The sequence below is a fragment of the Exiguobacterium sp. SH3S3 genome, from assembly GCF_004337115.1.
GTDB lineage: Bacteria > Bacillota > Bacilli > Exiguobacteriales > Exiguobacteriaceae > Exiguobacterium > Exiguobacterium aurantiacum_A.
The window spans coordinates 1-52,714 of sequence record NZ_SJUU01000012.1 but is presented as its reverse complement, the minus strand read 5'-3'; the positions used below and the strand labels follow the sequence as shown (position 1 = coordinate 52,714).

General features: G+C 50.5%; 70 protein-coding genes, 2 tRNA genes and 3 rRNA genes (1 of these 75 cut by a window edge). 20 read left to right on the top strand and 55 right to left on the bottom strand.

Going from position 1 to position 52,714, the window contains the following annotated elements; translation table 11 throughout:
* A protein-coding gene (locus EVJ28_RS11755; protein ID WP_071398959.1) for a response regulator transcription factor crosses the window boundary here: on the bottom strand, positions 1-239 show its beginning. The gene continues 454 nt to the left of window position 1, outside the view; only the first 239 of its 693 coding nucleotides appear in the window; the start codon lies at positions 237-239; its stop codon lies beyond the left edge, outside the window.
* A 268-nt stretch (positions 240-507) separates the two neighbouring features.
* Here EVJ28_RS11755 and EVJ28_RS11750 point away from each other — a divergent pair, with 268 nt between their 5' ends.
* Entirely contained in the window at positions 508-987 is a 480-nt protein-coding gene (locus tag EVJ28_RS11750) for a DedA family protein (RefSeq protein WP_131470294.1), read from the top strand.
* Positions 988-1,197: 210 nt separating this feature from the next.
* The gene (locus EVJ28_RS11745; RefSeq protein ID WP_131468168.1) at positions 1,198-2,697 is read left to right on the top strand and encodes a phytoene desaturase family protein; all 1,500 of its coding nucleotides are present in this window, start codon (positions 1,198-1,200) and stop codon (positions 2,695-2,697) included.
* 37 nt (positions 2,698-2,734) lie between these two features.
* On the opposite strand, the gene EVJ28_RS11740 is transcribed toward EVJ28_RS11745, so the two are convergent.
* Positions 2,735-3,748 carry an ABC transporter permease gene (locus EVJ28_RS11740; RefSeq protein WP_131468170.1) on the bottom strand — a complete coding sequence of 338 codons (1,014 nt, stop codon included), beginning with the start codon at positions 3,746-3,748 and terminating at the stop codon, positions 2,735-2,737.
* On the bottom strand, positions 3,741-4,469 hold the full coding sequence (locus tag EVJ28_RS11735) for an ABC transporter ATP-binding protein (protein ID WP_070329064.1): 729 nt from the start codon (positions 4,467-4,469) through the stop codon (positions 3,741-3,743). Before EVJ28_RS11735 ends, EVJ28_RS11740 begins: the two co-directional genes overlap by 8 nt.
* Positions 4,470-4,637: 168 nt before the next feature.
* Here EVJ28_RS11735 and EVJ28_RS11730 point away from each other — a divergent pair, with 168 nt between their 5' ends.
* Entirely contained in the window at positions 4,638-5,237 is a 600-nt protein-coding gene (locus EVJ28_RS11730; protein WP_131489093.1) for a TetR/AcrR family transcriptional regulator, read from the top strand.
* Between the two features lie 34 nt (positions 5,238-5,271).
* Here EVJ28_RS11730 and EVJ28_RS11725 read toward each other — a convergent pair whose 3' ends face one another.
* From EVJ28_RS11725 to EVJ28_RS11700, 6 genes are all read right to left on the bottom strand, one after another.
* Entirely contained in the window at positions 5,272-5,661 is a 390-nt protein-coding gene (locus tag EVJ28_RS11725) for a hypothetical protein (RefSeq protein ID WP_131489091.1), read from the bottom strand.
* A gap of 359 nt (positions 5,662-6,020) precedes the next feature.
* Positions 6,021-6,410 (bottom strand): hypothetical protein, encoded by a 390-nt coding sequence (locus EVJ28_RS11720; RefSeq protein WP_131489089.1) that lies wholly within the window; start codon positions 6,408-6,410, stop codon positions 6,021-6,023.
* Between the two features lie 20 nt (positions 6,411-6,430).
* Positions 6,431-6,916 (bottom strand): hypothetical protein, encoded by a 486-nt coding sequence (locus EVJ28_RS11715; protein WP_131489087.1) that lies wholly within the window; start codon positions 6,914-6,916, stop codon positions 6,431-6,433.
* 14 nt (positions 6,917-6,930) lie between these two features.
* On the bottom strand, positions 6,931-7,410 hold the full coding sequence (locus EVJ28_RS11710) for a hypothetical protein (protein WP_131489085.1): 480 nt from the start codon (positions 7,408-7,410) through the stop codon (positions 6,931-6,933).
* A gap of 41 nt (positions 7,411-7,451) precedes the next feature.
* Positions 7,452-7,934, bottom strand: a complete 483-nt coding sequence (locus tag EVJ28_RS11705; protein WP_131489083.1) for a hypothetical protein — start codon at positions 7,932-7,934, stop codon at positions 7,452-7,454.
* Positions 7,919-8,416: a hypothetical protein gene (locus tag EVJ28_RS11700; protein WP_131489081.1), complete on the bottom strand. Its 498-nt coding sequence runs from the start codon at positions 8,414-8,416 to the stop codon at positions 7,919-7,921. Before EVJ28_RS11700 ends, EVJ28_RS11705 begins: the two co-directional genes overlap by 16 nt.
* A gap of 78 nt (positions 8,417-8,494) precedes the next feature.
* On the opposite strand from EVJ28_RS11700, the gene EVJ28_RS11695 reads away from it, so the two are divergent.
* The gene (locus EVJ28_RS11695; RefSeq protein ID WP_131489079.1) at positions 8,495-8,698 is read left to right on the top strand and encodes a hypothetical protein; all 204 of its coding nucleotides are present in this window, start codon (positions 8,495-8,497) and stop codon (positions 8,696-8,698) included.
* A gap of 3 nt (positions 8,699-8,701) precedes the next feature.
* On the opposite strand, the gene EVJ28_RS11690 is transcribed toward EVJ28_RS11695, so the two are convergent.
* The 11 genes from EVJ28_RS11690 to EVJ28_RS11640 form a co-directional block, all read right to left on the bottom strand.
* Positions 8,702-9,175, bottom strand: coding sequence for a DMT family transporter (locus EVJ28_RS11690; protein WP_070329049.1), 474 nt, complete (start codon positions 9,173-9,175; stop codon positions 8,702-8,704).
* Positions 9,176-9,187: 12 nt separating this feature from the next.
* Positions 9,188-9,847, bottom strand: a complete 660-nt coding sequence (locus tag EVJ28_RS11685) for a Crp/Fnr family transcriptional regulator (protein ID WP_131489077.1) — start codon at positions 9,845-9,847, stop codon at positions 9,188-9,190.
* 11 nt (positions 9,848-9,858) lie between these two features.
* On the bottom strand, positions 9,859-10,284 hold the full coding sequence (locus EVJ28_RS11680) for a DMT family transporter (protein ID WP_016510013.1): 426 nt from the start codon (positions 10,282-10,284) through the stop codon (positions 9,859-9,861).
* A gap of 18 nt (positions 10,285-10,302) precedes the next feature.
* Positions 10,303-11,241, bottom strand: a complete 939-nt coding sequence (locus EVJ28_RS11675; RefSeq protein WP_131470309.1) for a DMT family transporter — start codon at positions 11,239-11,241, stop codon at positions 10,303-10,305.
* Between the two features lie 115 nt (positions 11,242-11,356).
* A complete protein-coding gene (locus EVJ28_RS11670) occupies positions 11,357-11,839 on the bottom strand; it encodes a hypothetical protein (protein ID WP_131489075.1) in 483 nt (160 codons plus the stop codon).
* Positions 11,814-12,302 (bottom strand): hypothetical protein, encoded by a 489-nt coding sequence (locus EVJ28_RS11665; RefSeq protein WP_131489073.1) that lies wholly within the window; start codon positions 12,300-12,302, stop codon positions 11,814-11,816. The genes EVJ28_RS11670 and EVJ28_RS11665 overlap by 26 nt, the downstream gene beginning before the upstream one ends.
* A gap of 6 nt (positions 12,303-12,308) precedes the next feature.
* Complete coding sequence (locus EVJ28_RS11660; RefSeq protein WP_131489071.1) at positions 12,309-12,803, bottom strand: hypothetical protein; 495 nt, start codon at positions 12,801-12,803, stop codon at positions 12,309-12,311.
* Positions 12,804-12,814: 11 nt separating this feature from the next.
* On the bottom strand, positions 12,815-13,276 hold the full coding sequence (locus EVJ28_RS11655) for a hypothetical protein (protein ID WP_131489069.1): 462 nt from the start codon (positions 13,274-13,276) through the stop codon (positions 12,815-12,817).
* Positions 13,277-13,287: 11 nt separating this feature from the next.
* A complete protein-coding gene (locus EVJ28_RS11650) occupies positions 13,288-13,743 on the bottom strand; it encodes a hypothetical protein (RefSeq protein ID WP_131489067.1) in 456 nt (151 codons plus the stop codon).
* 18 nt (positions 13,744-13,761) lie between these two features.
* Positions 13,762-14,193 carry a hypothetical protein gene (locus EVJ28_RS11645; protein ID WP_131489065.1) on the bottom strand — a complete coding sequence of 144 codons (432 nt, stop codon included), beginning with the start codon at positions 14,191-14,193 and terminating at the stop codon, positions 13,762-13,764.
* Positions 14,194-14,233: 40 nt separating this feature from the next.
* Complete coding sequence (locus EVJ28_RS11640) at positions 14,234-14,701, bottom strand: hypothetical protein (protein WP_131489063.1); 468 nt, start codon at positions 14,699-14,701, stop codon at positions 14,234-14,236.
* A gap of 150 nt (positions 14,702-14,851) precedes the next feature.
* On the opposite strand from EVJ28_RS11640, the gene EVJ28_RS11635 reads away from it, so the two are divergent.
* Together EVJ28_RS11635 and EVJ28_RS11630 are read left to right on the top strand one after the other, a co-directional pair.
* Positions 14,852-16,057: an MFS transporter gene (locus tag EVJ28_RS11635; protein ID WP_131489061.1), complete on the top strand. Its 1,206-nt coding sequence runs from the start codon at positions 14,852-14,854 to the stop codon at positions 16,055-16,057.
* Between the two features lie 21 nt (positions 16,058-16,078).
* Entirely contained in the window at positions 16,079-16,510 is a 432-nt protein-coding gene (locus EVJ28_RS11630; RefSeq protein ID WP_236634146.1) for a MarR family winged helix-turn-helix transcriptional regulator, read from the top strand.
* Between the two features lie 41 nt (positions 16,511-16,551).
* On the opposite strand, the gene EVJ28_RS11625 is transcribed toward EVJ28_RS11630, so the two are convergent.
* Complete coding sequence (locus EVJ28_RS11625) at positions 16,552-17,592, bottom strand: flavin monoamine oxidase family protein (protein ID WP_131489059.1); 1,041 nt, start codon at positions 17,590-17,592, stop codon at positions 16,552-16,554.
* Positions 17,593-18,068: 476 nt separating this feature from the next.
* On the opposite strand from EVJ28_RS11625, the gene EVJ28_RS11620 reads away from it, so the two are divergent.
* Both EVJ28_RS11620 and EVJ28_RS11615 read left to right on the top strand, forming a co-directional pair.
* Positions 18,069-18,296 carry a hypothetical protein gene (locus tag EVJ28_RS11620; protein WP_131489057.1) on the top strand — a complete coding sequence of 76 codons (228 nt, stop codon included), beginning with the start codon at positions 18,069-18,071 and terminating at the stop codon, positions 18,294-18,296.
* Between the two features lie 18 nt (positions 18,297-18,314).
* On the top strand, positions 18,315-18,587 hold the full coding sequence (locus EVJ28_RS11615; protein ID WP_131489055.1) for a hypothetical protein: 273 nt from the start codon (positions 18,315-18,317) through the stop codon (positions 18,585-18,587).
* Between the two features lie 26 nt (positions 18,588-18,613).
* Here EVJ28_RS11615 and EVJ28_RS11610 read toward each other — a convergent pair whose 3' ends face one another.
* From EVJ28_RS11610 to EVJ28_RS11595, 4 genes are all read right to left on the bottom strand, one after another.
* Positions 18,614-19,084 (bottom strand): hypothetical protein, encoded by a 471-nt coding sequence (locus EVJ28_RS11610; RefSeq protein WP_131489053.1) that lies wholly within the window; start codon positions 19,082-19,084, stop codon positions 18,614-18,616.
* A 19-nt stretch (positions 19,085-19,103) separates the two neighbouring features.
* On the bottom strand, positions 19,104-19,769 hold the full coding sequence (locus tag EVJ28_RS11605; RefSeq protein WP_161566982.1) for a DUF3841 domain-containing protein: 666 nt from the start codon (positions 19,767-19,769) through the stop codon (positions 19,104-19,106).
* Positions 19,770-19,863: 94 nt separating this feature from the next.
* Positions 19,864-20,172, bottom strand: a complete 309-nt coding sequence (locus tag EVJ28_RS11600) for a nucleotide pyrophosphohydrolase (RefSeq protein WP_131489049.1) — start codon at positions 20,170-20,172, stop codon at positions 19,864-19,866.
* A complete protein-coding gene (locus EVJ28_RS11595) occupies positions 20,169-21,818 on the bottom strand; it encodes a DUF2075 domain-containing protein (protein WP_131489116.1) in 1,650 nt (549 codons plus the stop codon). Before EVJ28_RS11595 ends, EVJ28_RS11600 begins: the two co-directional genes overlap by 4 nt.
* Before the next feature lie 433 nt (positions 21,819-22,251).
* On the opposite strand from EVJ28_RS11595, the gene EVJ28_RS14235 reads away from it, so the two are divergent.
* Entirely contained in the window at positions 22,252-22,494 is a 243-nt protein-coding gene (locus tag EVJ28_RS14235; RefSeq protein WP_161567379.1) for a hypothetical protein, read from the top strand.
* A 143-nt stretch (positions 22,495-22,637) separates the two neighbouring features.
* Here the strand turns inward: EVJ28_RS14235 and EVJ28_RS11585 are convergent, their stop codons facing one another.
* Complete coding sequence (locus EVJ28_RS11585) at positions 22,638-23,582, bottom strand: DUF5692 family protein (protein WP_131489047.1); 945 nt, start codon at positions 23,580-23,582, stop codon at positions 22,638-22,640.
* 66 nt (positions 23,583-23,648) lie between these two features.
* A complete protein-coding gene (locus EVJ28_RS11580) occupies positions 23,649-24,467 on the bottom strand; it encodes a hypothetical protein (RefSeq protein WP_131489045.1) in 819 nt (272 codons plus the stop codon).
* Between the two features lie 156 nt (positions 24,468-24,623).
* Here EVJ28_RS11580 and EVJ28_RS11575 point away from each other — a divergent pair, with 156 nt between their 5' ends.
* On the top strand, positions 24,624-25,220 hold the full coding sequence (locus EVJ28_RS11575) for a TetR/AcrR family transcriptional regulator (protein WP_236634145.1): 597 nt from the start codon (positions 24,624-24,626) through the stop codon (positions 25,218-25,220).
* Between the two features lie 191 nt (positions 25,221-25,411).
* On the opposite strand, the gene groL is transcribed toward EVJ28_RS11575, so the two are convergent.
* Both groL and groES read right to left on the bottom strand, forming a co-directional pair.
* Positions 25,412-27,052 (bottom strand): chaperonin GroEL, encoded by a 1,641-nt coding sequence (gene groL / locus EVJ28_RS11570; RefSeq protein ID WP_016510836.1) that lies wholly within the window; start codon positions 27,050-27,052, stop codon positions 25,412-25,414.
* Positions 27,053-27,094: 42 nt separating this feature from the next.
* A complete protein-coding gene (gene groES, locus EVJ28_RS11565) occupies positions 27,095-27,379 on the bottom strand; it encodes a co-chaperone GroES (protein ID WP_016510840.1) in 285 nt (94 codons plus the stop codon).
* A gap of 258 nt (positions 27,380-27,637) precedes the next feature.
* On the opposite strand from groES, the gene EVJ28_RS11560 reads away from it, so the two are divergent.
* The gene (locus EVJ28_RS11560) at positions 27,638-28,288 is read left to right on the top strand and encodes a CPBP family intramembrane glutamic endopeptidase (RefSeq protein WP_131489112.1); all 651 of its coding nucleotides are present in this window, start codon (positions 27,638-27,640) and stop codon (positions 28,286-28,288) included.
* Positions 28,289-28,304: 16 nt separating this feature from the next.
* Positions 28,305-28,514: a YdiK family protein gene (locus EVJ28_RS11555; RefSeq protein ID WP_016510842.1), complete on the top strand. Its 210-nt coding sequence runs from the start codon at positions 28,305-28,307 to the stop codon at positions 28,512-28,514.
* A 76-nt stretch (positions 28,515-28,590) separates the two neighbouring features.
* On the opposite strand, the gene bsh is transcribed toward EVJ28_RS11555, so the two are convergent.
* The 3 genes from bsh to EVJ28_RS14230 form a co-directional block, all read right to left on the bottom strand.
* The gene (gene bsh / locus EVJ28_RS11550; protein ID WP_131489043.1) at positions 28,591-29,565 is read right to left on the bottom strand and encodes a choloylglycine hydrolase; all 975 of its coding nucleotides are present in this window, start codon (positions 29,563-29,565) and stop codon (positions 28,591-28,593) included.
* 132 nt (positions 29,566-29,697) lie between these two features.
* Complete coding sequence (locus EVJ28_RS11545) at positions 29,698-30,111, bottom strand: hypothetical protein (protein ID WP_145963155.1); 414 nt, start codon at positions 30,109-30,111, stop codon at positions 29,698-29,700.
* Complete coding sequence (locus tag EVJ28_RS14230; RefSeq protein WP_016509914.1) at positions 30,108-30,266, bottom strand: hypothetical protein; 159 nt, start codon at positions 30,264-30,266, stop codon at positions 30,108-30,110. The genes EVJ28_RS11545 and EVJ28_RS14230 overlap by 4 nt, the downstream gene beginning before the upstream one ends.
* A 117-nt stretch (positions 30,267-30,383) precedes the next feature.
* On the opposite strand from EVJ28_RS14230, the gene EVJ28_RS11540 reads away from it, so the two are divergent.
* A complete protein-coding gene (locus EVJ28_RS11540) occupies positions 30,384-30,719 on the top strand; it encodes a TM2 domain-containing protein (protein ID WP_131458205.1) in 336 nt (111 codons plus the stop codon).
* 38 nt (positions 30,720-30,757) lie between these two features.
* Here the strand turns inward: EVJ28_RS11540 and EVJ28_RS11535 are convergent, their stop codons facing one another.
* The 5 genes from EVJ28_RS11535 to EVJ28_RS11515 form a co-directional block, all read right to left on the bottom strand.
* A complete protein-coding gene (locus tag EVJ28_RS11535) occupies positions 30,758-31,342 on the bottom strand; it encodes an NADPH-dependent F420 reductase (RefSeq protein WP_236634144.1) in 585 nt (194 codons plus the stop codon).
* A 14-nt stretch (positions 31,343-31,356) separates the two neighbouring features.
* A complete protein-coding gene (locus EVJ28_RS11530; protein WP_131489037.1) occupies positions 31,357-31,830 on the bottom strand; it encodes a hypothetical protein in 474 nt (157 codons plus the stop codon).
* A gap of 97 nt (positions 31,831-31,927) precedes the next feature.
* A complete protein-coding gene (locus EVJ28_RS11525; protein WP_131489035.1) occupies positions 31,928-32,731 on the bottom strand; it encodes an ABC transporter ATP-binding protein in 804 nt (267 codons plus the stop codon).
* Positions 32,728-33,774 carry a FecCD family ABC transporter permease gene (locus EVJ28_RS11520; protein ID WP_131489033.1) on the bottom strand — a complete coding sequence of 349 codons (1,047 nt, stop codon included), beginning with the start codon at positions 33,772-33,774 and terminating at the stop codon, positions 32,728-32,730. The genes EVJ28_RS11525 and EVJ28_RS11520 overlap by 4 nt, the downstream gene beginning before the upstream one ends.
* Positions 33,771-34,751 (bottom strand): FecCD family ABC transporter permease, encoded by a 981-nt coding sequence (locus EVJ28_RS11515; RefSeq protein ID WP_131489031.1) that lies wholly within the window; start codon positions 34,749-34,751, stop codon positions 33,771-33,773. The genes EVJ28_RS11520 and EVJ28_RS11515 overlap by 4 nt, the downstream gene beginning before the upstream one ends.
* Before the next feature lie 125 nt (positions 34,752-34,876).
* Here EVJ28_RS11515 and EVJ28_RS11510 point away from each other — a divergent pair, with 125 nt between their 5' ends.
* The 3 genes from EVJ28_RS11510 (at position 34,877) to EVJ28_RS11500 (ending at position 37,504) form a co-directional block, all read left to right on the top strand.
* Positions 34,877-35,812 carry an ABC transporter substrate-binding protein gene (locus tag EVJ28_RS11510; RefSeq protein WP_131489029.1) on the top strand — a complete coding sequence of 312 codons (936 nt, stop codon included), beginning with the start codon at positions 34,877-34,879 and terminating at the stop codon, positions 35,810-35,812.
* Positions 35,813-36,059: 247 nt separating this feature from the next.
* The gene (locus EVJ28_RS11505; protein ID WP_131489027.1) at positions 36,060-37,151 is read left to right on the top strand and encodes an RNA-guided endonuclease TnpB family protein; all 1,092 of its coding nucleotides are present in this window, start codon (positions 36,060-36,062) and stop codon (positions 37,149-37,151) included.
* Positions 37,152-37,321: 170 nt separating this feature from the next.
* Positions 37,322-37,504 carry a PspC domain-containing protein gene (locus tag EVJ28_RS11500; RefSeq protein ID WP_035386443.1) on the top strand — a complete coding sequence of 61 codons (183 nt, stop codon included), beginning with the start codon at positions 37,322-37,324 and terminating at the stop codon, positions 37,502-37,504.
* A gap of 41 nt (positions 37,505-37,545) precedes the next feature.
* On the opposite strand, the gene EVJ28_RS11495 is transcribed toward EVJ28_RS11500, so the two are convergent.
* From EVJ28_RS11495 to EVJ28_RS11475, 5 genes are all read right to left on the bottom strand, one after another.
* Entirely contained in the window at positions 37,546-38,892 is a 1,347-nt protein-coding gene (locus EVJ28_RS11495; protein ID WP_070328997.1) for an FAD-dependent oxidoreductase, read from the bottom strand.
* A 192-nt stretch (positions 38,893-39,084) separates the two neighbouring features.
* Positions 39,085-39,378: a hypothetical protein gene (locus tag EVJ28_RS11490; RefSeq protein ID WP_131469525.1), complete on the bottom strand. Its 294-nt coding sequence runs from the start codon at positions 39,376-39,378 to the stop codon at positions 39,085-39,087.
* A gap of 266 nt (positions 39,379-39,644) precedes the next feature.
* Complete coding sequence (gene tatC, locus EVJ28_RS11485; RefSeq protein ID WP_131458186.1) at positions 39,645-40,433, bottom strand: twin-arginine translocase subunit TatC; 789 nt, start codon at positions 40,431-40,433, stop codon at positions 39,645-39,647.
* 3 nt (positions 40,434-40,436) lie between these two features.
* On the bottom strand, positions 40,437-40,655 hold the full coding sequence (locus EVJ28_RS11480) for a twin-arginine translocase TatA/TatE family subunit (RefSeq protein WP_016509907.1): 219 nt from the start codon (positions 40,653-40,655) through the stop codon (positions 40,437-40,439).
* Complete coding sequence (locus EVJ28_RS11475; RefSeq protein WP_131458184.1) at positions 40,655-41,311, bottom strand: redox-sensing transcriptional repressor Rex; 657 nt, start codon at positions 41,309-41,311, stop codon at positions 40,655-40,657. Before EVJ28_RS11475 ends, EVJ28_RS11480 begins: the two co-directional genes overlap by 1 nt.
* A gap of 149 nt (positions 41,312-41,460) precedes the next feature.
* Between EVJ28_RS11475 and EVJ28_RS11470 the strand changes: the two genes are divergently transcribed.
* Together EVJ28_RS11470 and EVJ28_RS11465 are read left to right on the top strand one after the other, a co-directional pair.
* Positions 41,461-43,362, top strand: a complete 1,902-nt coding sequence (locus EVJ28_RS11470; RefSeq protein ID WP_131489025.1) for an ABC-F family ATP-binding cassette domain-containing protein — start codon at positions 41,461-41,463, stop codon at positions 43,360-43,362.
* Positions 43,359-43,766 carry a hypothetical protein gene (locus EVJ28_RS11465; protein WP_233589699.1) on the top strand — a complete coding sequence of 136 codons (408 nt, stop codon included), beginning with the start codon at positions 43,359-43,361 and terminating at the stop codon, positions 43,764-43,766. Before EVJ28_RS11470 ends, EVJ28_RS11465 begins: the two co-directional genes overlap by 4 nt.
* Positions 43,767-44,146: 380 nt before the next feature.
* Here EVJ28_RS11465 and EVJ28_RS11460 read toward each other — a convergent pair whose 3' ends face one another.
* From EVJ28_RS11460 to EVJ28_RS11425, 8 genes are all read right to left on the bottom strand, one after another.
* Entirely contained in the window at positions 44,147-45,091 is a 945-nt protein-coding gene (locus EVJ28_RS11460; RefSeq protein WP_161566981.1) for a DUF2599 domain-containing protein, read from the bottom strand.
* Between the two features lie 602 nt (positions 45,092-45,693).
* The gene (locus EVJ28_RS11455; protein ID WP_071399028.1) at positions 45,694-46,260 is read right to left on the bottom strand and encodes a hypothetical protein; all 567 of its coding nucleotides are present in this window, start codon (positions 46,258-46,260) and stop codon (positions 45,694-45,696) included.
* A 13-nt stretch (positions 46,261-46,273) separates the two neighbouring features.
* On the bottom strand, positions 46,274-47,296 hold the full coding sequence (gene tsaD, locus EVJ28_RS11450) for a tRNA (adenosine(37)-N6)-threonylcarbamoyltransferase complex transferase subunit TsaD (protein WP_131489023.1): 1,023 nt from the start codon (positions 47,294-47,296) through the stop codon (positions 46,274-46,276).
* The gene (rimI, locus tag EVJ28_RS11445; protein WP_131469529.1) at positions 47,293-47,754 is read right to left on the bottom strand and encodes a ribosomal protein S18-alanine N-acetyltransferase; all 462 of its coding nucleotides are present in this window, start codon (positions 47,752-47,754) and stop codon (positions 47,293-47,295) included. Before rimI ends, tsaD begins: the two co-directional genes overlap by 4 nt.
* Positions 47,747-48,403 carry a tRNA (adenosine(37)-N6)-threonylcarbamoyltransferase complex dimerization subunit type 1 TsaB gene (gene tsaB / locus EVJ28_RS11440; protein ID WP_131469530.1) on the bottom strand — a complete coding sequence of 219 codons (657 nt, stop codon included), beginning with the start codon at positions 48,401-48,403 and terminating at the stop codon, positions 47,747-47,749. Before tsaB ends, rimI begins: the two co-directional genes overlap by 8 nt.
* Entirely contained in the window at positions 48,400-48,849 is a 450-nt protein-coding gene (gene tsaE, locus EVJ28_RS11435) for a tRNA (adenosine(37)-N6)-threonylcarbamoyltransferase complex ATPase subunit type 1 TsaE (protein WP_070328987.1), read from the bottom strand. Before tsaE ends, tsaB begins: the two co-directional genes overlap by 4 nt.
* 105 nt (positions 48,850-48,954) lie before the next feature.
* Positions 48,955-49,031, bottom strand: a tRNA-Met gene (locus tag EVJ28_RS11430).
* A 25-nt stretch (positions 49,032-49,056) separates the two neighbouring features.
* A tRNA-Met gene (locus EVJ28_RS11425) sits at positions 49,057-49,133 on the bottom strand.
* A 141-nt stretch (positions 49,134-49,274) separates the two neighbouring features.
* Between EVJ28_RS11425 and EVJ28_RS11420 the strand changes: the two genes are divergently transcribed.
* The gene (locus tag EVJ28_RS11420; protein ID WP_016509933.1) at positions 49,275-50,057 is read left to right on the top strand and encodes a sporulation protein; all 783 of its coding nucleotides are present in this window, start codon (positions 49,275-49,277) and stop codon (positions 50,055-50,057) included.
* On the opposite strand, the gene EVJ28_RS11415 is transcribed toward EVJ28_RS11420, so the two are convergent.
* A complete protein-coding gene (locus EVJ28_RS11415; RefSeq protein ID WP_131458174.1) occupies positions 50,052-50,696 on the bottom strand; it encodes a uridine kinase family protein in 645 nt (214 codons plus the stop codon). The genes EVJ28_RS11420 and EVJ28_RS11415 overlap by 6 nt on opposite strands.
* 51 nt (positions 50,697-50,747) lie before the next feature.
* Here EVJ28_RS11415 and EVJ28_RS11410 point away from each other — a divergent pair, with 51 nt between their 5' ends.
* Positions 50,748-51,125 carry an HIT family protein gene (locus EVJ28_RS11410; RefSeq protein WP_131458172.1) on the top strand — a complete coding sequence of 126 codons (378 nt, stop codon included), beginning with the start codon at positions 50,748-50,750 and terminating at the stop codon, positions 51,123-51,125.
* Positions 51,126-51,134: 9 nt separating this feature from the next.
* Here the strand turns inward: EVJ28_RS11410 and EVJ28_RS11405 are convergent, their stop codons facing one another.
* The 4 genes from EVJ28_RS11405 to EVJ28_RS11390 form a co-directional block, all read right to left on the bottom strand.
* Entirely contained in the window at positions 51,135-52,073 is a 939-nt protein-coding gene (locus EVJ28_RS11405) for a coiled-coil domain-containing protein (protein ID WP_131469533.1), read from the bottom strand.
* 118 nt (positions 52,074-52,191) lie between these two features.
* A 5S ribosomal RNA gene (gene rrf, locus EVJ28_RS11400) occupies positions 52,192-52,307 on the bottom strand.
* A gap of 117 nt (positions 52,308-52,424) precedes the next feature.
* Positions 52,425-52,540: ribosomal RNA gene (gene rrf, locus EVJ28_RS11395) — 5S ribosomal RNA — on the bottom strand.
* A 51-nt stretch (positions 52,541-52,591) separates the two neighbouring features.
* Positions 52,592-52,714, bottom strand: a 23S ribosomal RNA gene (locus EVJ28_RS11390); the annotation flags it as partial.

The window sequence follows — 52,714 nt, the reverse complement described above, 5'->3', positions numbered from 1 at the left end:
ATGAGGATTGGCATGAACTGCGTCTTGCGAATTTCAATACAGGCCTCGATGCCGTCCATGACGGGCATCATCCAATCAAGGATGAGTAAATCGATGGCTTCGTGTGCGACGACGTCGAGCACTTCTTGACCCGTCTTTGCAAATCGCAAGGCGTATCCTTCGTTTTTTAAATAAATGGCGAGCAACTCGCGGATTGCCTCATCGTCATCGGCAATCAGAATTGTCGGTTGTGGACGCATTCTCTTCCCCCTCACATCGTGCAATACGTGTTGACAGACGAACTTGGAATTCATCTTTTTAAACTAGCGTAGCATCTTTTACATTTCGCATACACTTTCGCCTGTGAAACGGCAAAAACATGCAGACTCATGTTTTAGTTATTACCTATATGAAGTGTATCGAGCGCATCACAACGCATTCTGTCGAACTTCTTAACATTTCTTAAGACTCCGCTAAACACTTCTTACGCTTATCGCTCCATACTAGACGTTAGAAGGAGTGACTCGATTGGAAACAATACTTACACAATACGTGGTGCTCGCAATCGGCATCATGTTTACCCCGTTGTCCGATGACGTCTTGATGGTCACCCATTTGACGATTACAGCCGTGATGACAGTTCCCGAATGGATCGTGTTCATATCCACTTGGATGGTCTTCACGTTTGCCTTTAGTTGGTTTTATTTGATTGGCCGCGGATTGAATCGATTCATCCCAACTTCAAAGCGTGATTCACGTTATTTAAAACGAGCCGAGGCGCTGTATGCACGATACGGAGCACGCGTCATTCTTGTCTCCTATTTTATTCCCGGTTTGCGCCACCCGATTCACTATGTCGCCGGATTCACCTCGTTGTCGTTTCGAACGTATACGTTTTATAACGTCTTATCTGCGCTTGGCTATACCGGTGCGTGGTTCACCGTGATTCAGTTAGCTGAACGCGTCCCAATTTTTCATCAAGCGAAAGATTGGGTCATGTCCCTTTAACGGCCGCCACTCACTTCATACATTCAGATTCCAAACGTATCCAAACGGGTATGTATACGGAGAAGAATTGAATGCCAACGGTTTATATGTTGAATGTGCAAAATTGCATCTTCCCCTCCTCGTCAAGGCAGGGAATCTGTCCACCGACGGCAAAGTACTTAAGAGCTGAATGTATGCAAAATAGATGTTGGAAGGAAGGCGACACGGTATATGAACAACGTGAACAAGTCTGTAATTGTGATCGGGGGAGGACTTGGCGGCTTGTCAGCGGCCATTTCTCTCGCCCAACAAGGGTATGAGGTTTCCTTATATGAAAAGAATGGCCATATCGGTGGGAAAGTGAATCGGCTCGAGCAAAACGGGTTCGGCTTCGACCTCGGTCCGTCGATTTTAACGATGCCGTACATCTTCGAAAAATTGTTCACGGCCAGCGGCAAGCGGATGGCGGACTACGTGCCGATCAAACGCCTCGACCTCGAGTGGCGCTCGTTCTTCCCGGATGGCACGGTATTAGATTTATATCGCGACCTCGACGTGATGGAGCGCGCCAATCCGACGCTGTCACATAAAGACATGGAAGAGTATCGGGCACTATTGGACTATGCCGAGCGCATCTACCATACGACCGAGAAGAGTTACTTGAAGGAAGGGTTTGAATCGCCGCTAGAAGCTGTTGCGAAAACCGGCCTGTTTTCGACGTTGTTCGGATTTGACTTAACGTCGACGATGTACGACGGGATCTCGAAACGGATCAGCAACCCGCATTTACGGACGATGCTCTCCTACTACGTCAAATACGTCGGTTCGTCTCCTTACAGCGCCCCGGCCGTGCTCAACATGATGATTTATATGCAGTACGCGCAAGGCTGCTGGTACGTCGAAGGCGGTACGCACAAATTGGCCGAAGGATTGACGAAACTCGCCGAGGAGACCGGCGTCCAAATCCATACGGGGCAAGGTGTCGTCCGTGCCCATACGATCAACGAGAAGATCACCGCCATCGAACTCGAGGACGGCCGACTCCGGTCAGCCGATTACTTCGTCTCCAACATGGAAGTCATCCCGTTCTATCAAAAGATGGTCGATGCGGATGAAGACTATGTCGACAAGCTCGTGAAAAAGTATGAACCGGCGAGTTCTGGCTTCGTGATTCATCTTGGCGTCAAAAAAGAGTATCCGGCCTTAGGCCACCACAACTTCTTCTTCTCCGAGAACTTGCACGAACAGATGGATAAGATCTTCGAGAAACACGAGCTACCGGACGACCCGACCATCTATTTGGTGAACGTCAACAAGACCGACCCGACACAAGCGCCGGCAGGACACGAGAACATTAAAATCCTGCCGCACATCCCGTACATCCAAGACGAACCGTTCACACCAGAAGAGTATGCGGCGTTTGAGGAACGCGTCCTCGATAAGCTCGAACGCATGGGCTTGGACGGGTTACGAGACAATACGGTGACGCGCGACGTCTGGACGCCTCATGACATCGAACGCACGTATGGATCGGACCGGGGCGCGATTTACGGCACCGTCGCGGATAAAAAACGGAACGGCGGCTTCAAGCATAAGAAGCAAAGCGAGCTGTACAACAACCTGTATTTCGTCGGCGGCACCGTGAACCCTGGCGGCGGCATGCCGATGGTGACACTGAGCGGTCAACAAGTGAGCGACAAGATCGCGAAGCGTGACGGCGTTAAAAACTGATCATAAAAAGGATTCGAGCCCACGCTCGAATCCTTTTTTAGTGACCACGATACTTCCCGAGCGCCCGCATATTCAATAAATAAAGCACGCCTGCGTAAACGATTAAACCGAGCACATACCCCCAGATCCCGGCAAAACCGCTCCCGTACACCATCACTTCTTTGATCGCCGTCGCCCCGTAGAAGATCGGCATGGCGTAGCTCAAATTGCCGAGCCCGTACGGAATCAAGTCGAGCGGGATCAGTCCTGAGAAGAACACTTGCGGGATGATCGTGAACGGGATCATTTGGACGACTTGGAGCTCCGAGCGGGCGAACACCGAAATCGTCGCCCCGAACAAAACGGCCGTCCCGGCCATTAAAATCATCACAAGAAATACCCAACCGATGTTCCCGAGCGACGTCAGCCCGAGCACGTAAATCGTATAGAGCACGATGAAGACGGACTGCACGACCGCGAAGACGCCATAGCCGAGCGTATACCCTAAAATGACTTGTCCGCGTTTGATCGGGGTCATGAGCAAGCGCTCGAGCGTGCCCCCGCTCCGCTCTTTGACGAGTGCCATCGCCGACAAGATGAAGACGAAGAAGAACGAGAACAGCGACAAGAACACGTAGCCGAACGAATCAAACGTCGACTGTCCTTCTTCTCCGTATACGTAATTCATCTCGATATCGGCTGCCGGATTGAGCGCCGACAACGCCGCTTGGATCTCACGCACCGCTTTCGACGATTTCGTCGACGGTTCGCGCAACGTGATCATGGTACCCGCCTGTCCCGCTTCGAAAACGGCATCGACGTCTTTATTGTCTTCCAAATAAGCAACCGGCTCCTCGACCGTATCGAGTCGCACGTCGAGCGTCTCGGCTTCAAACGCGTCGACGAGCTGCTGCTGGGCGGCCTCATCAAGCACGACGACCGGCACGTAATCCGAGTCGCCGAGCAAGAAGTAGACGAGCGTGAGGATGAGGAGCGGGGCGATCAAAATCAAGGCGACGCTCCGCTTGTCGTTCAACGTCTGAAAGATGACCCGTTTCGCCAAGTTACGCATCGTGCTTCGCCTCCTCTCGTCCGGCAATGAGGAACAGTTCCTCGACGCGTCCGTTCTCGGTCTGCTCGAGCAAGTGCGTCACCGTGTCATAGGCGATCAAGCGCCCGTTGTAGATGAGCGCGGCCCGGTCACACTCGAGCACCTCGTCCATGACGTGGGTCGAGACGATGATCGTCGTCCCACCGGCTCGAATCGTTTGAAACTGATCCCAAATCTGGCGGCGCAAAATCGGGTCGATCCCGACCGTCGGCTCGTCTAAAAACAAGACGTCCGGTTGATGGAGGATGGCGATGGCGAGCGACAACCGCTTCTTCATCCCGCCCGAATAGTTACGGACGAGCTTTCTCCGGTCAGCCGACAAGTCGACGAGGGCGAGCACGTCGTCGATGCGCTGTTTGAGCGCCGCCTTGCCGAGCTTATAAATCGAGCCGAAAAACTCGAGGTTCGCCTCACCCGACAAATCGTCGTACAGTCCATCGTTTTGCGGCATGAACCCGATCTTATGAAGCATGTTCATGTTCGGCATCACCGTCTCGCCGACTCGAATCGATCCTTTGTCTGCCGCCAATGCGCCGATCATCAAACGGATGAGCGTCGTCTTCCCTGACCCAGACGGTCCTAAGAGACAACAAATGTCTCCCGAGTTGATCGTGAAGCCGATATGATCGATGGCCAGTTGGTCACCGAACGATTTACTGACGTCGTTCAGTTGAATATTCATATTGGACTCCCTCCCGATGTCTGCCTCGTGTACACTGGACTAAAAGACACCGTGTTGGTTTATACGTTCAGTATAGTCCGCGCTCGAACGGCCAACAATCATCAATCTCGGTCACAGTGTCGTTTTTCCGACAGACGGCGACAATGTGTTGGATAAAGGAGAAAAAATATGGAACAGACAGACTTACGGGTCGTCCGGACGAAGCAGTTGATCAAACAGGCGTTGCTCGAATTGATTGAAGAACAAGGATTTGAAGCAGTCACGGTGAAGGCGCTCACGGAACGCGCCGGCATCAACCGGGGTACGTTCTATAGCCACTATGTGGATAAGTACGATCTCATGGAGAAATCGATTGAAACGATCTTTCATGAGGCCGAAACAAAACTCATCAAAAATTTGCCGAACGTCTTTGGCAATCAGCAAGGCTCCGCTCCCCATCAGTTGCTCGTCCCGTTTATCCGGTTCATCGAGCAAAATAAGATTTTGATGAAACCGCTCCTTGGTCCGAACGGCGATCCGCAGTTTCAGGCGAGACTCCGCGCCTACATGTACACGGCGCTGTTCCACCGTTCCCCGACCGTTTTGTTTGACGAGACGCAGTCTCTCGTCCCGCCCGATTATTTAGTCTCCTATATCTCGTCGGCACATATGGGCGTCATTTATGAGTGGCTCTATAATGACCGAACTGAAACGGTAGAAGACATCGCGCGCATCATCTATACGATCACGTTTGAAGGACCGCTCGTGGCGGGCGGGTTGAAGTCATAAAAACACACGCCGAGGCTTTCTGGCGTGTGTCTGCTTAGGCATGGATATGAATTTCAATCCGTTCATCTGCCAAACGGTTGAGCTGTTGCGCGCTATTGTTAAACGCCTCTCCTATCCATTGGACACGATACAGGATGCGCTCCCCATCTTCCGTTTCGACCGTGATGTGGGTAATGTCACGGTGCCGTCCGATTCGTTCAAACGGTAACCATGGCTCGTAGCCATTTCCGTGATTTTCTTGATTTGCCTCAGCACGTAGGACGAGTGAGACGTCGTTAACCATCTTGATGGACTCGTACCCTGTCGTTTCTGAGTAAGTCATACCATCTTTTAGATCACTGATTCGAAACGACTCGATTACATCCATCGGGAATGAGGCGCCTTCTAAGTTTTCAAAAGTGAGATGGATTGATTGGATTTTCATGCAGGGTTTCTTCCTTTCGCTCATGAATTGGTAGAGATAGCCTTAGTGTATTCGATTTACTCAACGATGGGTGACACATTTATGTGTGAGGTGGAAACAAAGAAGGGAGGATTCTCATGTCGTTTTGGGAAAGACACCGCTTCAAGTTTTATACAGCTGGTATGGTCATCTGTGGCTGTTTAGTCGGTATGTTTTCATAAGAAAACCCAGCCTCTGACGAATCAGAAGCTGGGTTTTAGTCTTCCATCCAGCGATAGACAACCATAAAACCAATCCACGTTGCACAAAACGTCAGAACGATGTTAATCAGTTGCCACATTCCATCTGTGAGGTGCATTTATTTATCTCCTTTGACATCGTTACCGATTCATCTGAAGAATCTCGTTCACATCGTAGGTGTACATCGAATCGACTTCAAACACGTCGGTCCCTTCCATTCCTCGAGTGAAAAGCATCTCATCGTCTTCTCCGACCCAAACGTTCACCATCGCTTCCATCGTCGATTCAGACAAATTGTTGACGGTGATGACGTAGTCCGGGAGCCCTTCAACTTCTTCTTGAGACAGCGGACTCGTTTCAATCAGTTCAAGGAACCGCGCAATCTCTGCCTCATCGCTAAGTACGTCACCTGAATAAACGATTGTACTCTCATCTACATACGTCCCGACGACGAGTTCGCGCCCATTCTCGCTACATGCGTTTAAAAACAGCAGGAACACAATCAGAAAAAAGACTAGTTTTCGTCTCACGCGTCTTCACATCCCTTTGATTAGTTAAACCGATTCTTCGACGCATCGCGATGCGCCGTCCGCAACTCATGGTTCGTCACATGCTCCGGGTCAATCAGTTCAAGCTTCCGGTTCACCCAGACCGATAAGAAAATGAACGGGATGAACAAGGCGAGAAGCATTCCCGCGAAGACGAGGAGTGAGCCTTCAATCGACCAGGCGATGGCGATAAAGATACCGAGCAAGATGACATTCGCGAGCGCGATCCCGAATTCGAGACGGACGAACTTTTGATAGCGCGCCTCGTCGTTAAAGGTGAGCAGTAAGTTCATCCGGTGCCAGGCCCGATATAGACTCGGCAACTGGGTCGCCATGATGATGACGGCGAACGTCGCCACTTTAATGTCTTGCGTGAAGATGAAGTAAAAGGCGATCCCTAAAATTGCGAACGTGAGCAAAAGTGCCGTCCGGTTCACGTTGCGGTCGTTCTCGACCATTTGTTTTAATCGTTCATTTTTATTAACCATACTGAGTACTCCCATCATGATGACTTTCGTTTTTCACGTTCGATTTGTGCCTCGCCGAGTTCAGTCCCTGTCACATGGTTCGGATCAATCTCTTTTAACTCGCGATCGATTCGAAATCGAAATGCCAAAAACGTGATGAGGCCGACGATGATGACGACCGCGAATGTAAGTAGCGTGATCCAGCCTAGCATTGTACTCGCGACCAATAATAGAAGAAATACAAGGTTTCCGACGGCCAATCCGAACTCGGACCGTACTTTCTGTTGGTAGCGAGCATCCTCGTTGAAGGTGAGCAACAATTTCATCCGATGCCACCCTTTATATAGCGCAGGGAGCTGTCCGGCCAAGATAATTGGCAACAATAAGAGGACGTCCGTCACCCAAAAATAAACGATGAACAACGCCAGGAAGCCGAGCATCGGATACCACGTTTGTTTTTGTCGCTTTCGGTCGTTCTCAATCATGCGTTCAAGTCTTATGTTATGGTCAACCATCAAATCCTCCTAGCAAAATCGTTATTATCCCGTCGCTTTCTTCACTTCAGTCGTCTTTGTTTACGCAATTCTTGATGTGTAACGTGTTCTGCGTCAACTTCTTTTAAGCGGCGATCAACCCACGATGCTACATATATATACGGCAAAATGATTAACGTACCGAGCCATGAATAGGTGATGCTCTGATTTACTTGTATGACCCCATTCCATATAAATATAGTGAGTCCAACAATCGTTAGAAATACCCCCAAAAATTCAAGTTGGACATAACGTTGATACGTTTCATTTGAATTAAAACGGAGTAGTAGCTTCATCCGCACCCAACCCCACAATAAAAGTACGGCATAAACGAATAAAAAGGCCGCGAACACTTGAACGTTCGTCAACGTATGCCGACTATGAAGATAGAATGAGCTTAAGATGATGACGGCGACTAGCAGACCAAACAAACGAATCGATACTTGTTCAAGTCGCATCAATTGAAGCAAGCGATTTGTATGCTCGACCATCACTTCTCGTCCCATTTCCGTTTCATCTGCTCCCGCTTCGTCAACCCGAACAGACTGTCGACGACGTGCTCGTCATCGATGCGGAGCAATCGTTTGTCGATCAACGTCGCAGTCAATAAATGGACGACCAATATGCTGGCAAGTATGCTGCTGAGCATCGATAGTTCAAAGAAGTTTAATTCATATCCTACCATTAAACCGAACATGCCCCATAACATCGCGATGTCCCCAATCCCTTTTACTCGAATCAATCCTTGATACGCACGATTGTCATTGAACGACAGCTGCGTGCGCGTCTTTCTCCATGACATATAGCTAAACGGCACCGCAATAGTCGTGACAAACAGAAACATCGCACTATGAGTTAGCGAAAAATTCCCATAAAACCATAGTCCTGCGGCTAAACCAATCAGACCGATTCGAAGCGCCGTGCCCATGCTAGACTGCTTTTCAGTCAATCCATATAGTTCTTCAGTCCGTTCTTTCCGTGTAATCATCCAATCTCCCCCTTTGAAACCAAATCCATCCATGACGCGTATATACAACTAGCATACCAATTATTAGGAGGGATTTCGATGGATATCCTCATTTTAGCCGTCTTGCTCGGCGTCGTCGGTTTTATTGTGACTCGTCCCTATACTTTATATCCGTCATCGTTCGAGGAACGCTCACTCATTCAACCGAACGCCTCGCACACGACAAAATGCCCGCATTGCCAAACCGTCGTGAGACGGCAGGAACACGGGCAAACTTGTACAAATTGCCATAAATCATTCTGAAGATCAACCTACTTGTTTTACCTGCTGGCGCGCGGTCATTTTCTTCCCACTCAACTGGAACAACAGCACCCCGCCGACGATCAAGACGATGCCAAGCGCCGTCTTCCACGTGAACGGAATCGCCTCAAGTCCGAACCAGCCGAGCGTATCCCACAGCAAGGCGAACAAGATTTGCGACACCATGACAATCGAGATGGCGTAACTCGGACCGAGCTGCTGGACGCTTTGCGTCACGCTCATGACGACACCGACACCGATGATGCCGCTGAACCAGTACCACGTCTCCATGTCACGTAAATCAAACAAACCGCCGCCTTCACTGATCAATCCGATGAAGAGAGAGGCGAGAAAACCAAGTGCGAGGACGAGCGTCGTCGTCGCCCAGGCCCCGACCCGTTGTTTCACGTTGGCGTTGAACGTATTCTGTACACAGACGAGCATGCCGCCCATGACCGCGAGCATCATTCCAAGTGCCATTGTCCTTCCCCCTCACTCATAAATACTCTCCCCTGCGACAGCGATCAACCCGGCGCGATTGATGATTGCGATCGACCGACGATCCCGTTCGATCAATCCTTGCTCGACGAAGCGTTTGAGCGTCCGATTGACGTGGCGATAACTCGTCCCGATCAAGTCGGCGATATCGGTCAACTCATCGACCGTCGACCCGAGCGCACGCTCGTCCGGCGTCATCGACAGCAAGTAGCTCGCGAGACGGACGTCGACCGGGTAAAACAAGTTGAAACTCATCGATTGCGATTTCAACTCGAACTTTCTCGTAATCTCTTCTAACAGATAATGGAGCCATGCCACATCGTCCGCCGCGTGTCGGGCCAAATCGTCGAACCGGATGACGAGCATCTCGACCGACGTGACCGCCTCAACCGTATTTAAGTACGGAGTCCGGCGCACGTATTCGATGTCACCGATCAAATCGAATGGACGTTTGAACGACAGTACGAGGCGTTTACCCGTTGCCGACGTATGCGCCACGCGAATCTTGCCTTTGACGAGAAAATGAAGGTGGTGCGCGTCGTCACCTTGGGCGCAAATCGTCGCACCTGGCTCATAATGGACGAGCGTGAAATGTTCGTGTGTCGCTTGTGGCAAGACTTGTAACTCTTGTTGCGTCAAATAGTGTTCTAGCATCCGGTCCCCTCCTACCATTTCAACAAGATGATGCCGGCGACCATCATGGCGACACCGAGCAATTGTGACACGTTCAACTCACGCCGCACCATCCCGAACCAGCCGCGCCAATCGATGACGAGCGCGAGGGCGAGCTGCGCAATCAGAAACAAGGAGATTGTCAACGTGACGCCGAGCTGATGGACGGCCGTCATGTTGCTGAACAAGATGAGGGCTGCGAACGCGCCACCCGACAAATAGAGCGGGTGCACGTGTCGCATCTGTTTATACGTCCGGTCACGTACAGCCAGCATGACGAGCAGCGCCACGATGAAGCCGGTCATTTGCGTCAATGTCGCGGCTTGCCACGTGCCGATCTGTGAACTGATTCGTGCGTTGGCGACGCTTTGCAACGTTAAAAAGAAACCACCGCTGATGGCGAACAAGACTCCGCGCATCGTATCCCCTCCTTTATATTATGACAAGCGGATCATCATGATGCCGAGCACCATGACGAGCAAACTGACGAGTTGAATCCCGGTCACTGGATTTTTGGCCGCACCGAACCAACCGAACCGGTCGATCAGCAAACTTCCACATAGTAAACCGACAATGACGATGACGACTGCGATGCCGGTCCCGACCATAGGGACGATCAAGACGTTTCCGCCGATGAAGAGCGCGCCGATGATCCCGCCAAGCCAAATCCACCACGGTTGTCCCGATAGCCCGCGCCATTCGACGCTCGGCCGGAGGATGAGTAAGACGAGGAGAAGTGTGACGATTCCGACGACGAACGAGACGAGCGCGCCTTTTAGCGCAGACTCGAGCACAGTCCCTAAATAGCCGTTGATGGCGGTCTGCATCGCACTCATCATCCCGGTCCCGATTCCGAGTAAACGCCAGACGTTCAAGTTACCGGTCTCCACCCGGTTCGCGATGACAAATTTTCCACGGCGACGATTGATCCAGTCTGTGAGTGCGACCGTCCCGACGACCCCTAGTAAAACAAGCAAGGCCCCAAACACGCGCCACGGTGTGAGGACGCTCACGGTCGAATTGAACCAACCGAAGTGATCGATTAACAGCCCCATCACAATCTGTCCAAAGATCGGCATGATGACCGTCTGGACGCTGCCGAGCCGTGGGAACAAGAGGATGTTCCCCGTTAAAAAGATGACCCCTAACAAGCCGCCCGACCACATCCAGATCGGCTGTTGCTGAAAGATTGACGAGTCGAACCCGAACCCTTGTCCAGAGACAAGAAGGATGAGCGATAAAAAGGTCGTCCCGACCGCGAATGATAGGAACGAAGCGACAAACGGTGACCCGACGATCGAACGCAGACGCGAGTTCACGCTCGTCTGTATCGGTAGTAAGATGCCGATCACGAGTCCAATAATAATGGCTAACATATTTCGTTTCCTCGATTCTATGATGTAGTGCAAGTTATTATCTCAATGTACATCTCACTCATCTAAAGTATAAAGGACCGATGTCCTGAATCATAAAAAGACGAGTCCCGTTTGATTAGGAACTCGTCTTATGTTCGGTATTCCGTTGTTCTTTTGCTTCGTTCAACACTTTCGCGGTGACATGGTCGTCATCGAACATCAAGATGAATCGATCGAGCCAGCGTGGGGTGAGGATACTGAAAACAATCAAACTGACAATGAGTGCCAGCAGAACTTGAATCGAAACAACACCTGCATGATAGAAAGCGAACAGGCTCAAAATCGCGACGAATCCGATCCATTCGAACACGAAGCCCATGTAGACCCAGCGTGTGTAGCGACGGCTTTCGTTGAACGTGAGCAAGAGCTTCGTCTTACGCCACTCCAGACATAAATACGGGAAATAGGAGACAAACAGGACAAACGGGAGCCACGTCGGTGCCATATAGCCGACGACGACCGTGGCGATGAGCCCGGCCATCCAAATCCACCATCGCACAAACCAATGGGTATCGTCTTGTGCGAGCAGCTGGTTAATGCGTTCTTGTTTTGTCAGCATATGTACTCCTCTCATAAGATCGGTAGCCTTTTGTGATTTCATCTCGTGTCGGTTGATCCGGGTCTGCCTGTTTGAACTGCTTATGTATCGTGTAATGGCTCCAGCCCAAGATCACGAAACAGACACCATAGAGCACCCATCCGAACGTTGGAATGTGTATCCGACTGAGGAGGACCGTCCCCGTGATCCACACAATCCAGAGACTATACATCTGATACAAACGTTTCGTGAGCACCCTTCCTCGTCCGTTCGTAAAAGCCATCAACACCTCACCTTCACGAAGCATGAAACGAACGAGTCCGATGGCGGCAAAGATAGAACCGATGCCCCACATCCACCAGATATCGTCAAAGCCTAACGTGAAAGAGTTAAAAAAGATGAGGGCGACCGTCAGCCAAAAAATGATTTTTTGATGTGGTTCTCGATAAGCTCCGATTGCTTGAATTCGTTCTTGTTTCGTCATACCATTTCAGTCCTTTTCTAATTCATTGATTCCGTCAAGCCGACGCTTCAGCTGCTCACGACTGGCTTTTGCTAGCATACTGGAAGTAACATGTTCCGGGTCAAGTTGCAGCAGTTTCCGATCAATCCAAAATGGCAACAAGATGGCGGGTAACCCACCAATCACCATCGCCCACACAAATCCATCACGATTCATGTGGCCCGCCAAAAACGAGGCGATAACACCGAACAATAAGAAGAAGGTGAAGCATAGTAAGAAAAAGTTCGATTTGATGAGACGACGATACGCCCAGTCGTCATTGAATTTCAGGTAGACAATCGTCTTCTTCCATTCGAAAAACAACGTCGGCACGAGGCCAACAGCCGCAATCATGACGGAGTAAGTCGTGTGCATCATAAAGTAGAACGCACCCAAGAAAAGGAGTATACTGCTCCCGATCATAAAGCTTCGATACGTTTTGTCCACTTGTAACAGCGCTTGGAATCGAGTTTCCCGGTCCATCAGTCTCCTCCTTAGTCCCTGACATTATCGAGTCGAATCTCCCGAAACCTCGGATGCTCCGGGTCGATGTCCGTCAATCGCTCGTCTTGTTTTCGAATCAAACGGTATCCTCCATACAACACACCGATTGTCAGCACCACTATCCACGCATACATCCAACCGAGTTTAATTGTCAGTGCAATCGACAAAATCGAGAGAACAAACAGGACGAAGGTGAATCCGTTTCGTCGTGCAATGATTTTTTTTGCACCAGCGTGCTCGGTCAACCCGGCCTCGAAGTGACCCACCTTTAAAAAAGAGCCCCCAAGTAACAACAAACAGACGGCTACACCGGTCACGTACCAACCGTTCCATGAATCCGATTCAATCAAACCGACGGTGAAAAACGACATCGGAAACGTGATGAGGCCTTGAAGCAATGCCATTTTAACGTTCGATTTATAGATGACATTGATGCGCTCTTGTTTTATCATCGAACTCCCCCTCAAAAACTTTCTCGTTTGACGTCTCGACGCGTCGGTTGCTCGGGATCGATTAGTTTTACCTTCTCATCAAGCAGACGTTCGACAAGCACCAGGGCTAAAGCCGTAAGTGAGAAGACAAAATACGGGACCCAACTGATTGTTTCTAACTTCAAAAGCAATGGGAAAAACAAACAGATGAAGACAACCATCATGTAGTCGAACACGTATTGAATGTGGATGACCCGCTTCGCTCGAATGTGGTCTGTGAAACTGCTCATAAATCGACTTTCGCGAACAATCATCACTCCGTATGCCAACAATGACGCAATCATCAAACTGCCGTACAAGAGAGCGTGTGTCTCGGTTTGCAAAAAGAAGAAAAGAAGCACGCCAATCGGAATCGCAAAACCGAGCCTGACGAGAAGCCATTTGCGATTTCCTTTAATCATTTTCTTTAGACGTTCATGTTTGTTCATAAGAGGCTCCTTTAGTTGTTATTGCTTCATGTCACGTGGCACATGTTGCACGTTCACTAGCATTCTCATTTTTCCTTCGAGCACCCATTGGATTACGGACAGACTGAACAGACCGCTAAACAACACGACAATTAGTGTAATCGATTGAAGATTGAGTTCCACTGAAAACAGAAAAACGAAGCCGAGCCACGCTAACATTACAAAATCAATGCTATATAATTGTCGAAAGATACGCTTCATCGTGACATCCCTTCCCGATGAAATCGTTCTGTTTTGAGCAGATAATACAAGCGCCGCAGCTACTAAAGCGAAAATAACTCCTAGACCGTATAGCATGTTATATTCAGCAGCTTCTAGATACAAAATGACAAGTCCACTTATCGGAATGGCCAATCCGAATCGAACCCACGATCGCTTACGTTTGAGTTGATTAAGTTCTTGTTCTGTCATCTCGATTCTCCTTTCATCACCAAGCACTGCACCTATCTAATCAAGCTCTCCAGCTAAATCGCGTGCGCTGAATTTCTCGACGGGTCGGTTGCTCAGCATCTATCCATTCTAGCTGTTGATCAAGTTTGAATTGAGTAAACAAAATTAAGATGGCGCTACCCATAAACAAAATGAATGGACTAAGTGTCAACATACTAAATCGCATCATAAGTGGAAAAATCACAGCCATCATGATGACAAACAAATAGTCGAGTTTATATTGGATGCTAACTACCTTTTTAGCTTGCTCGTTCGGTGTAAGGCTTTTGACAAAGCTTGATTCTCGTGAGAATAAAACATTTGCCGCAATCGTCAGTGCTAGGAGGATCCCTCCCATTAGCCAGGGATCCGCCTCTGTCTGTAAAAAGTAAAATACAAGTACACCAGTTGGCAGCGCAAAGAGAAGTCGTAATACTAACCATTTTGGATTCATCGTTTTCACTTTGCGTAATCGTTCTTGTTTATTCATGTCGTTCACCTCTTCTGTAATTATACGTTTCTCCGTCTCAAAAAGTTCCGTATTTTTACATTTTTCTCGTCGGTCCGGTTTGCTTGACCAGATTCAAATCCCGTCTTATAGTTTAGTTAACTTAACTTTATTTAAAAATGGGGTCTCCTTATGAACTTGCTACACAATTCCCGTTTCATTTTCACTTGGCTGTCCGGCATGACGCTGACGCTCGGTTTTTCCATCTTCTTTTTGAGCATGTCGTGGCTCACGATCGATGTGTTGAAACAACCGGCCCTGCTCGGAATCATCATGACGGCCGTCTCGTTGCCACGCGTAATTATGATGGTGTTCGGCGGTGTCTTTGCCGACCGCTATCAAAAGAGTCGCCTCTTATTTTTGACGAACCTCGGACAAGGTGTTTTGATGCTCGTCGTCGTCGCGCTGCACTTGGCCGACGCTTATTCCGTGATCGTCTTAATCCTTATCTCGATCGCGTTCGGACTATTGGACGGCATGTCGTATCCGGCGCTGTCTTCACTCATCCCGTCACTCGTCAAAAAACATGAGCTCCAACGCGCCAACTCGTTATTCCAAGGGTCGCTCGAGCTCATGTTCGTGATCGGTCCATTTTTAGCCGGTCTTCTGTTGACGTGGGGCGGCTTCGGTCTTAGCTTTAGTACGGCGGCCACGCTCATCTTTATCTCTGCTTTCTTGATGATGCCGCGGCTGATTCGAGACCATATTCCAGCGGCACAGACGATGTCGCTCAAGCACGTCGTCTTTGATTTGAAAGAAGGAATCCGCTACGTCTCGAAGACACCGATTTTGCGAAGCGGTACGTTCTCGATTGCGATCGTCAACTTGTTCATCATGGGACCGCTCATCATGAGCATCCCGATCCTCGTCGGTGAACGCGGCGGAACGGCGTTCGACTTGAGTTTGATTGAAGGCGGGCTTGCTGTCGGGACGTTCGTCGCAAGTTTTCTCGTCTTGTTGCTGCGGTCGGTCCACCGCGGCCGCTTCGTCTTCCGCGCCTTGTTCTTGACGATTGTCGCATTTCTCTTCTACACGCAAGCCGAGTCCGTCCCGATGCTCGCTTTCGCGGCGGCCATGAGCGGCTTCATGCTGATGCTCGTCTATTTGCCGGCCGTCACGCTCATGCAAGAGCATAGCGATCAAGACAAAATCGGTCGCGTCATGAGCATCATGGCGCTCGCCGCATCCGGCCTAGAGCCGATTGCGTTCGCCGTTCTATCAATCCTTGTCGCGTTGTCCGTTCCGATTCAAACGCTCCTCATCACGTTTGGTATAATCGGACTAGCATTTAGTATCGTCCTGTATGTGCGGAGCCAGACGTTCCGTGACACACGTTAAGGAATGAAAGGAGAACGGGTTTTGAAAGAGACACGCAAACAACAAGTCATTGAGATGTATCGTCAAGTCGACGAGCTCGACTTGTTGTTCACCAAATACTTTACCGACTTGAACGAGTTTGAACTCAGTTACCAGCAAGAACAGATGTTGCTGCTCTTCAAACGAAAAGACACATGGACGACGACCGAGATCGCGACGAAGATGAATATCTCGAAAAGTGCGGTCAGCCAAGTGTTGAAAGTGCTCGAACAACGCCAGTTCGTCCAAAAAGAGAAAAATCCGGACAACTTGCGTGAGAGCTTCATCCGGCTCGGTCCGGTCGGCCTCGACTACTCGAAACAAGTCGATCGAATCGAAGAACAGCTCGCCGAAGAGATGTTCTCCGTGCTCGAGGATGACGAGATGAAGATGATCAATCGCGCGCTCGCGTTGATGATTCAGAAGTTCAAATAAAAATGCGTATCGTCCCGACTTGGGAGGATACGCATTTTTGGTTAGAGTTGCTCGACGACCCGGATTGCAGAACGAAGTGCCCCTTCGATATGACCGCCGAACATGGAATCCGTCTCGGTCCCAGCAAGTGAGAGCTTTTCTTCCCAAGCGGTGTCGAACGTAATCGGTCCATAGACAGGGAAGTCACTCAACGGTTGGGCATCTTGCGAACTTGCCGTGTCGCGGTCACTTGACCAATCCACGTACAAGACGTCACGCGGATGACGCGCCTCTTCCCCGAACAGTCGGACGAGTTGCTCGACGACGAGACGATTGAGCTCGTCCCGGTCTAGCGCGGCCCGCTCAAAAGGTGATAATCGGAAGAAACCGAACAGTGCCCCGTACCCTCCCGGCGCTGACGCGTCATGAATCTCCTGCAACACGCCGGACCAACTCATGCCGAGCCCGGATAAGCCGGCATCTCGCCAAAACGGTCGGTCATACACGGCGACCACTTTCGCCTGTCCGGCCATCCACGTCGGGGTAGACGACAGCTTCACCTTCGTCGCTTCAGACAGTTCCGGTTGAAACGAGATGCGTGAGACGAGCCGTGGCGGGATGGCTAGGATGACGTGATGGAACGTTTTTGCCGATCCTGCTTCGACTGCGACCGATACCCCGTCTTCTGTCTGGTGAATCGACGTGACGGTCGTCTCGAGTTCGATTGTCCCTTCTGGAAGTCTGGCAGCGAGCGCTGTAGTCAGTGTCGCCATACCGCCCTCAAGTCGCATCGACAGAACGGTCTGTTCGGGTGGCAACGTATGACGCTCGATCACGCCAGCTTGCCGCTCGAGCATCAAGTCGCCGGTCGTATGTTGTGGGAATGCTCTCAGGCCGAGCCGGTCGACGAGTTGCGTGATCGTCTTCTCGGTGTCCGGCCAATACCACGTCGGACCGAGGTCGAAGCCGTTTTGGCTCAACACCCGTCCCCCGATGCGATCGCGTGATTCAAATACTGTTACGTCATAGCCTTTTTCGATGAGGAGCGAGGCGGCGTACAGTCCGCTTACGCCCGCCCCGATGATAGCGATAGATCGATTCATTGAAATACTCCTTCTTTATATGTGGTGCTCCCATTATACTGAAAAAGATACATTAACATGACTTGAGCGAACCGCTCGGGAAAGGGCGTTACGACGTGAAGCGGATTTTCTTTTATCTTTTATTTCCATACATCTTGCTGATGCGGGGATTGTATCCGTTTATCAAAACAGAAGGTGGGATGACGTATGCTCTCATGCTGTTCTTTGTCCCTGGATGGATTCTCGTAATCGAAGATTTACTCCCAGTGCCATTATTACTAGAAACCTTTATCTCACTTTATCTTTCGACAAGTTTGTTCACCCCACTGTATTACTTCGAATCGGATGTCAGACGTAGACGGACAAAACTGGGGTACATCCCGCTCGATGAAACCAAATAGCATGTTAAAACGTATTCTAATTTGTAAGAGTACGTTTTTTGTTTTTACATATCAACTAAAAAATAGAATCAGGAGATTATATAAGGAGGAAATCTGATGAACGTAGCATTTGTCTCGTTGTTCGGCATATTGGTGACGATTATTCCGATGATTTTAGCTATCACTATCGTTGTTGTAATCGTGAAGTTCATAAATCGTTATGAACAGCGTGCCGATACACGGATCGAACTTGAACGCCAAGCGGTCGCTTATCAAAAGGAGCAGTTCAATGTGTTAATAGAACGGCTCGATCGAATCGAAGAAAAAATAGAAACTCGCCCTTAAGTCGAAAGGAGTGTTTGGATGAATTGGACCATTATGATGTTAAGTGCATCACTGCTCTTGAACGCTTTCTTGCTCAATATCATTGCTGAGCAGACAAAAGACATACGTGCACTGCGGCGAAAGCAAATTCAGAATGATCCTCTCCTACAAGACGATGTGCTGGTTGCAACGTTGAAAGAAAAAATAGACACGCTTGGTGTCATTCCGGCAATTAAGTATTTGCGCGAGACATACAACATGAAACTCGTTGAAGCAAAACAGCTGGTCGATTGGGTAAAAGAAAGGGAGTAGCGCGCGCTACTCCCTTTCGACTGCCTTCATTTTGGAAAGAAACCGACTTTTCCTCGATCGTAGACCTTCTGTGTGACGTGCTCTGAATCGACGTTAGCAAGCTTTTGATCAATCTTAGAAGAGGCAATCCATGCAAACAGATTGAACGCTACGGTGAGGACCAAGATACTCACTTGTTCCGGATATAAAAACAACGTCACAATCAAGATACAAAAAATCACAATCACGGCCATCCCGCTCCAATATTCATACCAGACGAGGCGCCGATAGTCGGGAGCATCGTTGAACGTGAGCAACGTCTTCGTTCGTGACCATATTTTGACGAACCCAATGGCTGGAATGAACAAGACGAACCAAATTAGTTCAGCGAGTCGACGCTCGCCGGTAAACCAAAACATAAGGCCGAGTAAGACGATGAACAATCCAAGAAGGAACGCTTGGCGGGTGGAACGTTTCCCTGCTTCGTATAAGTGATCAAACCGTTCGCGTTGGGTCATGAATCCTGTCTTCCCCTCTTCAACTGATTTCTTTAAAATGACAGTTTCCTTGCCAATGGAATGGAATCGACTTCTTCAAACCAAGTCGATAGCCGAGACGCCACCCAAATCCTCGGATCCGGTCCAACCAACTGTCATTCAAGTTTTGGAACGGCATGACGGCTCGGACTTGATGTAGCTCGATGCGATGAATCACGTATTGATAGTCAGGTGCCTCGATTGACCGATTGACCGCCATCTCTTCGCACCACTTTCGATCAAAGATTTTTTCCCAAGACTTTCGTGTATATGCCGGGTCAATGTCTTCCCGGTGGTCAAATGCTTCGGCCGTATCGCAAAAAGTAGAGTTATACGGAACGAAGTCCCAAAATGAAATTTCCGAAGCCAACACTTGATCGTCCGGTAATTCAACCGTCAACACAACACCTTTGTTTCCTTGTCCGATATGTCCGTCAGTGCTTAGGTCAGGAAACTCGTCCAAACACCAGACCGGATAGTTTCCATTCAGCGAAATCCCAATTCGTTGCTCATATTGTTCAACCATCCAGTCGTAAGCGGGTTCGAAAAATTCGAACCCTTCGTCATTGAACATGGCGAATTGAGGGGCACCTTGTAGATATCCTCGCTCCAATGCTACTTTCCAAGCGTTTTCATGCTGATACGTATAATAAATACCCATATTCATTAACCCTTTCTCCATTTGTTCTTTCATCACTTTATCCGATTTCACATCAAAAAGTAGTGAAAAAAATGGTCAAGGTTGATTGATCGATTAAATCTTAGGCGTTCGGACTCGGATACTTCACCGCGTTTTTCTCAAGCTTCTCTTCAATCGCTTGCGACACATCGATTCCTGCCGTATGGGCGAACGTCAGCGCGTAAATGAGGACATCCGCAAGCTCTTCTTTCATCTCGACTTGTTTCGTCTCGAGCGCTTCTTCGCTCGATACCCATTGGAACAACTCCAACAGTTCGCTCGCCTCAAGCGACAACGATAACGCCAAGTCTTTCGGGTTATGGTGGGACGCCCAATCGCGCTCGTCACGGAATTCGATCACTTTGTCCATCAGTCGTTGTATTTCGTTCATGTCTGTACCTTCTCTCTTTGAATATGTAACAGTTTCTGTCGCAACGCTTCATCGCTTGCATACAAATAAAGCCCTTGAACGCCTCGCTTCATCAAAATGTTAATCGAGTTCAAGACGATTTGTTCTTTCGCCAATTCAACGTTGTCGATGCCGTCAATTCCGGCATATGCTCCTGTATCTTTATAAAGATTCGTGTCGATCACCAGGCAATCTTCCGTATGATCGTATGTTACCGACGGACCTAAAACGACCCCGACATAGTTCAAATCAAAGCCTTGAATCGTATAAATCGATCCAGCCTCGGCAATCGTCTCCGACTTCTCAGCCCACGTCGTTTTACCGCCTGTCGTGTTCCAAGGCAACTTGTACTCCCCGTTCGACTCATAGACGTAATAGGTGTCGCCGTCCTTCTTATGAAGATAATCAAACGTCGACACGACCCGGCTGAGTCCATGCTCCTTATCTCTTCGCATGATTACCTGGTGCATTTCTTCTAACGTTTCAAAGATGCGCAACTCATAGCTTGTCGACTGAGGGAACGCCTTTATGCGCTTATCTTTGAAGGCGTTGATCCATTCGATGACATCCTCGCCCGCCTGCATCCGGAATTGGTTCGTCAGCTGATACGTCTCTGCGTGCTTCGCTTTCTGTTTGAATGACTCGAGTAAACCTTGATTCCACTTGCTTTTCAATTTCAACACTTGATGCTGGTCGAAAATGACGATGACGACTTTCGCTACCTTCATCAATTCTTCGAGATGGTTATCCGCACGAAAGTTGTTGTACGCATCCGATTTCGTCAACAAAAGGTGCGCCTCATCGACTAAAATGATGTCGACTTTCTGGTCTTTCAATTTGTTAAGGAGCGGTGTCGGCTTAGTAAAATGACCCGCTTTCAAATGCTTGACCTGTTTGGCAATCCCTTTATACGTCTTCAGCATCTCTTCGTGATTGACGACCAGATAGTTCTCGGTCTGATACAGCTTCGAGCCCGCCTCATTCGTCCGGGCTTGGATCGTATTGAAGATTGAACTGAGGACGACGCTTTTGCCGACGCCCGCCTCGCCTTCGATGACATATAAATCTCCATATGTATCTTCTAGTTTCGTCTTATCGATTCGCGTCTCGCAAAACTCGAGCACGCGCTCCTTCAACTCTATCTGTTCGAGTGACAGCTCTTTGAACGGTGACAGCTTGAAAATGTCCTTATTTTCGATGGCATGAAGTTCATTCCGAACGAGTCCTTTCTTATGTAACGCGCTCCATAACTCAGGAAACAACTCATCATCATAGAACGATTTATTGTGGTAGTTATGCGTGAAGTCACTCGCTATCTTGCTTTTGTTTTGTAAAGTGTATTTTTCATCACCTAGAAAGTAGTTGATCAGCTTTGTCTCGAGATGAAACGTCGCCGACCGATTGAACGTCTCGTGCTTCACGAGATTGATTTGGTCCACATTCTTGCGTTCTGCCTGCTTCAGCTTCAAATGTTGCTTCATCCGTTTTTGGAAATGCACCGTTTCCCCGATGTACGCTTCTTTTTGTCCGTTCAGGATGTAAATGACCGGATAGTTCAAATAGTCAGCCGACCGGTCAATCGCGTCTAGACTATTCTTTTCAAATGCTAACGGAACGACTTCGATCATAGTCACTGGCCCACCCTCATTTAATTTCAAATTATCTCCAGTTTAGCATAGTGTTATTCCAATTCGTTACTCAAGTCTTCTTTGAATCAATGGTATAATCCCACTAAAAAGGGAGGGATTTGGTGCTTACTTTCGACAACGTCTCTGTTCGCCAACAGGATACACTCATCCTTGAAAATATCTCGTTTACGATCAATCCGGGTGAAATCGCGGCTATCCATTGTGGCGTCACTTCCTAGTAAATATTGTTCATGCTACTGACCGATGAGCATGCTGCCTATTCCGGGACAATCGATAAACAAAGTCATACGCTCTCGCTCTTCCCCACCCATGACGGTCTACAATCGGCTGACGGTTGAAGAATATTTACGTTTCACGCATAAACTCTATGAATCGACTGAGACGATTAATGAACCGCCCATAAAAGTTGGCCATGAAAATCCAATTTTCATGGGTGTTGTTCACGACCAAATGTACGAAAGCGTTCAAGATACAGGTGGCCGAGCGCTTTTTAAAGGTAAAAACGGATCAAGGCTCAAGTGATTTACGAGCTGAGATGATTTATCCCATCTCCGGGTTCATGTACCTCAAACAGTTCGACGACATGGTGCACTTCAGCCGTGATCTCGTGCGCTACATCGATTACTACAATTATACTCGCATTAAAAACGACTAAAAGACCTGAGCCCGATGGAATACCGGACCCAGATCTTGAATGTTGCGTAACAACTCATTCACTGTCTAGCTTATTTCGTTTCGTTCAGTTCAAGGAACTCATGAGATGCTGTTTTTTGTCTTTCATCAATCGATACAGATTGTTTATGCGCTCAATCCATTATCTTCCATGATTTCTTTATAAGCTTTTGTGTCAACGTATATCTCATCCTTAAGCGGATTGAGCTTCAACTTGCGAATTCTGTAAAACTGATAAGCGACTAATGCAATATTAGCTAACAAGGACACTAAACTGACGATGAAAAATGCTTTTGGATCATGTGTAGAAGGTACAGGCGCAAGTCGATCTGCAAATGAAGGAATCGTCATAATAAACATAATCCATAAAGCTAGCGTATGAGCCCGATGTTGTAGCCACGCGCCTTTTTTGATGAAGAAGGAAGGAATCGTACAAGCTAGTAACAGCGCAAATCCGGCGTAAAACGAATGATCTGAAATACAGTTATACACGTACGCAAAGTTCCATAAATCATATGCGATAATCCATGGCCAAATCATGTCTGGCCAAATCATATCTTTTGATTTGTCATTAGAAATTTTAATGCCGACCCATCCACAGATCGCAATGATATTTAGTAACCCCGCTATTCCATTCATAATATTCCATGGCCCTGACATTACCCAGAGGTTATCTATATATGCGCCATCCCAGGCACCATACATATAAACTTGAAAATCACGAATACAAGCCTCTAAAATATTGAGCGCTAAAATTCCCGGTGGAAACCACAGTACCCACTTCTTCTTAGCAATAGATGGGTAATAACGAATAGCCATGAAACCAAGACATCCCGCTAATGCAGAATATGTTTTGACCCAGTTAAACCAAGTACCTGTTCCATACTCATTGCCCGGGGCGGCAGTCGTTGGCCAGACAAAAATCGTTAATATTACAGGAAGGATTAGAAATAAGGCAATTCCACCCCATTTTGTAGTTCGGCTGAATTCATTAAAAGCCATTAGTGCAAACAGGACAAAGATCCATATTCCCCATCCCATAACGTCTGTTGATTCGTATAACAAACCCATGACGGCGCCTCCTGAAACTCTTTTAGTTTGCTCACTATTGAACAAGTATGTGTAACAAAAAACGACTTATGCCGACTTCAACCGTTTAAAACTATATTGTGCTTTGTTATTGTGCAACTGCCACATATGCCAGAACACATAAGGAACGATAATTACAAAGTTAATGATTCCCCATACGCTCAATACTTGTGGGTTAAACCATGAAGTGGAATCCATGACCTTTGGAAACACATCAAAACAAGCTCTTAACAATAAATGTGCCGCTAGCGTATATATACGAGCCGTAATGTATAATTCAGGACGTTTTTTCATAACCGGGTACAACTCGGCTGCTAATAAAATACATAAAGAACTAGCGAAGTACATTGGAGATTCGGCATACACAAAACAAGCGTTCCATGACGTATAAATGAAGTTCCAAGATCCTGTCGTATAGGCAACCAAATCTGCCGAAGAGTTTTTTAGGATTTTCCAGTATTTTGGTGCGAACGGAATTGTCACACATAGAAGGAATCCACAAGCGGCATTAAAATAGTTTTCAAGAGTTATGTCCTTAATCGTCGCTTCTGCAATGTTGAGGAACAGAATTGCGTAAAAGAACCACAAGAAATCATCTTTTTTCAGAAAGTCCCAGATTAGACCTTTCTTATCTTCCTGCACGGCAATTCTTGAAAATCCAACGATGATTGTCGGGATGATGACACTCAAAATTTTTACCCAGCGAAACCATCCGTCTACGTTGCCCATCAACCACAACGGAAACGTTAACAGGGAAGCGAGCCAAAAGTAGGCAGAAAGCTTGTAATGTTTACGAAAGAAGACGATTACACCTAACAGAAGCGCGAAATAGATTGGCATAGAAATTACATGCGGCCAAATAACCATGTTTTCACCTCATTCTTGGATTTAACAAACCGAACGTTCGTTATGTTTTTAGTGTAAACCCGGCAAATCGAATAGTCAATGTGAAATAATTCACAATAATACATTTAAGTAATTTCTTTTGCTATGTTATTGTTAATTTTGTAAGGGGGATTCATGATGAAGGTGGATGGCAAATCAAGAATACTTGCTGCGGCAAAGATAGTAATCAGTCGGCACGGATCTAACCGGGCGACAGTAAGAGCGATTGCAGAGGAAGCTGGCATGAGCACAGGGGCAATTTATCATTATTACAAAAATAAAGATGACATTTTATATGACCTTCTAGACGAGAGTCTTTCTGACTCTACCCGGATTGCAAAAGGCATTGCCAAGCAAGAGTTAGGAAAAGACAAGGTGAAGAAAGAAATTTTGCAAAAGACGGAAGAACGCTTAAAAAAAGATGCGGAAAATCGTCTGCAATACCATTTCGCACACGAAATACTATTAGGAAATAAGGAATTACAGCTAAAATTCAAACAAAAATATAAAGAATGGACTTTCCGGATTGAAGAAATATTAATAAATGTGTACGGACTTGAAGATACACGATTGAATCAAGCATTAACCTCATGGTTATTAGGTGCAATTGATGGCGTGATACTCCAGTATCTTCTAGACGTTAACGATAACGATGTTGAAGATATGATGGAGGTTTTCGAATTGTTATTAGAAAAAGGACTACCACCATTTATTCAACTTCTTAACGATAAGTAAATGAAATGAGTTCGGTACGATACCGGACTCATTTTTAATTTGGTCATAAAAAAACTGCACCTCCAATTGTCAGATGTATCTAACAACCGGGGTACAGTTTACATAAATATTTCACTATTGAAATGCTAGCAAATCACTCTCATCTTACCAACAAGCCTTGTGATATCAAGGGTTGGGTTGAGATGGCGTAATTACATCATTCCGCCCATTCCACCCATGCCGCCCATGTCAGGCATGCCGCCGCCAGCGCCTGCTGGTTCTGGCTTGTCTGCGATGACCGCTTCCGTTGTGAGGAACATGGCTGAGACTGATGCTGCGTTTTGAAGCGCTGAGCGCGTCACTTTCGCCGGGTCGACGATACCGTATGCGATCATGTCGACGTACTCGCCAGTCGCGGCGTTGTAGCCGATGCCGACCGACTCGTTCTTGAGCTTCTCGACGATGACTGAACCTTCTTCACCCGCGTTTTCCGCGATTTGACGGACCGGTGACTCAAGCGCACGGAGGACGAGTTTGACACCTGTCGCTTCATCCGCTGTCACTTCAGAAAGAAGTGCACGGACGGCTGGGATGACGTTGATGTAGGCTGTACCGCCACCTGCGACGATGCCTTCTTCGACCGCTGCGCGTGTCGCATTGAGCGCGTCTTCGATGCGAAGCTTGCGCTCTTTGAGTTCTGTTTCTGTCGCTGCGCCAACTTTGACGACGGCTACGCCGCCTGCGAGTTTCGCGAGACGCTCTTGGAGCTTCTCACGGTCGAAGTCAGACGATGTCTCTTCGATTTGGTTACGGATCGTTTGAACGCGCGATTTGATCGTCGCTTCATCGCCAGCACCTTCGACGATCGTTGTCGTGTCTTTCGTGACGACGACTTTCGATGCGCGTCCGAGCTGGTTCAGTGACGCCGACTTGAGCTCGAGACCGAGGTCTTCTGTGATGACTTGGCCGCCTGTGAGCGTCGCGAGGTCTTCGAGCATCGCTTTACGACGGTCGCCGAATCCTGGTGCTTTGACCGCGACCGCGTTGAACGTACCACGGAGCTTGTTCAAGACGAGTGTCGCGAGCGCATCGCCTTCGATGTCTTCAGCGACGATCAAAATCGGTTTCCCTTGTTGCACGACTTGCTCGAGCACTGGGATGATCTCTTGGATGTTCGAGATCTTCTTATCTGTGATCAAGATGAACGGGTTGTCGAGTACCGCTTCCATCTTGTCTGAGTCTGAGATCATGTATGGTGATAAGTATCCGCGGTCGAACTGCATGCCTTCGACGACGTCGAGTTCCGTCGTGAAGCCGCGTGACTCTTCGATCGTGATGACGCCGTCGTTGCCGACACGTTCCATCGCTTCCGCAATCAATTCGCCGACTTCTTCGTCAGCAGCCGAGATGGCCGCGACTTGCGCGATTGCTTCTTTCGACGCGATCGGTTTCGAGATGGCTTTTAGTTCTTCGAGCGCACGGCGGACCGCTTTGTCGATCCCTTTACGAAGGATCATCGGGTTCGCGCCCGCTGTGACGTTCTTCAACCCTTCACGGATCATCGCTTGAGCGAGGACTGTCGCTGTCGTCGTACCGTCCCCTGCGACTTCGTTCGTCTTCGACGCGACTTCCGCGACGAGCTTCGCGCCCATGTTTTCAAAGTGGTCTTCGAGTTCGATTTCTTTCGCGATCGTCACACCGTCATTCGTGATGAGTGGTGAGCCGAACTTCTTCTCAAGGACGACGTTACGTCCTTTCGGTCCGATCGTTACTTTTACCGCGTCAGCGAGTGCGTCGACGCCGCGAAGCATTGCGTGACGTGCGTCTTCTGAGAATTTGATTTCTTTTGCCATTGTTCATTTCCCCCTAAAAAAAGTTTTGAAGAATGGTGAGTCTTAGCCTACGATTGCTAGAATGTCGCTCTCACGAACGATTAAGTATTCTTTTCCATCATGCTTCACTTCGGTACCCGCGTATTTCGAGTAGATGACCAAATCATTTTCTTTGACGTCGAGAGCGATCCGCTCGCCTTGGTCTGTCACACGGCCTGTGCCGACTGCGAGGACCTTCCCTTGTTGCGGCTTTTCTTTCGCCGTGTCAGGAAGCACGATGCCTCCGATCGTCTTTTCTTCTTTCTCCACGACTTCGATGATGACGCGATCTCCTAGTGGTTTTAACATTGAAAAAACCTCCTCCGAATATGAATGATGTATCGTTGTATCGTAAGTTTTAGCACTCATCAAAATGGAGTGCTAACACTGTTTAGTGTAGTATGAGACGATGAAAAATGCAAGCGGGAACATCGAAAAATGCTTCCACTCGCGGTCAAGAGACCTTATTTGTTACAATGGTCAAAAGGAACGCTTAACTCTTGTGAATAAGGAAGTGTTGAATTGGCCACATTAAACTCAAACCAATCGATAAATACCCGGTTTTCGATGGCGCCTAACATTCGGATTCGGCATATCATCCCGATTCTGCTCTATGCATTCGTGCAGTTCTTCCCGTTTGTCATCAAAGAGTTACGACCGGAATGGCTGACGACGACGTTCACTGGAATTTGGTTCGCAGTCGGCTTCACCGTGACGATTGTCGTCTCGATTTTCTTGCTCCGCCCTGACTTGAAACTGTATAAGCAGCAAGGCATCCAGTCGAACTTGAACGACACGGTCAAATGGATTGGGCTCGGGATCTTGATGCAGTACGGGCTCGTCATCGTCGCCAACCTGATTGAGACCGCGATATCAGGTGATCTCGTAGGGTCACAAAACACCGAGCAAATCGCTGATATCGTCCGTCTCGTCCCAGTCATGACGCTCTCAGTCGTCTTGCTCGGACCGATCATGGAAGAGATTTTGTTCCGCCACATCCTGTTCGGGAACTTGAGCGCCCGCTTCGGGTTTTGGATCGCGTTTGCGGTCAGTTCACTCTTGTTCGCACTCATCCACGGCGACAATAAGATCCTTGTCTATGTGGCGATGAGCTTCGCCTTCACGGTCGCTTACGCCAAGACGCGTCGCTTGATCGTCCCGATCGCGATTCACGCGTTCAACAATGCGCTCGTCATGGTCGTACTATTTTTAATGTAGAAATGAGGTGGCACATATGCCGCGACACTTAAAAGTCATGTTTTTGTTCAGTCTCTCGTTCGGGATTCTGTTTACGGTCCTCGCCTACTACTCGGTGCAGGAGTATGGCTTCAGCTTCTGGACGTACTTCATCATCGCCGTAGCCGCTTACGACTTCTTCAAGGTGTACCAAATCTTGACGCTCGCTCGGAAAGCTAAAAAAGACAACAACAATAAATCGGCATGACCAAAGCCCAAGCTCACACAGCTTGGGCTTTATCTATGGTAAGAAACAGCCCACTTCTCAGGAAGCGGGCTGTTTCTTAATTCGCGTAATGAATCTGTTGCCCGGTGACGAGCGGATAAGCAATCAGCCGCGTCCCGTCTAAATCTTCATTGAACAGCGACACGGCCGTGATCTGGCTGTTCTCATACGTTTGATAATAATAGATGCCTCGGTCCATATTGCAGCAAGACGAATAGATCGTATATTCGAACGTCCCGTCCGCTGCCTCATTCAGCCCCCGCGTCTGCATCACCGTGTCCAGTAGCTTGAAGAACTGGCTGACGCTCTCCGACTCGGTTGTCCCGGCGACCGAGTTGAATTTGGCGAACGTCGCTCTTACGAATCGCGACGTCGACGATAAGTCACCGGGTAACCCATGGCCGCCTAAGCCGAGACAATACGGTTCGAGCTCGAGTGCTTTCGCAAACGTATTGTCCGGCAGCTTCGTCGAGATATGACGGTAGTCGTTCAAATTGAACAGTTGATAGTCAAACGATGGGTTATTCGTCAATACGCCGACCGGGTTGTCGTAAACGCGCAACCCGTTTTTGAGCGGCTCCACGACGATCGACTGCTGTTGGTCGGCAATCAGCCAATGGAGCGGATGCAGCCGTAGCTCATTGCTGAAATCGATGTTGACTAAGTTGATCGTCTCAAGTCGTTGCTTCGCCTCGCCCACCGTGGCACACTGTCCGAGTATCCACGGGATGAACTCGAACGGAGTGACGTTATCTAAACCGCTCGCCTCCGGTTTGAAGTCGGCGTTCCCCGGAAAATTAAGCCCGGCCATACTGAGACCTGTTTCATTCGTCGCTTCATAATAAAGCGGATAGTCGTCGACGATTGTCGCCATCCCGATCATCGCGTAATGATGAGGGACGTCGCCCACGCGTCTATATGTGAAGGGATAGTTCCTAGGCGTGATCGTCACTTGTTCGTGATAGGAGACGTTCAGGTCAAGATTGCGGCCGAAATAGTGATCTTTCGTCGAATACGTGATGGCTGTACACATAACAGGACTCCTTCCGTTCAAAAACAGACACCGATACTCTTTGGTCTATTCACGTTATCCGGGGACTTCAACCACAGATCCTGACGACAAAAGACCAGTCAAGCTGTCGCTTCACCGGTCTCGCTCGCTATGTTATACGTGACGTTCGACAGAAGGTTCCAGGTCTTGAAAAAACCAGAGACCAAAGCCCTTTAATCCGAAGACGAGCGCCAGTCCGTAATGCATGAGCGCGCGCAACGAATAGTCGATTGTCTCGACCCGAAACGAGATGAAGACCCCGATCATCAACGCGACAATCACGACGCGAAGCGTGAACGTACTTGCTTGTTCCCCGATGGCTTTCCCCGTCGCGTCACCCTGTGAATACGCCACGTCATGGCGCCAATAATAAAAAACTAACGCGAACGACATCAAAGTACTTTGAGGCACGTCCCCGAGCAGGAGTTCCACTACGACCATCCCGAGCATAACGCCCGTCCCTAGTTTCAGTACGTCTTGGTTCGAAAACTTCTCCCGAACACGAAGCATTACCGAACGCTTCTTCATAACACGATAAACCCGACCGTCAATAGTCCATACATGAAGCCAAGGACAATCACGCTGATGGCAATCGATTTATATTGCGGATACTTATGTAACACGACCGCTCCCGCGATGATGTGAATAAACGCGACGATGAACGTCAAAATGGCAAAGCCCATTTGGTTCTTCCTCTCTTCTAAAAAAATAAATAGAAATTCATGGGAATTCATCCGTTTCCCGGTACAATAAAGAATGCATTTATTATATCAATTTTTGGAAAGAAGGCACACCACACCATGAATTATTCACGTACCGATTTAACGACTGAGGAAATGCTCCTCGTCAACAGCGAAGTCGAGAAAAAGAAACGCAATCTCGTCGTTGCGTATTTGCTTTGGCTCTTCCTCGGCGCTTTAGGCGCTCACCGCTTCTATTTCAAGAAAACAGGAACAGGCATTGCCATGCTCTTGATGGTCGTTTTGACGATTGGTTTCGGTGCTATCATCACAGGCATTTGGGCACTCGTCGACGCGTTCCTCATGCCTGGTTGGCAGCAACGTGAAGTCGAGGCAATCGAAAGTGAAACGATCGCTTCGTTGAAAACTCGCACCGAGCAACAAGTAGCCTTTTAACGATCAGACGGCCACGCAAGCGCGCGGCCGTCTTTTGGTTAGAAACTATTCTCTTTTAAGTAGAACGCGAAATTGCGATGTTGCCGCTCTTTCGTCGCGTAATGAATCCATAACCAGGCGAGCGACTCGAGTTCACGGGCAAGCTTCAAGTGGTGGAGCGTATGCGCGTCGAAGCCGATCTTCGAGGCCAAGCCTTGAACGGCCCAAACCGCCTCCTGATCGTCCCCGGCGATGAACATCATCGACTTGTTCGGATTCTCCAAGGTCTCGACCCCGGTCTGATTGAACGCCTTGACGATACGGACGTGCGGGGCCAAGTCCTGCAGATGTTCGGCCCCCGACTTCCCTTCCGGCCGCTCAATCGCGTCAAACTCTTTCGCGATCGGGTTCGTCACGTCGATAACAATCTTATCGTCCAAATCCCGGAGTGACTGAATCAAATCGATCGCCGCCGCGAACGGTGTCGTCAGTAACAGAACGTCACTGTTTGACGCCACTTCTTGGAGCGACATCGTCCCTTCCCGTTCCGTCCGAGTCCCGTATAACACGTCATAGCCGACGTCCTCGAACTTGCGGCCGAGCGTACGCCCGACCTTGCCGGCTCCTAATATCCCGATCTTCATGTATCGAGTCCCCCTTATAATTCTTCGTCCGTCCGCGTGATCGTCCCACCGAGTTCGCTTGCGAGCCCATCGAGCACCGAATCGTCAAACTCTTCCCCGATCCCCATCACACCGGTCTGCCCGGGCTCGATGTTGCCGACGGTCCGTTTGAACGTCTCTTGAATGCTTTGGACGTGTTTCAAATCTTTCGTCCCACCGATCAGTCCGCCGGTGAGCGTCCCGAACAGAATTCCGAACGGTCCCCCGAGGATCCCAACCGCCATCCCGATCAACGCGCCTTTCGTCGACTTCGTCACCGGTTTCAACTGCACCGCGTCCTCAAATGAAAACGCCCCGTTGTCCTCGCGCTTGATGACGACGAGTTGTTCGAACCCGATAAGCCCGTCGGCGTGATACTTTTTCAACTTGCTGAACGCCTGATACGAAATCGCCTCTTCTGGAAACGTGAACGTGACGATATGGTACGGCTGTTTTTCCTTCTTACTCATGTCGGCTCCTCCTTTTACACATACAGGGACACATCAGCTTTCCTTTAGTTCTTCCCCGGGTTCAGACGAAAAAAAACCTAGTCCGAAGACTAGGCGTTCAAGGATGTTTCTCATTCAATTCATAATGCGAGTACGGGATACAGAGCGGCGTCCCGTACAGCGGGTCTTTCGTGACGACGACTTTTAAGCCGAAGACGTCTTTCATGAACGTCTCATCGACGACATCATTCGGATTGCCTTGACGGTAGACGTTGCCGCCCGCGAGTGCGATGACGTGATCAGCGTAACGACAGGCGAGATGCAAGTCGTGGAGCACCATGATGATCGTCTTGCCTTCCAACCGGTTCAACCGGTACATCAAGTCGAGGATCTCGATTTGGTGCGACATGTCGAGATATGTCGTCGGCTCATCGAGAAGGATCGTCTCCGACTCTTGGGCAAGCGCGAGGGCGATCCAGACGCGTTGCTTCTGCCCACCCGACAAGTTGCTGACGAGCGTGTCTCGAAGCGAGACCGTGTCTGTGAAGGCGAGCGCCCGCTCGACGGCGCGCTCATCGTCTTCCGAATAGCGCTTGAAGAACGTCTGGTACGGGTAACGGCCGAAGCGGACGAGCTGTTCGACGGTCAGGCCGTCCGGAGCGACGTTCACTTGCGGCATGAACGCCATGAGCCGGGCCGCTTCCTTCGCCCGGTAAGCGTCGAGCGGCTTATCGCGGAACGAGACCGTGCCTGCTAAAGCGTTGCGCTGCCTCGCGAGCGTCGATAAAAGCGTCGACTTCCCGCACCCGTTCGCGCCGATGAGCACGGTGATCTTTCCGTGTGGGATCGAGAACGTCAAATCGTCGAGCACCGTCTTCTGTTCATAGCCGATGGCGACTTGCTGTAAATCAAATGTATTCATCTCATGCTTCCTTTCATCATACGGCGAAGTAAATAGAAGAAGTACGGCGCACCGATGACGGCTGTCATCACACCGGTCCGGAGCTCATACGGATAAAAGATCGTCCGCCCGATCGCGTCCGCCAACACGACGATCGTCGCCCCGACGAGGAGCGTCGCCCAAACATAAGGCAGTTTCAATCCTTGACGGGCGATGTGCGGTGCCATCAGTCCGACGAAGCCGATGGCGCCGACGAAGGCGACACCGATGCCGGCGAGTAAACACGACAACAAGAGCGTCCCCCGTTGGATCCCGCGCACCGGCACCCCGATGCTCGTCGCAACCGCCTCACTGATGTGGAGCGGCCGGACGTGCCGTTCAATCAAGAAAGCGGCAAGTAAAAACAGGATCGCGAGCGGGACCATGATCGTCAGTTGCTTCCACGTCGCTGCGTACACCGTACCGGTCAACCATTGTTGAATATCGTTCTTCCGATAAACGTTCGAGGCGAGCATCATGAACTGGACGAGCCCTTGCGAGAAGATGCTGATCCCGATCCCGATGAGTGCGAGTCGGACCGGCGGGACGCCGCGCTTCAATAAATAAAACAGAAACGCCCCGACCACGAGTGCCCCGGCAAACGAGGCGAACGGGATATAGGCGAGCGGGACGGACAACTGATTCGTCCGCTCGTCGGTGAAGACGGTAAAGAACGTCGCCGTCGCCACCCCGGCCCCACCGACGATCCCGAAAATCTCGGGTGAGGCGAGTTCGTTCTTGATGGTCAACTGTAACAAATGCCCGCTGACGGCGAGACAGGCCCCGGCGGTGATCGCCATGAGCACGCGCGGCATCCGGAACTCGTAGACGATGAGCTCCGCGAACGCGTCACCCGATCCAACGAAGAGTGCCCCGAGTGACCACGGCGTCAAAAACGTTTCTCCGATGGCGAGACCTAAATAAATGGCAATGATGAGACCGACAAGTAAAGCGACCGCCAAGACGATTTCACGCCTCCTGAGCGTGAACGAGAACGGGCCTTTTCGAAAACTGTATGATTTCATGACTTAAAGACTCCTTGTCTAGCACTGACGAGATAGATGAAGAAAGCTCCACCGATGACGGCGAGCACGACACCGACCGTGACTTCGCGGGGGAATAAAATGACACGTCCGAAAATATCGGCCGCGAGCAACAGCACACTTCCGAGCAGGGCGCTCCCGAGCAACCTCGCGAAAAACGCCGTACCGAACATGTACCTAGCGAGGTGCGGGGCGAGCAGTCCGACAAAAGCGATCGGACCGGCCAGCGCGACACCGAACGCCGACAAGATGACGGCGAGCGTCACGGCGACGAATTTCACAACACCGACGTTTTGACCGAGCGAACGGGCGACTTGATCACCGAGCGACAACGTCTCAAGTTCTTTACTGATGAAGATGACGAGCACGGTCGCGCCAATCATCCATGGCAAGAGCGTCGTCACGAGCGTCAGCGATCGTCCCGCGACCGACCCGGTCAGCCAAAATAGCACTTCGTCGAGCGCCCCTTCCTCATACGCGATAATCGATTGGGTGAACGAGCTGAACAGCGCCGCGAGCGATGCACCGGCGAGCGTCATGTACATGACGTTGCCACCGTTCGCGCTGAGGAGATAGACGATGACACCGGCGATGAAAGCGCCAATGAGTGCGGCCGTCGTGAACGAGGCGATGCTGCTGAACCCGAACAACGTCACGAGCACGATGGCAAGACTCGCCCCGGCGTTGACGGCCAAAATATCGGGTGACGCGAGCGGGTTGCGCGTCACAAGTTGAAACAAGAGTCCGGCCAAGCCGAGGACACTCCCGACGACGAGAGCGACGGCGGTCCGCGGAATCCGGTTGTCCTCCAAGGCGATCATCGCCTTTGAAGATACGTCACCGCCTAAGCCGAGCACGTCTTCGTGACCGACCGGGATGACGCCGACCCGTAAACTGATATAACTCAAGATTGGTAATGCAATGATCAAGGCAAATAGTTTGATCCACGGTTTCATCATTTCCTCACTTCTTTCCTCCCCTACCATAGCAAAATCTCGCTGTTAGAAAAAGGGGTTGACAGTGATAATCATTATCACTTATAGTCGGGAAGGAAAACTTACTATACAAAGGAGACTTTATTCATATGAAAAAACTTGGATTAGCGTTACTTACGCTCTGTCTGACCGTTGTCCTCGCTGCTTGCGGCGGGTCGGAAGAGGCGACCAACTCGAACGAATCAGAAGAAGCAGCGACACGCACGGTCGAGCACGCCATGGGCACCGCTGAAGTCCCAACAGAACCGAAACGCGTCGTCGTCTTGACGAACGAAGGGACCGAGGCGTTGATCGCCCTCGGTGTCAAACAAGTCGGTGCCGTCAAATCATGGAACGGTGACCCGTGGTACCCGCACATCGAGTCTGAGATGACAGATGTGACGGAAGTCGGGACAGAGAGCGAGGTCAACCTCGAGGCGATCGCGAAACTCGAGCCAGACCTCATCATCGGTACGAAACTTCGCCAAGAGAACATCTATGACAAGCTGAACGCGATCGCACCGACGGTCATGTCAGAGACGCTCAAAGGCGACTGGCAAGAGAACTTCGCGCTTTACGCGAACGCCCTCAATCTCGAAGACAAAGGAAAAGACGTGTTAGCTGACTACAACCAACACGTCGAAGACACGAAAACTGAGCTCGGCGACGCCGTGAACAAAGAATTGTCGGTCGTACGTTTCCTTCCTGGCGCGTCACGCATCTACTTCACGGACAGCTTCTCAGGCGTCATCTTAGGCGACGTCGGCGTCAAACGCCCGGCGTCACAAGACCGCACGGAATTCGCTGAAGAAGTCACGATGGAACGCATCCCGGAAATGGACGGCGACCATATCGTCTACTTCACATATGGCGGTGCGGACGGATCGAAGACGGCCGAAGAATGGCAGTCAAACCAGCTTTGGAAAGACTTGAAAGCCGTCAAGGCCGGTGAAGTGACCGAAGTGAGCGACGATACGTGGAACACGTCGGGCGGCGTCTTGTCAGCCAACGAAGTGCTCGACGAACTCGTCATCATCTTGAAATAAGCACAAGCGCGCCAAATCGGCGCGCTTTTTTTAACATAATTAAGCGAGAATTCTCCCACCTCTAAGCGTCTGGGGCGAAGCCCAGCGTAGGTGGGAGATGAATCGCCCGTACATAAACCTCTTGGCCACCCCTGTGACAGATATGACGAACATAAGTTCGTGATTCCGTCAGATTTCCCTTCCCCCGTCGCGGGTATCGGATGAGGAAGGCGTTCATCACGATCATCGGCCGAGAGGAGGGGGAGACATGCTGAATGGCTACAAATACCGGCTCCACCCGACGTCGGAACAGGCCGATTTCCTGGTCAGGACGATCGGCTGTGCCCGGTTCATCTACAACAAGCTGCTCGAGGACCGCATCGCCATCCACGAGGAGGCGAAGGCTGGGACCGGCCCGAAGCGCAAACTGCCGACACCCGCCTCGTACAAGCCCCTGTTCCCGTTCCTCGCCGAGGCGGACAGCCTCGCGCTCGCGAATGCGAAGCTTCACCTCGACGCGGCGTTCGCGAAGTTCTTCGCCGGGACGGCCGGCTTTCCGGTGTTCAAGTCGAGACGGAAATCGCGCGCCTCCTACACGACGAACAACCAGCACGGCACGATCCGCATCGAGGGGGACCGGGTCCGGCTCCCGAAGGTCGGGTTCATCCGCTTCACACAGCACCGAATCTTCGACGGGGCCATCCGCTCTGCGACCGTGTCGATGACGAAGACGGGCAAGTTCTTCGTGTCGCTCCTCGTCGAGCAGGACGACGAGCCGTGGGTCCCGGCCGAGCACAAGATCGGGATCGACCTCGGCCTCGGGCACTTCGCCGTCATGACGAACGACGCGCTCGTCACGGAGAAGATCGCGAACCCGCGCAACCTACGAAAGGCCGAGGCGCGGCTCAAACGCACGCAGCGTGCGCTCTCCCGCAAGAAGCCCGGCAGCCGGAACCGCGAGAAGGCCCGGCTCGTCCTCGCGAAGAAACACGAGCAGGTCAAGAACCGACGGCACGACTTCCTCCACAAGCTGTCTAGACGCATCGTCGACGAGAACCAAGTCGTCGTGGTCGAGACGCTGAAGCCGAGGGAGATGATGCAGGACCGCCGCCTGGCGAAGTCGATCGGGGACTCCGGGTGGGGCGAGTTCGTCCGCCAGCTCGCCTATAAATGCAGGTTCCACGGCCGGACGCTCGTTCAAGCCGATCCGTGGTTCGCCTCGACCCAGGTCTGTTCGGCCTGCGGCGAGAACGGCGGCAAGAAGGACCTGCACGTCCGCGAGTGGACATGCGCCGCATGCGGCGCGCACCACGACCGCGACGTCAACGCGAGCCTCAACCTGTTGGGTCTCGCCGACTGAAACACCCCAGGGCAGGGACTGCCCGACGAGCTTGGTCCACAACCGTGGCTGGTCAAAGCATGGTCTTCCCAAGAAGCTCCCACTTCAAGTTGCGAAGCAAATAAGTGGTGAGTAGTTCACTACACATATGGTAAAATTTACATATCAAATTCGAGATGGGAGTCTACTTTATGCAACGTGCTCTTCGAAAATCCGCGACCGACCGTTCTCTCGCCGGTGTCTGCGGCGGCATCGCCGAGTACTTCGGCATGTCCTCGCTCGGCGTTCGGTTACTCTTTCTTATCATGCCCGGAAACATCCTCGTCTACATCATCCTCGCCAACTCGATGCAGGACGCGCCACGTTACCTATGAAAAAAAAAGATTCGAAAGCGGCTGCTTTCGAATCTTTTGCGTTATGCGTTGACTTTGTCTTTCATCGCCGCGAGCGCCCCACTGTTGATGAAGTGCCACGGCTTGTTGTAGTGCGGTTGGAAGAAGAAGTCGACGTAAGCGAGCTCTTCGACCGTCATCTCGTTTTGGATCGCGAGCGACAACGTGTTGACCGCTTGCGTCATATCCGCTTTCGAGAGCACTTGTCCCCCGACGACACGGTGTGTGCCGACTTCATAGACAAGTTTGAACTGGACCGGCTCCGCCGTCGGCATGAACTCAGGGCGGTACGCGTCCTCGATCACGACGCTCTCGACGTCGAGGCCGAACAATCCGGCCGCTTCTTCCGTGAGGCCTGACGAGGCGATGTTCCAGTCATAGAGACGAAGACCCGACGTTCCTTGCGTACCTTGGTAACGGACACGCGGCGTGACGAGGTTCTCGGCGACGAGCGTACCCATGCGGACGGCGTTCGTCGCGAGCGGGATGTAAGCATGTGTGCGCGCCGGGTTATAGTAGACGGCACAGCTGTCACCGGCTGCGAAGACGTCCGGGTTGCTCGTGCGCATATATTCGTCGACGATGATGGCGCCGTTGCCGAGCATGTCGACTTGTCCTGCGAGCAGTCCCGTGTTCGGGCGGAAACCGACACATAGAATGACGAGGTCGGCTTCGAACTCACCTTTGTCGGTGACGACGTGCGTGACGTTTCCGTCTGTGCCGCGGAACGCTTCGACCGTTTGGCTGAGCTCAAGGTCGATACCGCGTGACGTCATGTCGGCTTCAAGTTGGTCCGTGAACGACTTGTCGAGGTACTTGTTCAAGATGCGGTCAGCACTGTCGATGAACGTGACGTGCTTGCCGTACACTTCGAACGCCTCGACGAGCTCGACGCCGATATAGCCGGCACCGATGACGGCGATATTTGTCGCACCCTTAGCCCGCTCGATGATGCGCTGAGCGTGACCATAGTTTTTGCAAAGTTCGATCCCAGTCATCTCGATGCCAGGTAGCGTCGGGACAATCGGCCAAGATCCTGTCGTCACGATCAAACGGTCGAACGTGTCATATACGTCTGCACCCGTCTCGAGGTTTTTGGCGTGGACCGTCTTCGCTTCCGCATCGATGTTCAACACGTCATGCTTCATGCGCATCGTCGCGCCGAGTTCTTCGAGCTCGGTCGGTGATGAGTAGAACAATTCTTCAGCGCGTTTGACGACGCCACCGACGTGGAGGGCGATCCCACACGAGAGGAAGCTGACGTTGTCGTTCCGCTCATACACGGTGATGTCGAGATTGTCGTGCTTGGCGAGTAAGCCTTTGACTGCTGCTGTTCCTGCGTGTGTACATCCGATGACTGCGATTTTCATATGGTAGTCTCTCCTTTGAGTTGTAGGCAAGTTAGTGTTTGTGACAAATATCACATTCGCTTTCTGAACTTAGTGTACTATTTCACAAGAAGGTTTGACAATCCCTTTGCTCAGTTTTTCACGTAATTATGTCTAAAGTTTGAACGCCGGTTGTGACGACAAAAAACCGTTCCTCGGCAGGAACGGTTTTGATCATGAATTGGACGTGCGTCTCGCTTTCATCCAGTGGTAGATGACGACACCGATATATGTGACGAACCCGATCACATACAATATAAAGCCGTACAAGATCCAGCCCAGGGCGTCCCACCCGCGGACGAAGACGAGTCCGATGATACACGACACGTATCCCACGACGAGCAGCGTCAACGAGAAGGCAAGTCTCCGCTTGAATGGCGACTTCCAAAAGTTCAGCACGGCAATCAACAGAATTGTCGTCAACACACCGATGATGATGAGCTCATCCCCGTAGTACTCCCAAGTCATCGTTTCTCCCCCTGACATGTGTTTGATTGGTTTTATCTTAGCATGTACTTCCTTGTTGCAGAAAAAGCGTTTACGACCAATATCACTTTGAACATGTAGTTTCAGTACGACAGTTTGCGACCAAAAAGCACCGTTATGCCAACCGTGATACGTGCCAACCGACAAGGAGAAACAGTCCGATCAACACGATGGCCAAGCCCCTTTTCAAGATACTTCCAGTTTAGCGCACTCGCATTAAAAAAACACCACGTCTCATGACGTAGTGTTCACTTCTCATTCATTTGCTTCATCAAATCCATCTGTTCTTTCACCATCGCCTCTTTCTCACGTCGGAGCACACCGCGGTACGTCATGCGTGAGATCGATAAGCTGATCTCATATAGGAAGAAGAGCGGCAGCGACACCATGAGGTGCGACGTCAAATCCGGCGGCGTGATGAATGCCGCGATGACGAACAAGGCGAAGTAGGCGTACTTCCGAATTTTTGAGAGGAAGTACGGCGTCACGACACCGATGCGCGTCAAGAACATCGTCACGACCGGCAACTGGAACAACAGTCCGAACGGGATTGTCAGTTGCAACAGGAACGTGAAATAGTTCGTCGCCCCGATGATTTGCGTCAGACCGAGGTCTTGCCCGAGGTCCGTCGAGATATCGAGGACGAGCGGGAACAACCAATAGTAGGCGAATGCGAGACCGATGAGGAACAAGATAAAGATGACCGGGATATAGGCGAGCGTCCATTTTCGTTCATTCGGATGCAGACCAGGTGCGACGAACGCCCACAGTTGATACAGTAGAAATGGACCAGACGCGACGAGCCCGATGACGAGCGCCAAGTTCAAGTAAATCATGAGCGGGTCCGCGACCCCAAAGGCGTTCAGCTCGAGCCCTCGTTCGACGAGGTCCGCCTGCAGATAGGCGAGCACGTATTTGACACTCGGCAAAGCGATCAGAAAGAAGGCAAAGACGACAAATGCCGACAGCATCAGTCGTCTCCGCAGCTCTGTCAAGTGATCGGACAGTGCCCGTTCTTGATCAGGTTGATGGCTCATGGCTTACTGCTCTTTCTTCTCAATTTCTTTCTTGTCGGTCTCGTCGTGCTCTTTCATCATACCGTTCGTGGCATTTTTGAACTCACGGAGCGTCTGCCCCGCTGCCCGGCCGAACTCTGGCAATTTCTTCGGCCCGAAGAGGATGAGCGCGATGATGGCGATGACGAAAATACTGACGCCACCTGGGATACCGACGACGAGTGATGATTGTAGAAATTCCATTATTGATGGACCCCCTCAGCGGATGGATAGTGTTGCATAAAGTAAATGAGCGACTGGAGTTCGATCGACAAGTCGATATGATGGACGCGGACCGTGTCCGGTACAGTCAATCGCGCCGGCGTGAAGTTCAAGATCCCTCGAACGCCATAGCGGACCAAGTCATCGGCAACCGGCTGCGCGTAAGCGGACGGGACCGTGAGGATGGCGACATCGATTTTGTTTTGCTTCATGATTTGTTCCATCTCATCGACGTGATGAATCGGGACACCTGACATCGTCGTGCCGACTTTTGTCTCGTCTGCGTCGAACCCGACGACGATATGTGTGTTATTGTTTTTAAGGAAGTTATAGTTGACGAACGCTGTCCCGAGATGACCGACCCCGACCAAGGCGACGTTCGTGATCTCGTCTTGATTCAGCGTCTTACGGAAAAAGTCTAACAGATACTGTACGTTATAGCCATATCCCTTTTTACCGAGCGCACCGAAGTATGAGAAGTCACGGCGAATCGTTGCCGAATCGACCTTAACCGCCTCGCTCAGTTCAGCAGAAGACACACGCTGTTTCCCTGACGAATGTAGGCTTTGGATAAACCGATAGTATAGTGGCAACCGTTTGGCTGTCGCTTGCGGAATCTTTGGTTCGTTTTGACTCAACGGAAAGAGCCTCCTTTTTACGACGCGTTTCAAACGAATCTGATTTCATACACCTTGATTGTAAACGAATTCACATAAGCACTCAATGAATATACCTGAAAAGGGGAAGAAATAAAGTATACTAAACAGAGAGAAAGGGGTTTTTTCACTTGATCCTACTGCAAGTCAACAACTTATCCAAATCGTTCGGCGTCGAGCCGATTTTAGAGAATGTCAAACTAGAAATCCAAGAAGGCGAACGCGTCGCCCTCGTCGGCCGCAACGGCGCCGGCAAGTCGACACTGTTAAAAGTCATCGCCGGCGAGTACAACTATGACTCGGGCGACATCATGAAGCCAAAAGACGTGACGATCGGCTATCTCGCCCAAGACTCGGGGTTAGAATCGAACGAGACGATGTGGAACGAGATGCTCACCGTCTTCACCGATTTGATCGAACAAGAGAAGACGCTCCGCCAGATGGAGCAAGACATGGGCTCGGAGCGGATCTTGAACGACCCGGCCGCCTACGAGCGTCTGCTCGCGGCGTATGACGAGGAGCAGCACACGTTCAAAGACCGCGGCGGCTATCAGTATGAAGCGACGATCCGCTCGATCTTGCACGGGATGCGGTTTTACCCGGACGACTTCGAACGTCGGATCGACACGCTCTCAGGCGGACAGCGGACACGTCTTGCCTTAGCGAAGATGCTCCTGCAAAGCCCGGACCTGCTCATCTTGGATGAGCCGACGAACCATTTAGACATCGAGACGCTCAGCTGGCTCGAGAAATATTTGAGCGGCTATAAAGGTGCCGTCCTCATCGTCTCCCACGACCGTTACTTCCTCGACCGCGTCGTCTCGGTCGTCTACGAGCTGTCACGCAACCGCAGCCGCCGCTTCGTCGGGAACTATACAAAGTTCCTCGAGCAGAAGGCCGCGCTTTACGAGCAAGAGAAGAAGCAGTTCGATTCGCAACAAGAAGAGATCGCCAAGATGCAAGACTTCATCCAACGGAACATCGCCCGGGCGACGACGACGAAACGCGCCCAAAGCGTCCGCAAGCGGCTCGAGAAGATCGACCGTATGGACGTGCCGGACGGTGACGAACGGAGCGCGGTGTTGTCGTTCTCGATCAAACGTCAAAGCGGGAACGATGTGCTGAGCGGCAGCGACCTCGCCATCGGCTACGAGGAACCGATCGCACAACACTTGCGTTTCCAACTGCAGCGCGGCGAGTCGGTCGCCCTCGTCGGCCCGAACGGAGTCGGCAAATCGACGCTCCTCAAAGTGTTGACGAAACAACAACCACCGCTCACCGGTGACATCCGCTACGGTACCGGCGTCGAGATCGGCTACTACGACCAGGAACAACAGAACTTGTCGGACACGAACCGCGTCATCGATGAGATTTGGAACGACTGGCCGCTCATGCGCGAGCAAGAAGTCCGCAGTCTGCTCGGCCAGTTCTTGTTCAGCGGGGACGACGTCATGAAACGCGTCCAAGAACTATCCGGCGGCGAACGGGCCCGGCTGACGCTCGCCAAGCTCAAGCTCGAGCAACCGAACTTGCTCGTCTTGGATGAGCCGACGAACCACTTGGACCTCGACTCGAAGATGATCCTCGAGAACGCGCTCGTCGACTATCCCGGGACGATCTTGTTCGTCTCCCACGACCGTTACTTCATCGACCGGCTCGCGACGCGTGTCTTAGAGATCACGCCGAACGGCATCGATGAGTACCTCGGCGACTACTCGTACTACGTCGAGAAGAAAGAAGAGCTCGAGGACCTCGCCCGGCTCGCCCGCGAGGAGACGAAACAAGTCGTCGTCAAGAAGCAGCGCGCCGACAAAGAACAGCAGCGCGAAGAGCGCCGGTTGAAGCAGCGGGTCGAAGAGATCGAGCTGACGATCGAGCGCCACGAAGCGAGGCTAGAAGAAATCGAGCAGCTGTTGTGCGAACCGGACGTCTTCAACGACTTCGCTCGCGCCCAAGAACTGTCGACCGAGTCCGACGCGACGAAAGAGTCGATCACGGAACTGTTCGCAGAATGGGAGGAACTCCATTCATGATGCGTTCCCGTGCCATGCGGATCGATTGGATGCATGCGTTCCTGACCGGATTCGTCTACATCGTGCCGAGCGGGACCGAGTATATCTCGGAACTCATCCGTGGCGAGGCGACGAACGTCCCAATCATTTTATTTTACTTCCTGCCGATTGTCGTCGGGTTTATCATCCAAACATGGTCCGGTATCATCATCAGCCTGTTCAGCGGTCTCCTTATGAGCACGCTGTTCATCCGGCTTGTCATTTGGCCGATCGATGTCACGGTGCATAGCTTTTATGCGCCTGGCTCGGTCTGGGGCCACTTTTATCGAGAGACGCTGTTCATGTGGGTGCTCGCGTTTATCGTCTACGTCGTGAGCCGGGTGAATATGTGGTATCGAAATAATTATCGACAACCGAAAAACTGACGAAAGAGCGCCAATCCGCGTATAGCGGAAGGCGCTCTTTTATTATGATCGAGTATGCTGTTTGAACGTAAAACCCATCGTTAAAAAGATGTAGGGGAATGCCAACAAAATTAAATGGAAATATCCTATACTACCAAAGATGACTTCATCTTGTGCCGGATCAGACATCTCGTCTAAGTAAATGCCTAGGCTGTAGCTATACCAAATCACGTAAGCATAAAAGAATGCTGAAATACCGTAAATAATCTTTCCAATAAGATTTGTTTTACTCGTAGTCACCCCTACTAAAAGAAGGATTGGATAGAGGATTAGCAACGCGATTACAATGAAAAATAACGAATCTGGTTCAAAGTATTGAATGTTCATAGTTTACCTCGCCTTTAATAGTCTGGATTACAAAGTGCTTTATACGTATCCAACAATGAAACATCCGGTCGATTCGTATCTAGATTCCAAGATGATTTCCAAATCGTAGTCGGGTTAACTGCATGACAGATAAATTGATCTTTGAGCTTCGGGCGGTTTGCCGTACTTGTCGCTTGATACGAAGCGTCTGCTACAACTTCAGACCACATCTGTTTTCCGATGGCAGTTGACCCAAAAACGCCTAATAATGCGCCACCCAAAGTATAGCTAGCTGTAATATACGTTCGTGCACATGTCCGTGGATATACAGAAAAAGTATTAGAGTCCGTATACTTCGACGCTGTATTATCGATTGTATCCGAGCAGAACAATGGATCAGCGACTAAAGGATAATCCGTTCCTTCATAATCAATATGTTGGATCAACTGTTGGTCTTTAATCTCATAATATGTTTCGACTTCGTTTCCATTACTGTCTTTCGCCCAAGGGGAGCCAATGAAGACCTCTACCTCACCTTTTTCATTCACAATTTTGTACTCTCCATCTTCGTGAATAATTCGACTACCTTCAGTAATGTCTAAATCTAAGACATATTCTTTTGGCGACTCAGTTGATTCAATGTTGTAGAGGATTTGGACACCTCCTACTAAAGCCACATTTTCAATAGAATACTGTTCTTCTTTGTTTCTGAAAATCACTTTCCCTTCTTCTGTTTTATCGAATTCTAAATTTGAGTCTTCATGTATAATACTAAACTCATCACTTTCTTTCGTCATCGTAACTGATGGATTAGTGAAAAATACTTCAATTTCATTAAGCTGATCCGTATCGTTTACTAAACGATCCTCTTCAATCGAATCTACTTCTGCGTCTGGACGCAATTTCGATTCGCTCCCCCCTGTAGATGCGTAAGCTGGATGTGCTGTCCCCAGTATTGTAAATAAAGCCAAACTACTCATACATGCTTTCATTATAAAACCTTTACTTAACGTTGTGTCCCCCTACTATATAAGCTTTATATTTTGGGAAAAGACAAATATCGGCAGTTCAATCATCTGTTTTCTCTATTCTGCCCATGTCTTTCCCACCACTCTAATAGTATTCAAGATTGCTAATCAATTTTCTAGATGTCTTTTTTATCAAAACAAAAAGGACAATAGTACAACAATTTTCTTAGGTCATGAAAAATATACTAGGCTTATGGCCCTCAAAGTAACCATTTCCCATTTTTGTGATTATAATTTCATCCAGAGTCCACTATTAAAAAGATCACCATAAAGTGACGAGCCCGGTTCATCCGACTGTCAGATAGACTATGTAAACGAACAACAGAAAGTAGGTGAAATCAATGGAGTAGACTAAAAATATCCGCTTGATGGATTATGAATTGCGTCCCATCCATGCGCACATATTATTGGCCGGCTGACTATCGATACTCACTTGGCGCATTTTCTATAAAGTCTACCGTAGTTGCAGTTCTTTTCTCGTCGTCACGTTCTTCATCGAAGACAAATGAAAAAGGCTCACAGAGACGGACAATATCCGTTTCTGTGAGCCTTTTTTAGAAGTAGCGCAGCGGTTGGAAGCCGCGCGTGTGGAAGTCGAGCTTGATACCGTCTTCCGTGATAAAGAACACGTACTCGTTCGTATCGACGTCGCGGACGAACACTTTATAAAACGTCAGCGTCTCTTCGCGATTCGTCACATAACGGGCCTCATGGGCCGAGATGACTTGCGCGAACAGTTGTTGTTCGTCGAACTCTTTGACGAGCGCATCGAACTTGGCCGCTTCTTCCTCGGTCGCCTCACGGCCCGGGAAGAGCTCGTAATAGGCGTCGCTCGCTTTCGGCTGCACGCCGAGGTTACGGTCGACGACGATGACGCTCTTGATGTCTTGGTCTTCTAGATTCTTATAACCATACAGCGTCTCGATGAGTGTGTTCTCACCGGTCACACGGGTGATGCCTTCGAGCGTATCAGCGCCCGTCAGCGAACGGACCCGCGTCTCTTCTGGGACGATTTCTTCTACATAAGCGATATTATAAGCGCGGATGATCTCACGTACTTGCAAAAACGTCGCAACGACGAGCAATACGATGAGCCCTCCAATGATGATACGTTTCGTCATCTCTCTGTTCCCCCTAGACTGTCATGCTGTCTTCTAAGGATAACCCAGGAACCGCATTCATCGCCAGTGTATCGCGCTTGCCGCGCACATACGCGTGATGCGCCGCGACACCGATCATACCGGCATTGTCCCCGCACAGATTGAGCGGCGGGATGACGAGACGGATGCCTTCCCGTTCCGTCGCTTCCTTAAGGGCGGCCCGGAGCCCGCGGTTCGCCGCGACCCCACCGGCGACGAGCAGCTGCTTCGCACCTTTTTCTTTCACGGCCCGGATCGCTTTCTCCACTAACACCTCGACGACGCTCGCTTGGAAGCTCGCCGCCAAGTTTTCTGGGATCACCGTCTCACCGCGTTGTTCGGCGTTATGGACGGCGTTGATGACGGACGACTTGAGTCCGCTGAAGCTGAAGTCAAAGCTGCCGGCCTCGAGCCGGACGCGCGGGAACTTATACGTGTCTTCCCCGCTAGCTGCCAACCGGTCGATGGCCGGGCCACCTGGATAAGGGAGACTGAGCGTGCGGGCGACTTTGTCGTACGCCTCACCAGCCGCATCGTCACGTGTCTCACCGATGACTTCGAACACACCGTGCTCCGGCATGTAGACAAGTTCCGTATGGCCACCTGAGACGACGAGACAGACGAGCGGGAACTGCATCTCTTCGACGAGTTCATTCGCATAGATGTGTCCAGCGATGTGATGGACACCGATGAGCGGTTTACTGTGGGCGAACGCGAGCGCTTTGGCCGCACTGATCCCGACGAGAAGGGCACCGACGAGTCCTGGTCCTTGCGTGACCGCGACCGCGTCGACGTCATCCATCGTCACACCGGCTTCGCTAAGCGCGTCATCGATGACGTACGTGATCCGCTCGACGTGGTGACGCGAGGCGACCTCGGGTACGACACCGCCGAACCGTTTATGACTTTCAATCTGCGACGAGACGACGTTCGATAAGAGCGTCTTGCCGTCACGAATGAGGGCGACCGACGTCTCATCACAGCTCGACTCGATCGCGAGAATGAGCGATGTGTTCATAGTGATTCACTTCCTAACTTCGCCCAGTAAATATAGGCGTCTTCATTATTGTCTTGATAGTATCGTTTTCGGCGACCTGCGTTCTCGAAGCCGAACTGTTCATATAATTTTTGGGCACCGATGTTTGAGACGCGCACCTCGAGCGTGAGCGCGGCGAGTGACTTCGAACGGGCGAACTCGACGAGCTGCGTGAGGAGCATATTGCCGACGCCTTGGCCCCGGTATTCTGGTAAGACGGCGATGTTCGTGATGTGCCCTTCGTCGACGATTTGCCAGACGCCAATGAACCCGATGACGCGGCGCTCATGGACGGCGACGAAATAAATCGCCTGCTCGTTCTTGAGCATCTCGTTCATGAACGCTTCTTTCGTCCACGGGATGGCGAATGATGCCTCTTCGACTTTCGTGACTTCTTCGACATCGAGCCAGTTCATCCGACGGATTTTGATGTCAGCCATTGTTTTGTCCCTCGAGCCATTTTGCCTCGGCCTCAGCGAGACGAAGGTATTCCGGTTCGAACGCGTGCACGTCCGCCGTCGCTTCACCTAAAGCGACGAGGTCACCGGCCCGGCCATAACTGTGGGCGGCCGGCGCTTCTGTATAGTCATATGTTGCAAGCACGTCACGGAACGGCTCGACGTCACCAACGACGACGAACGGTCCCGTCATGTTCGCTTGTAGCCAATCGGCGACCGAGGCGTGACTGTCCGGTGTGACTTGTACGTTTTGTTGATAGTGCCCGATATAGGCGTTGCCGCGTCGCGCGTCAATGAGTGACACGACCGGAAGTTCGGTGTTCGGAGCCGCCGCCATGAGACGGAGCGCCGATACGCCGACGAGCGGAAGCTTCAACGTATAGGCGAGCGTCTTCGCCGTCGTCACGCCGATGCGGATGCCGGTGTAAGACCCAGGTCCCGTCGTGACGATGATTCGTTCGAGCTCGGTCGGTGTCCATTTGACGGCCGTCATGAGCTGTTCGATCATCGGCATGAGCGTGACGGCGTGGTTTTTCGAGACCATGACCGTCGCTTCTGCCTGGATGCTTCCGTTCTCACTGAGGGCGACGGACAGACGTGTCGTCGCCGTGTCGATCATCAGTTGCTTCATGCGAGCACCTCCTTGACGAGCGTGTCATACGCTTCACCAGTCGGTATGAACGTGATTGAACGTTCCTCGTCGCCTGTCCGTTCGATCGTGATCGCGAGGCGCTCGGTCGGTAGCGACGACTCGATCAAGTTCGACCATTCGACGATGGCGACGCCGTCACCATTGATGTATTCTTCAAGACCGATATCGTCCCCGGTGTCCTCGAGACGATAGACGTCCATATGGTAGAGCGGCAAGCGCCCTTGGTATTGTTTCATGATGGTGAACGTCGGGCTGTTGACGTTACGCGTCACGCCGAGTCCTTTGGCGAACCCTTGGGTGAACGTCGTCTTGCCGGCACCGAGGTCCCCGTTAAGCGTTATGACCGTTCCCGCTTTGACGAGCGCGGCGAGCTTTTCCGCTACGGCCTGCGTCTCTGGCGCGGAATGGGTAATCAATGTATACATGATGTTTCTCCTTTAGTCGATTCTAGCGATACGTACTCATTGTACACTCAATTTTAGGCAAAAAAAAACACGAAACGTCATCGTTTCGCTATCTCATTTAAAAATTGGTTGCGGGGGCTGGATTTGAACCAACGACCTTTGGGTTATGAGCCCAACGAGCTACCAGACTGCTCCACCCCGCGACGACATATGAAATTAAATAAAAATTGGTTGCGGGGGCTGGATTTGAACCAACGACCTTTGGGTTATGAGCCCAACGAGCTACCAGACTGCTCCACCCCGCGACGATTTGAATTGTTTCGACATCCTCTATAATAAGCGAGACTGTTATAAAATGCAACCTTTTTCTTAATGTTTTTTGGAAATTAGAATCGGGAACACTTAAAGGAGTGTAACTTTATTAACAGAAAAGGAGCGCGACCGACATGTCGAAATGGGGTAACCGCTTTAAAAAATGGTTCTTTTCCGAGTTAGATGCGTCCGTTTATTTCCATACGATCCCGTTCGTGCCGAAGCAGACCGTTCACGGGACGCTTCGCGTCTTGAACCCGACGTCAAAAGTGATCCGTCTGCATGAACTGACGCTCAACTTCCTGACGACGTTTAAAGACATCACGCTTGAAGGTAACGAATTCAACCGCGAGGCCGACATTCAGGAAGTCCCGATTCGCCTCACGGCCGTGCTTGAGCCCGGGGCAGAAGAACACATCCCGTTCACGTTCGACTTGACGATGTATGCCCCATCGACATCGGGCGCCCCTTACAGTGTCGAAGCGACCGTTTGGGACACCGATGGTAAACGCGTATGGTTCGACGTCGTCGAAAACATCGAGATCGAACCACTCCCTGAGTTGAAACGATTGCTCGAGGCGACCGAGCATGCCGGACTCGAGCTCATGTTCGTCCGCAACGTCATTGACCCGCTCGGTGAAGAACGACCTTATCCGTTCGTCGAGAAGTATGGGTTCAAGCCCGTCGGCGACTGGGCCGATGAGTTCGAGGTCGTGAAATCATTCTGGCGCATGGATGAAAATGGGGTCGACGTCTATTACTGGCTCGACAATATCGAACGACAGCGCACGCTCGACTCGATGGCGACCGACGTCGAACTCCGGCACCGATCCCTCACCTGGGAACAACTCGAGCACGAACAAGACCGCCTCGGACTCGGGATCCAAGATACGCTACGCAGCCACCGCTCTTCATGAGCGGTTTTTGTATGGACTTTTCTCAATCGTCCACCTGTCACCACTGATCGAGACGATCGTTTGAAAGTTGTCGCGATACGGATGCATGAACAGCTCGTATTGCAGACGCCGTTCTTCATGCGATGCTTTCAAGTATTCCATCTCCATCCCTCGCTCCGTTATGTCACGGGCAGCGCGTCGGGCGAACTCCGTATCCCCATCTGTATATAGGTAGACCGATATATCCATATACTTTAGATCGAGAAAGGCGACGCTCATTCCCTCGACGATGGTGACCTGCTTCTCGGGATCGATCCACGTCCGTTCGAGATACGGAACATCCATCGTATAAAACCCGACCCCTTCCTGTACCATCCGGACGTCCCGCTCGAGCGACAACAAGTGATGCGCCGCCGGATGACAGGCCGTCATCTTATAGTGATGCACCTTCCCATCGATCGTATAGTCGATCATCGCACTTTTCCGAAGCGTCGAGTCCGTGATATACGGGTCGGTGTTAATGTAGTTGACCTCACCTAGACGTGCTTGTAACTGTTTGGCGAACGTCGTCTTCCCGGCACCCCCGTGACTCGAAATCCCGATGAGCGTCCGTTCGTTCAGATCAATTTGATCGATGATTTGATCAATGAATCGCTCCATAATAAATCCCCCTTTGATACACTATACACAGAAAGGAAGTGTACCAATCCAATGTCGAACTGTCCATTTTGTCGTCCACATCTCGACCCGTCCCAACGCATCATCGCTGAGAACGATTCGTGCTACTTTCTGATGCATGACCGCGAACAAGACGTCCTTGTCGGTTCTGGTGTCATCGTCCCGAAACAGCATCGGGCGACAACGTTTGAGTTAACACCGACGGAATGGAGCGATACATACACCTTGCTTCATGACGCCAAGTCTTTCCTCGAGGAGACGTACGGTCCTGACGGCTATACGCTTGGCTGGAACGTCGGTACAGCGTCCAATCAGACAGTTCCACATGCCCACTTGCACATCATCCCGCGCTACGCAGACAGACCACATGCCGGCAAAGGGTTACGTCACTGGCTGAAGCGGCCGAAATGATCAAACAGCTCATCGTGTGATGATGAGCTGTTTCCGTTTCTCTTCCATGTCTTCGAGTTGTCGTTCCATACGCTCGACATCTCGCGTCATTTTCTCAATCAGTTTGGCGATCTCGCGATCGAGTCCGTTTACCTTGTCGAGTGAATCATTGATTCGTCCGTGCATCGTCCATTCAGAAAAGATATCATCGAGGAAGTAATCAGCGAACTGAATGAGTGATCCACGTTCGATGTGCAAGCCGCTGACGACTCCTTTCACATCAGCCAATTCACGCGCGAAACGCTCAAGTGCGGATTGGAGTTCATGCATCTTCCGTTCAGAAGCATCGATCGCGTCATGTTTCATCGCTGTCGCAATCAAGCCTCCTCCGAAGAACGTGTCATATGTCGACCAACTCTTCGCACTATCGAGATGTTTGAGCGTCTTTGAAATGGCAGCTCGCGCATCCTTTCCAGCTGCAATGGCTTCTTTATATTCAATGATCGCTTCGGTCGTCTCTACCTGTTGATTCGTGAGACGGTATAACGCTTCTCTTACGTCACGATCCTGCTTCAGGTGACCTTCTTTTTCTTTTATAAACGCTTCCCATTTTACATCGATTCCGTTATATGCCTTAAAGGTTTCATACAAATCACGACGCTCAAGCACTAACTCATCAATCATCGCCTCGTGTTCTCGTAGCTTGAATTCTGCCCGGGCCGCCTCTTCTAGTTCAATCGTACGTTGCTCGCTAAACGTTCCACGCAGCTTAAGCCACGCATTGACGAGTGAGAATGTCTCTAAGTCATAGACATCACGCTGTTCTTTCGTGAATGTATTGAGCAACTGTTTTCGTACGGTCTCATGTTCGACAATTTGTTTGTCGAGAGTCTTCAGTTTACGAGCTAATCGGTCTCGTTCAGCGAGACGCTGTTGAAGTATCAACTGGCGTTCATATAATTCATTCATAGTGGTAACTCCCTTTCTTCTGTAACCCTTGTCTCGTTGTACGATAAAATCCGCCATAAAGTTTCAAATGAACGACAAAAAAGGACGACCAAGCATGTGCTTGATCGTCCTTCATATTGCCCGGCAACGTCCTATCCTCACAGGGGGAGACCCCCAACTACTTTCGGCGCTGAAGCGCTTAACTTCCGTGTTCGGCATGGGAACGGGTGTGACCGCTTCGCTATCGCCACCAGACAAGTATTATAATACCGCTGTTTAATTAAAAAGTCAACGCTTTTTCTAAAAATAGTTTGTTTTATTATATATGAAACAAAAAGACGACCAAGCGTGTGCTTGGTCGTCTTTCATATTGCCTGGCAACGTCCTATCCTCACAGGGGGAGACCCCCAACTACTTTCGGCGCTGAAGCGCTTAACTTCCGTGTTCGGCATGGGAACGGGTGTGGCCGCTTCGCTATCGCCACCAGACAAGGGAATTGTTCCCTGAAAACTGAAGACTCATCAAGTTCAAACCGTTTCTAGATCAAAGCCTCGACCGATTAGTATCATTCAGCTCCACACGTCGCCGTGCTTCCACCCATGACCTATCTACCTCATCGTCTCTGAGGGGTCTTTCTTGATTGCTCAAAGGGAAATCTCATC

What these genes read in the sequence shown, in the direction of transcription:
- EVJ28_RS11580 (WP_131489045.1), bottom strand. Translation starts at nt 24,467, where the DNA reads ATGGTTATTTGGCCGCATGTAATTTCTATGCCAATCTATTTCGCGCTT.
- EVJ28_RS11535 (WP_236634144.1), bottom strand. Translation starts at nt 31,342, where the DNA reads ATGAAGATCGGGATATTAGGAGCCGGCAAGGTCGGGCGTACGCTCGGC.
- EVJ28_RS11680 (WP_016510013.1), bottom strand. Translation starts at nt 10,284, where the DNA reads ATGCGCGGAGTCTTGTTCGCCATCAGCGGTGGTTTCTTTTTAACGTTG.
- EVJ28_RS11635 (WP_131489061.1), top strand. Translation starts at nt 14,852, where the DNA reads ATGAACTTGCTACACAATTCCCGTTTCATTTTCACTTGGCTGTCCGGC.
- EVJ28_RS11625 (WP_131489059.1), bottom strand. Translation starts at nt 17,592, where the DNA reads ATGAATCGATCTATCGCTATCATCGGGGCGGGCGTAAGCGGACTGTAC.
- EVJ28_RS11675 (WP_131470309.1), bottom strand. Translation starts at nt 11,241, where the DNA reads ATGTTAGCCATTATTATTGGACTCGTGATCGGCATCTTACTACCGATA.
- tatC (WP_131458186.1), bottom strand. Translation starts at nt 40,433, where the DNA reads ATGAGCCATCAACCTGATCAAGAACGGGCACTGTCCGATCACTTGACA.
- EVJ28_RS11655 (WP_131489069.1), bottom strand. Translation starts at nt 13,276, where the DNA reads ATGATAAAACAAGAGCGCATCAATGTCATCTATAAATCGAACGTTAAA.
- EVJ28_RS11540 (WP_131458205.1), top strand. Translation starts at nt 30,384, where the DNA reads ATGAATTATTCACGTACCGATTTAACGACTGAGGAAATGCTCCTCGTC.
- EVJ28_RS11665 (WP_131489073.1), bottom strand. Translation starts at nt 12,302, where the DNA reads ATGACGAAACAAGAACGAATTCAAGCAATCGGAGCTTATCGAGAACCA.
- EVJ28_RS11640 (WP_131489063.1), bottom strand. Translation starts at nt 14,701, where the DNA reads ATGAATAAACAAGAACGATTACGCAAAGTGAAAACGATGAATCCAAAA.
- bsh (WP_131489043.1), bottom strand. Translation starts at nt 29,565, where the DNA reads ATGTGTACAGCCATCACGTATTCGACGAAAGATCACTATTTCGGCCGC.
- EVJ28_RS11605 (WP_161566982.1), bottom strand. Translation starts at nt 19,769, where the DNA reads ATGAATATGGGTATTTATTATACGTATCAGCATGAAAACGCTTGGAAA.
- tsaE (WP_070328987.1), bottom strand. Translation starts at nt 48,849, where the DNA reads ATGTATACATTGATTACCCATTCCGCGCCAGAGACGCAGGCCGTAGCG.
- EVJ28_RS11410 (WP_131458172.1), top strand. Translation starts at nt 50,748, where the DNA reads ATGTCGAACTGTCCATTTTGTCGTCCACATCTCGACCCGTCCCAACGC.
- EVJ28_RS11660 (WP_131489071.1), bottom strand. Translation starts at nt 12,803, where the DNA reads ATGGACCGGGAAACTCGATTCCAAGCGCTGTTACAAGTGGACAAAACG.
- EVJ28_RS11730 (WP_131489093.1), top strand. Translation starts at nt 4,638, where the DNA reads ATGGAACAGACAGACTTACGGGTCGTCCGGACGAAGCAGTTGATCAAA.
- groL (WP_016510836.1), bottom strand. Translation starts at nt 27,052, where the DNA reads ATGGCAAAAGAAATCAAATTCTCAGAAGACGCACGTCACGCAATGCTT.
- EVJ28_RS11420 (WP_016509933.1), top strand. Translation starts at nt 49,275, where the DNA reads ATGTCGAAATGGGGTAACCGCTTTAAAAAATGGTTCTTTTCCGAGTTA.
- EVJ28_RS14235 (WP_161567379.1), top strand. Translation starts at nt 22,252, where the DNA reads ATGAAAATCCAATTTTCATGGGTGTTGTTCACGACCAAATGTACGAAA.
- EVJ28_RS11700 (WP_131489081.1), bottom strand. Translation starts at nt 8,416, where the DNA reads ATGATTACACGGAAAGAACGGACTGAAGAACTATATGGATTGACTGAA.
- EVJ28_RS11530 (WP_131489037.1), bottom strand. Translation starts at nt 31,830, where the DNA reads ATGAGTAAGAAGGAAAAACAGCCGTACCATATCGTCACGTTCACGTTT.
- EVJ28_RS11510 (WP_131489029.1), top strand. Translation starts at nt 34,877, where the DNA reads ATGAAAAAACTTGGATTAGCGTTACTTACGCTCTGTCTGACCGTTGTC.
- EVJ28_RS14230 (WP_016509914.1), bottom strand. Translation starts at nt 30,266, where the DNA reads ATGGGCTTTGCCATTTTGACGTTCATCGTCGCGTTTATTCACATCATC.
- EVJ28_RS11725 (WP_131489091.1), bottom strand. Translation starts at nt 5,661, where the DNA reads ATGAAAATCCAATCAATCCATCTCACTTTTGAAAACTTAGAAGGCGCC.
- EVJ28_RS11620 (WP_131489057.1), top strand. Translation starts at nt 18,069, where the DNA reads ATGAACGTAGCATTTGTCTCGTTGTTCGGCATATTGGTGACGATTATT.
- EVJ28_RS11705 (WP_131489083.1), bottom strand. Translation starts at nt 7,934, where the DNA reads ATGGGACGAGAAGTGATGGTCGAGCATACAAATCGCTTGCTTCAATTG.
- EVJ28_RS11545 (WP_145963155.1), bottom strand. Translation starts at nt 30,111, where the DNA reads ATGAAGAAGCGTTCGGTAATGCTTCGTGTTCGGGAGAAGTTTTCGAAC.
- EVJ28_RS11690 (WP_070329049.1), bottom strand. Translation starts at nt 9,175, where the DNA reads ATGGCACTTGGAATGATGCTCGCGGTCATGGGCGGCATGCTCGTCTGT.
- EVJ28_RS11500 (WP_035386443.1), top strand. Translation starts at nt 37,322, where the DNA reads ATGCAACGTGCTCTTCGAAAATCCGCGACCGACCGTTCTCTCGCCGGT.
- EVJ28_RS11525 (WP_131489035.1), bottom strand. Translation starts at nt 32,731, where the DNA reads ATGAATACATTTGATTTACAGCAAGTCGCCATCGGCTATGAACAGAAG.
- EVJ28_RS11610 (WP_131489053.1), bottom strand. Translation starts at nt 19,084, where the DNA reads ATGACCCAACGCGAACGGTTTGATCACTTATACGAAGCAGGGAAACGT.
- rimI (WP_131469529.1), bottom strand. Translation starts at nt 47,754, where the DNA reads ATGGCTGACATCAAAATCCGTCGGATGAACTGGCTCGATGTCGAAGAA.
- tsaB (WP_131469530.1), bottom strand. Translation starts at nt 48,403, where the DNA reads ATGAAGCAACTGATGATCGACACGGCGACGACACGTCTGTCCGTCGCC.
- EVJ28_RS11695 (WP_131489079.1), top strand. Translation starts at nt 8,495, where the DNA reads ATGGATATCCTCATTTTAGCCGTCTTGCTCGGCGTCGTCGGTTTTATT.
- tsaD (WP_131489023.1), bottom strand. Translation starts at nt 47,296, where the DNA reads ATGAACACATCGCTCATTCTCGCGATCGAGTCGAGCTGTGATGAGACG.
- EVJ28_RS11460 (WP_161566981.1), bottom strand. Translation starts at nt 45,091, where the DNA reads ATGAGTAGTTTGGCTTTATTTACAATACTGGGGACAGCACATCCAGCT.
- EVJ28_RS11465 (WP_233589699.1), top strand. Translation starts at nt 43,359, where the DNA reads ATGATGCGTTCCCGTGCCATGCGGATCGATTGGATGCATGCGTTCCTG.
- EVJ28_RS11415 (WP_131458174.1), bottom strand. Translation starts at nt 50,696, where the DNA reads ATGGAGCGATTCATTGATCAAATCATCGATCAAATTGATCTGAACGAA.
- EVJ28_RS11515 (WP_131489031.1), bottom strand. Translation starts at nt 34,751, where the DNA reads ATGATGAAACCGTGGATCAAACTATTTGCCTTGATCATTGCATTACCA.
- EVJ28_RS11595 (WP_131489116.1), bottom strand. Translation starts at nt 21,818, where the DNA reads ATGATCGAAGTCGTTCCGTTAGCATTTGAAAAGAATAGTCTAGACGCG.
- EVJ28_RS11560 (WP_131489112.1), top strand. Translation starts at nt 27,638, where the DNA reads ATGGCGCCTAACATTCGGATTCGGCATATCATCCCGATTCTGCTCTAT.
- groES (WP_016510840.1), bottom strand. Translation starts at nt 27,379, where the DNA reads ATGTTAAAACCACTAGGAGATCGCGTCATCATCGAAGTCGTGGAGAAA.
- EVJ28_RS11555 (WP_016510842.1), top strand. Translation starts at nt 28,305, where the DNA reads ATGCCGCGACACTTAAAAGTCATGTTTTTGTTCAGTCTCTCGTTCGGG.
- EVJ28_RS11685 (WP_131489077.1), bottom strand. Translation starts at nt 9,847, where the DNA reads ATGCTAGAACACTATTTGACGCAACAAGAGTTACAAGTCTTGCCACAA.
- EVJ28_RS11645 (WP_131489065.1), bottom strand. Translation starts at nt 14,193, where the DNA reads ATGACAGAACAAGAACTTAATCAACTCAAACGTAAGCGATCGTGGGTT.
- EVJ28_RS11740 (WP_131468170.1), bottom strand. Translation starts at nt 3,748, where the DNA reads ATGCGTAACTTGGCGAAACGGGTCATCTTTCAGACGTTGAACGACAAG.
- EVJ28_RS11710 (WP_131489085.1), bottom strand. Translation starts at nt 7,410, where the DNA reads ATGGTTGACCATAACATAAGACTTGAACGCATGATTGAGAACGACCGA.
- EVJ28_RS11405 (WP_131469533.1), bottom strand. Translation starts at nt 52,073, where the DNA reads ATGAATGAATTATATGAACGCCAGTTGATACTTCAACAGCGTCTCGCT.
- EVJ28_RS11520 (WP_131489033.1), bottom strand. Translation starts at nt 33,774, where the DNA reads ATGAAATCATACAGTTTTCGAAAAGGCCCGTTCTCGTTCACGCTCAGG.
- EVJ28_RS11615 (WP_131489055.1), top strand. Translation starts at nt 18,315, where the DNA reads ATGAATTGGACCATTATGATGTTAAGTGCATCACTGCTCTTGAACGCT.
- EVJ28_RS11745 (WP_131468168.1), top strand. Translation starts at nt 1,198, where the DNA reads ATGAACAACGTGAACAAGTCTGTAATTGTGATCGGGGGAGGACTTGGC.
- EVJ28_RS11585 (WP_131489047.1), bottom strand. Translation starts at nt 23,582, where the DNA reads ATGGGTTTGTTATACGAATCAACAGACGTTATGGGATGGGGAATATGG.
- EVJ28_RS11575 (WP_236634145.1), top strand. Translation starts at nt 24,624, where the DNA reads ATGAAGGTGGATGGCAAATCAAGAATACTTGCTGCGGCAAAGATAGTA.
- EVJ28_RS11735 (WP_070329064.1), bottom strand. Translation starts at nt 4,469, where the DNA reads ATGAATATTCAACTGAACGACGTCAGTAAATCGTTCGGTGACCAACTG.
- EVJ28_RS11715 (WP_131489087.1), bottom strand. Translation starts at nt 6,916, where the DNA reads ATGGTTAATAAAAATGAACGATTAAAACAAATGGTCGAGAACGACCGC.
- EVJ28_RS11480 (WP_016509907.1), bottom strand. Translation starts at nt 40,655, where the DNA reads ATGGAATTTCTACAATCATCACTCGTCGTCGGTATCCCAGGTGGCGTC.
- EVJ28_RS11495 (WP_070328997.1), bottom strand. Translation starts at nt 38,892, where the DNA reads ATGAAAATCGCAGTCATCGGATGTACACACGCAGGAACAGCAGCAGTC.
- EVJ28_RS11650 (WP_131489067.1), bottom strand. Translation starts at nt 13,743, where the DNA reads ATGAACAAACATGAACGTCTAAAGAAAATGATTAAAGGAAATCGCAAA.
- EVJ28_RS11505 (WP_131489027.1), top strand. Translation starts at nt 36,060, where the DNA reads ATGCTGAATGGCTACAAATACCGGCTCCACCCGACGTCGGAACAGGCC.
- EVJ28_RS11600 (WP_131489049.1), bottom strand. Translation starts at nt 20,172, where the DNA reads ATGAACGAAATACAACGACTGATGGACAAAGTGATCGAATTCCGTGAC.
- EVJ28_RS11455 (WP_071399028.1), bottom strand. Translation starts at nt 46,260, where the DNA reads ATGACGAAACGTATCATCATTGGAGGGCTCATCGTATTGCTCGTCGTT.
- EVJ28_RS11670 (WP_131489075.1), bottom strand. Translation starts at nt 11,839, where the DNA reads ATGCTGACAAAACAAGAACGCATTAACCAGCTGCTCGCACAAGACGAT.
- EVJ28_RS11490 (WP_131469525.1), bottom strand. Translation starts at nt 39,378, where the DNA reads ATGACTTGGGAGTACTACGGGGATGAGCTCATCATCATCGGTGTGTTG.